This is a genomic window from Nitrospiria bacterium, from assembly GCA_035517655.1.
In the GTDB taxonomy this organism is placed as follows: domain Bacteria; phylum Nitrospirota; class Nitrospiria; order JACQBZ01; family JACQBZ01; genus JACQBZ01.
The window spans coordinates 57,672-115,342 of the sequence record DATIYJ010000008.1 but is presented as its reverse complement, the minus strand read 5'-3'; the positions used below and the strand labels follow the sequence as shown (position 1 = coordinate 115,342).

The 57,671-nt window shown below is 58.3% G+C and carries 53 protein-coding genes, 1 pseudogene and 1 riboswitch (2 of these 55 cut by a window edge); of the genes and pseudogenes, 25 read left to right on the top strand and 29 right to left on the bottom strand.

What is annotated here, in order from left to right:
* Positions 1-387, top strand: partial view of a hypothetical protein gene (locus VLY20_01305; GenBank protein HUK55277.1) — the 3' portion only. It extends 294 nt beyond the left edge of the window; only the last 387 of its 681 coding nucleotides appear in the window; the start codon falls outside the window, past its left edge; its stop codon occupies positions 385-387.
* Between the two features lie 199 nt (positions 388-586).
* On the opposite strand, the gene arsS is transcribed toward VLY20_01305, so the two are convergent.
* A complete protein-coding gene (arsS, locus tag VLY20_01300; GenBank protein HUK55276.1) occupies positions 587-1,576 on the bottom strand; it encodes an arsenosugar biosynthesis radical SAM (seleno)protein ArsS in 990 nt (329 codons plus the stop codon).
* 5 nt (positions 1,577-1,581) lie between these two features.
* Positions 1,582-1,917, bottom strand: a complete 336-nt coding sequence (locus VLY20_01295; protein HUK55275.1) for an arsenosugar biosynthesis-associated peroxidase-like protein — start codon at positions 1,915-1,917, stop codon at positions 1,582-1,584.
* A 351-nt stretch (positions 1,918-2,268) separates the two neighbouring features.
* Here VLY20_01295 and VLY20_01290 point away from each other — a divergent pair, with 351 nt between their 5' ends.
* The 6 genes from VLY20_01290 (at position 2,269) to VLY20_01265 (ending at position 9,866) form a co-directional block, all read left to right on the top strand.
* On the top strand, positions 2,269-2,775 hold the full coding sequence (locus VLY20_01290; GenBank protein ID HUK55274.1) for a polymer-forming cytoskeletal protein: 507 nt from the start codon (positions 2,269-2,271) through the stop codon (positions 2,773-2,775).
* Between the two features lie 9 nt (positions 2,776-2,784).
* Positions 2,785-3,453 carry a hypothetical protein gene (locus VLY20_01285; protein HUK55273.1) on the top strand — a complete coding sequence of 223 codons (669 nt, stop codon included), beginning with the start codon at positions 2,785-2,787 and terminating at the stop codon, positions 3,451-3,453.
* A 156-nt stretch (positions 3,454-3,609) separates the two neighbouring features.
* Entirely contained in the window at positions 3,610-6,372 is a 2,763-nt protein-coding gene (locus VLY20_01280; GenBank protein ID HUK55272.1) for a pitrilysin family protein, read from the top strand.
* Between the two features lie 72 nt (positions 6,373-6,444).
* Positions 6,445-7,665 (top strand): hypothetical protein, encoded by a 1,221-nt coding sequence (locus tag VLY20_01275; protein ID HUK55271.1) that lies wholly within the window; start codon positions 6,445-6,447, stop codon positions 7,663-7,665.
* Positions 7,666-7,689: 24 nt separating this feature from the next.
* Complete coding sequence (gene glpD, locus VLY20_01270) at positions 7,690-9,300, top strand: glycerol-3-phosphate dehydrogenase (protein HUK55270.1); 1,611 nt, start codon at positions 7,690-7,692, stop codon at positions 9,298-9,300.
* Positions 9,301-9,359: 59 nt separating this feature from the next.
* Complete coding sequence (locus VLY20_01265; GenBank protein ID HUK55269.1) at positions 9,360-9,866, top strand: heme-binding protein; 507 nt, start codon at positions 9,360-9,362, stop codon at positions 9,864-9,866.
* A gap of 18 nt (positions 9,867-9,884) precedes the next feature.
* On the opposite strand, the gene VLY20_01260 is transcribed toward VLY20_01265, so the two are convergent.
* Positions 9,885-10,286, bottom strand: coding sequence for a cupredoxin domain-containing protein (locus VLY20_01260; GenBank protein ID HUK55268.1), 402 nt, complete (start codon positions 10,284-10,286; stop codon positions 9,885-9,887).
* 152 nt (positions 10,287-10,438) lie between these two features.
* Between VLY20_01260 and VLY20_01255 the strand changes: the two genes are divergently transcribed.
* The gene (locus tag VLY20_01255; protein HUK55267.1) at positions 10,439-10,798 is read left to right on the top strand and encodes a DUF488 domain-containing protein; all 360 of its coding nucleotides are present in this window, start codon (positions 10,439-10,441) and stop codon (positions 10,796-10,798) included.
* A 25-nt stretch (positions 10,799-10,823) separates the two neighbouring features.
* On the opposite strand, the gene VLY20_01250 is transcribed toward VLY20_01255, so the two are convergent.
* Complete coding sequence (locus tag VLY20_01250) at positions 10,824-11,318, bottom strand: C40 family peptidase (protein HUK55266.1); 495 nt, start codon at positions 11,316-11,318, stop codon at positions 10,824-10,826.
* Positions 11,319-13,007, bottom strand: coding sequence for an EAL domain-containing protein (locus VLY20_01245; protein ID HUK55265.1), 1,689 nt, complete (start codon positions 13,005-13,007; stop codon positions 11,319-11,321). It lies immediately after the preceding gene.
* A gap of 253 nt (positions 13,008-13,260) precedes the next feature.
* Between VLY20_01245 and hemL the strand changes: the two genes are divergently transcribed.
* Positions 13,261-14,544, top strand: a complete 1,284-nt coding sequence (gene hemL / locus VLY20_01240) for a glutamate-1-semialdehyde 2,1-aminomutase (GenBank protein HUK55264.1) — start codon at positions 13,261-13,263, stop codon at positions 14,542-14,544.
* A gap of 78 nt (positions 14,545-14,622) precedes the next feature.
* Positions 14,623-17,364 (top strand): bifunctional acetate--CoA ligase family protein/GNAT family N-acetyltransferase, encoded by a 2,742-nt coding sequence (locus tag VLY20_01235; GenBank protein HUK55263.1) that lies wholly within the window; start codon positions 14,623-14,625, stop codon positions 17,362-17,364.
* 46 nt (positions 17,365-17,410) lie between these two features.
* On the opposite strand, the pseudogene VLY20_01230 reads toward VLY20_01235, so the two are convergent.
* Together VLY20_01230 and VLY20_01225 are read right to left on the bottom strand one after the other, a co-directional pair.
* A pseudogene (locus VLY20_01230) lies at positions 17,411-17,623 on the bottom strand (type II toxin-antitoxin system HicA family toxin).
* Positions 17,620-17,826: a type II toxin-antitoxin system HicB family antitoxin gene (locus VLY20_01225; protein HUK55262.1), complete on the bottom strand. Its 207-nt coding sequence runs from the start codon at positions 17,824-17,826 to the stop codon at positions 17,620-17,622. The pseudogene VLY20_01230 and the gene VLY20_01225 overlap by 4 nt, the downstream one beginning before the upstream one ends.
* Before the next feature lie 177 nt (positions 17,827-18,003).
* On the opposite strand from VLY20_01225, the gene VLY20_01220 reads away from it, so the two are divergent.
* From VLY20_01220 to VLY20_01185, 8 genes are all read left to right on the top strand, one after another.
* Positions 18,004-18,573: a D-sedoheptulose 7-phosphate isomerase gene (locus tag VLY20_01220; GenBank protein HUK55261.1), complete on the top strand. Its 570-nt coding sequence runs from the start codon at positions 18,004-18,006 to the stop codon at positions 18,571-18,573.
* A gap of 78 nt (positions 18,574-18,651) precedes the next feature.
* Positions 18,652-19,665: a hypothetical protein gene (locus VLY20_01215; protein HUK55260.1), complete on the top strand. Its 1,014-nt coding sequence runs from the start codon at positions 18,652-18,654 to the stop codon at positions 19,663-19,665.
* A complete protein-coding gene (rfaE2, locus tag VLY20_01210) occupies positions 19,662-20,168 on the top strand; it encodes a D-glycero-beta-D-manno-heptose 1-phosphate adenylyltransferase (protein HUK55259.1) in 507 nt (168 codons plus the stop codon). The genes VLY20_01215 and rfaE2 overlap by 4 nt, the downstream gene beginning before the upstream one ends.
* Positions 20,169-20,200: 32 nt before the next feature.
* Positions 20,201-23,581 (top strand): transcription-repair coupling factor, encoded by a 3,381-nt coding sequence (gene mfd, locus VLY20_01205; GenBank protein HUK55258.1) that lies wholly within the window; start codon positions 20,201-20,203, stop codon positions 23,579-23,581.
* Between the two features lie 27 nt (positions 23,582-23,608).
* Positions 23,609-24,511, top strand: a complete 903-nt coding sequence (locus tag VLY20_01200) for a peptidylprolyl isomerase (protein HUK55257.1) — start codon at positions 23,609-23,611, stop codon at positions 24,509-24,511.
* On the top strand, positions 24,483-25,469 hold the full coding sequence (locus tag VLY20_01195; GenBank protein HUK55256.1) for a peptidyl-prolyl cis-trans isomerase: 987 nt from the start codon (positions 24,483-24,485) through the stop codon (positions 25,467-25,469). Before VLY20_01200 ends, VLY20_01195 begins: the two co-directional genes overlap by 29 nt.
* Positions 25,462-26,430 (top strand): peptidyl-prolyl cis-trans isomerase, encoded by a 969-nt coding sequence (locus tag VLY20_01190; GenBank protein ID HUK55255.1) that lies wholly within the window; start codon positions 25,462-25,464, stop codon positions 26,428-26,430. The genes VLY20_01195 and VLY20_01190 overlap by 8 nt, the downstream gene beginning before the upstream one ends.
* A 38-nt stretch (positions 26,431-26,468) precedes the next feature.
* Positions 26,469-26,813: a tetratricopeptide repeat protein gene (locus VLY20_01185; protein HUK55254.1), complete on the top strand. Its 345-nt coding sequence runs from the start codon at positions 26,469-26,471 to the stop codon at positions 26,811-26,813.
* A 2-nt stretch (positions 26,814-26,815) separates the two neighbouring features.
* Here VLY20_01185 and VLY20_01180 read toward each other — a convergent pair whose 3' ends face one another.
* The 8 genes from VLY20_01180 to yihA all read right to left on the bottom strand — a co-directional run bounded on the left by VLY20_01180 (position 26,816) and on the right by yihA (position 37,298).
* Positions 26,816-28,450, bottom strand: coding sequence for an HD domain-containing phosphohydrolase (locus VLY20_01180; GenBank protein HUK55253.1), 1,635 nt, complete (start codon positions 28,448-28,450; stop codon positions 26,816-26,818).
* A gap of 50 nt (positions 28,451-28,500) precedes the next feature.
* Positions 28,501-31,014: a response regulator gene (locus VLY20_01175; GenBank protein HUK55252.1), complete on the bottom strand. Its 2,514-nt coding sequence runs from the start codon at positions 31,012-31,014 to the stop codon at positions 28,501-28,503.
* A complete protein-coding gene (locus VLY20_01170) occupies positions 31,011-31,946 on the bottom strand; it encodes an ABC transporter substrate-binding protein (GenBank protein HUK55251.1) in 936 nt (311 codons plus the stop codon). The genes VLY20_01175 and VLY20_01170 overlap by 4 nt, the downstream gene beginning before the upstream one ends.
* A complete protein-coding gene (locus VLY20_01165) occupies positions 31,921-33,918 on the bottom strand; it encodes a TonB-dependent receptor (protein HUK55250.1) in 1,998 nt (665 codons plus the stop codon). Before VLY20_01165 ends, VLY20_01170 begins: the two co-directional genes overlap by 26 nt.
* Before the next feature lie 3 nt (positions 33,919-33,921).
* Entirely contained in the window at positions 33,922-35,373 is a 1,452-nt protein-coding gene (locus VLY20_01160; protein ID HUK55249.1) for a diguanylate cyclase, read from the bottom strand.
* A gap of 2 nt (positions 35,374-35,375) precedes the next feature.
* On the bottom strand, positions 35,376-35,678 hold the full coding sequence (locus VLY20_01155) for a hypothetical protein (protein ID HUK55248.1): 303 nt from the start codon (positions 35,676-35,678) through the stop codon (positions 35,376-35,378).
* A 9-nt stretch (positions 35,679-35,687) separates the two neighbouring features.
* Positions 35,688-36,431, bottom strand: a complete 744-nt coding sequence (locus VLY20_01150) for a MerR family transcriptional regulator (GenBank protein ID HUK55247.1) — start codon at positions 36,429-36,431, stop codon at positions 35,688-35,690.
* Between the two features lie 222 nt (positions 36,432-36,653).
* Positions 36,654-37,298, bottom strand: a complete 645-nt coding sequence (gene yihA / locus VLY20_01145; protein HUK55246.1) for a ribosome biogenesis GTP-binding protein YihA/YsxC — start codon at positions 37,296-37,298, stop codon at positions 36,654-36,656.
* A 61-nt stretch (positions 37,299-37,359) separates the two neighbouring features.
* On the opposite strand from yihA, the gene VLY20_01140 reads away from it, so the two are divergent.
* From VLY20_01140 to VLY20_01130, 3 genes are read left to right on the top strand one after another with little or no spacing between them, the layout of a single operon-like run.
* Complete coding sequence (locus VLY20_01140; protein ID HUK55245.1) at positions 37,360-38,070, top strand: tetratricopeptide repeat protein; 711 nt, start codon at positions 37,360-37,362, stop codon at positions 38,068-38,070.
* Between the two features lie 24 nt (positions 38,071-38,094).
* Positions 38,095-39,084, top strand: coding sequence for an ABC transporter ATP-binding protein (locus VLY20_01135; GenBank protein HUK55244.1), 990 nt, complete (start codon positions 38,095-38,097; stop codon positions 39,082-39,084).
* Positions 39,081-40,100 (top strand): ABC transporter ATP-binding protein, encoded by a 1,020-nt coding sequence (locus VLY20_01130; GenBank protein ID HUK55243.1) that lies wholly within the window; start codon positions 39,081-39,083, stop codon positions 40,098-40,100. The genes VLY20_01135 and VLY20_01130 overlap by 4 nt, the downstream gene beginning before the upstream one ends.
* A gap of 64 nt (positions 40,101-40,164) precedes the next feature.
* Here VLY20_01130 and VLY20_01125 read toward each other — a convergent pair whose 3' ends face one another.
* The 13 genes from VLY20_01125 to thiS all read right to left on the bottom strand — a co-directional run bounded on the left by VLY20_01125 (position 40,165) and on the right by thiS (position 51,149).
* The gene (locus VLY20_01125; protein HUK55242.1) at positions 40,165-40,560 is read right to left on the bottom strand and encodes a YbgC/FadM family acyl-CoA thioesterase; all 396 of its coding nucleotides are present in this window, start codon (positions 40,558-40,560) and stop codon (positions 40,165-40,167) included.
* Between the two features lie 127 nt (positions 40,561-40,687).
* Positions 40,688-41,254 carry a hypothetical protein gene (locus VLY20_01120; GenBank protein HUK55241.1) on the bottom strand — a complete coding sequence of 189 codons (567 nt, stop codon included), beginning with the start codon at positions 41,252-41,254 and terminating at the stop codon, positions 40,688-40,690.
* Positions 41,255-41,311: 57 nt separating this feature from the next.
* Positions 41,312-42,085 (bottom strand): bifunctional hydroxymethylpyrimidine kinase/phosphomethylpyrimidine kinase, encoded by a 774-nt coding sequence (gene thiD, locus VLY20_01115; protein ID HUK55240.1) that lies wholly within the window; start codon positions 42,083-42,085, stop codon positions 41,312-41,314.
* Positions 42,086-42,101: 16 nt separating this feature from the next.
* Positions 42,102-42,665, bottom strand: a complete 564-nt coding sequence (locus tag VLY20_01110; GenBank protein ID HUK55239.1) for a M23 family metallopeptidase — start codon at positions 42,663-42,665, stop codon at positions 42,102-42,104.
* Positions 42,666-42,985: 320 nt separating this feature from the next.
* Complete coding sequence (gene pafA / locus VLY20_01105; GenBank protein HUK55238.1) at positions 42,986-44,362, bottom strand: Pup--protein ligase; 1,377 nt, start codon at positions 44,360-44,362, stop codon at positions 42,986-42,988.
* A gap of 10 nt (positions 44,363-44,372) precedes the next feature.
* The gene (gene prcA, locus VLY20_01100; GenBank protein ID HUK55237.1) at positions 44,373-45,059 is read right to left on the bottom strand and encodes a proteasome subunit alpha; all 687 of its coding nucleotides are present in this window, start codon (positions 45,057-45,059) and stop codon (positions 44,373-44,375) included.
* A gap of 1 nt (position 45,060) precedes the next feature.
* Positions 45,061-45,876, bottom strand: a complete 816-nt coding sequence (gene prcB, locus VLY20_01095; protein HUK55236.1) for a proteasome subunit beta — start codon at positions 45,874-45,876, stop codon at positions 45,061-45,063.
* 2 nt (positions 45,877-45,878) lie between these two features.
* Positions 45,879-46,079: a ubiquitin-like protein Pup gene (locus VLY20_01090; GenBank protein ID HUK55235.1), complete on the bottom strand. Its 201-nt coding sequence runs from the start codon at positions 46,077-46,079 to the stop codon at positions 45,879-45,881.
* Positions 46,080-46,098: 19 nt separating this feature from the next.
* Positions 46,099-47,577 carry a depupylase/deamidase Dop gene (gene dop, locus VLY20_01085; GenBank protein ID HUK55234.1) on the bottom strand — a complete coding sequence of 493 codons (1,479 nt, stop codon included), beginning with the start codon at positions 47,575-47,577 and terminating at the stop codon, positions 46,099-46,101.
* Between the two features lie 21 nt (positions 47,578-47,598).
* Positions 47,599-49,275: a proteasome ATPase gene (arc, locus tag VLY20_01080; protein ID HUK55233.1), complete on the bottom strand. Its 1,677-nt coding sequence runs from the start codon at positions 49,273-49,275 to the stop codon at positions 47,599-47,601.
* A 162-nt stretch (positions 49,276-49,437) separates the two neighbouring features.
* A complete protein-coding gene (gene thiE, locus VLY20_01075) occupies positions 49,438-50,142 on the bottom strand; it encodes a thiamine phosphate synthase (protein HUK55232.1) in 705 nt (234 codons plus the stop codon).
* An 8-nt stretch (positions 50,143-50,150) separates the two neighbouring features.
* Positions 50,151-50,927 (bottom strand): thiazole synthase, encoded by a 777-nt coding sequence (locus VLY20_01070; protein HUK55231.1) that lies wholly within the window; start codon positions 50,925-50,927, stop codon positions 50,151-50,153.
* Positions 50,928-50,945: 18 nt separating this feature from the next.
* Positions 50,946-51,149 carry a sulfur carrier protein ThiS gene (gene thiS / locus VLY20_01065; GenBank protein HUK55230.1) on the bottom strand — a complete coding sequence of 68 codons (204 nt, stop codon included), beginning with the start codon at positions 51,147-51,149 and terminating at the stop codon, positions 50,946-50,948.
* Between the two features lie 182 nt (positions 51,150-51,331).
* Positions 51,332-51,525: riboswitch (TPP riboswitch) on the bottom strand.
* Between the two features lie 131 nt (positions 51,526-51,656).
* Here thiS and VLY20_01060 point away from each other — a divergent pair.
* The 4 genes from VLY20_01060 to VLY20_01045 all read left to right on the top strand — a co-directional run bounded on the left by VLY20_01060 (position 51,657) and on the right by VLY20_01045 (position 56,800).
* Positions 51,657-52,637, top strand: coding sequence for an ABC transporter permease (locus VLY20_01060; GenBank protein HUK55229.1), 981 nt, complete (start codon positions 51,657-51,659; stop codon positions 52,635-52,637).
* 6 nt (positions 52,638-52,643) lie between these two features.
* Entirely contained in the window at positions 52,644-53,498 is an 855-nt protein-coding gene (locus tag VLY20_01055; protein ID HUK55228.1) for an ABC transporter permease, read from the top strand.
* A 245-nt stretch (positions 53,499-53,743) separates the two neighbouring features.
* Positions 53,744-54,499, top strand: a complete 756-nt coding sequence (locus tag VLY20_01050) for a DUF1499 domain-containing protein (GenBank protein HUK55227.1) — start codon at positions 53,744-53,746, stop codon at positions 54,497-54,499.
* A 36-nt stretch (positions 54,500-54,535) separates the two neighbouring features.
* Positions 54,536-56,800 carry a M1 family aminopeptidase gene (locus VLY20_01045; protein HUK55226.1) on the top strand — a complete coding sequence of 755 codons (2,265 nt, stop codon included), beginning with the start codon at positions 54,536-54,538 and terminating at the stop codon, positions 56,798-56,800.
* Positions 56,801-56,813: 13 nt separating this feature from the next.
* Here the strand turns inward: VLY20_01045 and VLY20_01040 are convergent, their stop codons facing one another.
* Positions 56,814-57,671, bottom strand: the 3' portion of a protein-coding gene (locus VLY20_01040; GenBank protein HUK55225.1) for a peptide-binding protein. The gene runs 714 nt beyond the window's last position; 858 of the gene's 1,572 nt are visible here — the last part of the coding sequence; the start codon falls outside the window, past its right edge; it ends in the stop codon at positions 56,814-56,816.

Sequence of the window (57,671 nt, the reverse complement as noted above, 5' to 3'; positions counted from 1 at the left end):
GTGCACCAGCATATCGACATCTTCATTCACGGGAAACCCGTGCCGGTTCCGGCCATGATCGGCGTGAACGTGGTCGAACGGTACATCTCGCCCATCCACACGCACGACGAATCGGGCGAGATCCATATCGAAGCGCCCACCGTTCAGGACTACACCCTCGGACAATTTTTCGACATCTGGGGGGTCCGATTCACCGCGAAATGCATCGGGGGCTATTGCGAGGACGCCCAAAACGCGATCAAGGTTTTCATCAACGGCGGCCCCGTGGCGGGCGATCCGAGACTCATCGGGCTTTCGGATCACGAGGAAATCGTCGTCGCGTACGGGAGCGCCGCGGAATTGCCGAACCCGGTTCCCTCCGAACATCAATTCTCGCCCGGAACCTGACGGACGTCTGATACAGACGATCCTTTGAGAGCGGACTCCGGCGGGCGGCCGGAGGCGGGGCGCCCTGTCCGCCCGCAACGGAAAGGCCAAGGGGTTTTTCGTGCGGTTCACCGGAAAACCCTCTGAGAGCTCGGAGTGAGGACGGATGTGGCTGCCGAAGGACAGGACCCGCCGGTGCAGCAGGATCAGATCGTTTCCATCAGGCGACGGCGCCCCCGCAGCTGCTGCCCGCGCCGGCGGTGCATCCGAAGCAGTGGGAGGCGAAAAGGATCCGGCGGTTCATGAGTTTGTCGAAATCGAAATTGAAGACCGTCATCGGCTCGCCGGCCCGGACCGGCATCTCCGCCATCTGGTTAAAGTCGCAATCATAAAGTTGTCCGTCGTAGCCCACGCTGAGAAGCGAGCGGCACATGACCCCCTCGGCGGCGGACGGGTTGAACGCGTTCAAAAGCTTCGTCATGTACGCTTCGTACGTGCCCAGATGCTCCAGCTGTTTTTTAAACCGGTGGATGGGCATGTTCGTGATCGTGTAGAGCCGGTTGAACACAATTCCGAACTCCTGATGCAGCCGGCGCTTGAAATCCGCCTCCAGGCCGGCCTGCGCCGCGGGGAGAAAAGCGCCCACGGGGTTGTACACCAGGTTCAAGACCAGCGGGCCGCCTTCTTTTCCATACCCCTGCGCGTTGAGCCGCTTCAGGCCCTCGATGCTTTTTCGGAAAACCCCCTTTCCCCGTTGTTTGTCCGTGAAATACTCCTGGTAGTACGGCAGCGAAGAGATCACTTCGACTTGATTCCGCGCAAAAAACTCCGGCAGGTGCTCTTTCGACGCCTTCGTCCCCGGGTGGCCGTCGAAGGTCACGGTCAGGTTGTGGCGGACCATGACGTGCTTGCCGATCGTTCTCGCCTCCGTCACAAAATAATCGAAGTGGGGGTTGAGCTCGGGGGCGCCGCCGGTGATGTCGAGGTTCCGGATGACGCCATGGTCCCTCAGGATGTTCAGGCATTGGTCGACCGTCCTGCGGTCCATTTCCTCGGTGCGATAAGGGGAGGCGTCGACGTGACAGTGCTGGCAGGCCTGATTGCAGAGTTTCCCCACATTGACCTGGAGCGTCTCGACGGAAAGGGGGGCCAGCTTCAACCCGTGGCGGTCGAGCACGGCCGCAAAGGGATAGCGGATTTCGTCCTGCATCCGGGCTATCCTCCCTGGCGCTCGAGGCCGTTGTGCATTTGAACGGCATGAACGAGCGTCATGCCCGCTTCCATCGCGGCCGCGACATGGACCGCCTCGGTCATCTCTTCCGGGTTCGAGCCGGTCTCCAAACACTGGGTGGTATAGGCGTCGATGCAGTAGGGGCATTGCTTGACATGGGCCACGGCGAGCGCGATCAGCGCCTTTTCCCGCTTGGTCAACGCGCCGTCCTTGCCGGTCGCCTCGTTATAATAATCGAAGAACTTTTTCATCAGGTCGCCCGCAAACTTTCCGACCTCGGCAAAGCGGCTCAGATCTTTCGACTGGTAGTAATCCGCCATCTCGCGCTCCTTTTATCTTTTGTGTCTTCCCCAAGGGTGAATCCCGCCGCCGCGACAAACGCCCGTCCGGGCGGGGGCCATTTTTTCTTCATGCTGTCTATTATAATGACCGCGCCGTTCCAATGGAAGCCTTAATTGAACGATTTTGAAATACGCCCGCTCGGCCGGCGCGGACATAAAAACTTGACATCGGCCCTCGTTTTGATTAAGTATGGTCTATCTGATCCGGATCGGCTTGGAGGCTCGACGGCCCGATGGCCGGCGTCATCCATCCTTACTCTCCGGGGCGTTCGACCCGGGCGGGTCCGGCGGACAATACAAGCCAGAAAAGAAAGAAGAAAGGAGGAATCTATGTGGAACTGGAACTACGAGTCGGAGGATAAGATCCTGCCGCAACCGAGGAATCCTTTGGAAGGGAACCCACCGGTCAAACACAACCCCGAATCAAGGAGGGAGAAAATGGGACAAGTCGCGATCATCGGTCAATCCATCCAGATCAAGGGCGAGCTGACCGGCAATGAAGACCTGACCATCGACGGCACCGTCGAGGGAAACATCCAGCTCAAGGAAAACAGTCTCACCATCGGCCCCAACGGAAACATCAAGGCGGACATCAACGCCAAGAAGGTCACGATCATCGGGGAAGTCCAGGGCAACGTCACCGCGGAAGAAACGGTCGAGATCCGGGAGACCGGAAAGCTCCGCGGGAATATCACCGCGCCCCGCCTGGTGATCGCGGACGGGGCCTTCTTCAAGGGCAGCGTCGAGATGGAAAGAAAAGCCGGCCCGGCGAAGGACAAACCGCATCGCGACGACAGGCCGGCTTCAAGGCCCGAGCTGCTGGCGGTGAAACCGTAAGGATGATCCATGCTGATCCCCGGACTACAACTTTCCACCTCGCGCGCCGGGACCGCGAGGGACGCGCCGGGCCGTTCGGGGGAAAGCGCCTCTCCACAGACCTACGCCACCAATAATCTCAAGCGGCTGCTCCAGATGGTTTCGGGACTTCCGAAACCCCATGTCCTGGATCTGGGGCGCTTGAGCGGTCCGAACATCGAGTGGCTGGTCCAGAGGGGTTTTAAAATTTACGTGGACGACCACATCTCGTCCTTAAAACCGGCGCCGCCTCCTTCGACCGCGTCAAGAAGCGAAAAAAAGAAATCCTCTCCGCCGCTCCTGGAACCCCTGGACTACGCCCCGGCCTTGTTTGATGCCGTGCTGTGCTGGGACATCTTCGACTACCTTGCTCCCGTCCAGGCGCAGGATCTCGTCGCCGGGATCTCCCGAACCCTGAAACCCAAGGGGCTTCTGCTGGCCTTCTTTAACTTCAACCGCAGCTCCCCCCCGCCCCCTGTCCGGTACCGGATCCTTCATGCCGACCGGATCGAATATGCGCCCCTCGGGATCCCTCCCATCTCCCGACGGGTTTACGAGAACCGCGAAATCCAGGAGCTGTTCCCCGGGTTTGACACCGTCAACTCCTGTTTTCTGAAGAACCAAATGCGCGAGGTCTTGGTTCAGCGACACGCCGGATAGGCGTCGCATGCGGTTCGGTCTGCCGATGGATCGGAACGATATTGCATCCCTTCCCGTAAAAATAATATAATCTAATTCAACGGACCCCTTGTGCGGATCCCTCGGAACGGCGGCTCCGCCGTCGCCCAACATCGCCTTCACAGATCGGGGAAAAACATGATTAGGAATGAAAGCTTCTTATCCCGGAACGGCAAAATCTTCCCGGATGAAAGACCCGCCGCGGGCGGGTTGCGGCGTCGGACCGGTTGCGCGGCGTTGGGGACCGCCCTGGGACTGGTGCTCCTGCTGGGTTGCGCGGCCGCACCCAAAGCCACCCGTCCGGAAACGGACGAGCGGGCCGACGTGCTGCGCGCGACCCTGAAAAACGGCCTGCGCGTCGTGATCGTCCGGAACACGCTGTCCCCCGTGGTCACCACGGTTGTCAATTATCTGGTCGGCTCCAACGAGGCTCCGGAAGGGTTTCCCGGAACCGCGCACGCCCAGGAACATATGATGTTCCGCGGCAGCCCGGATCTTTCGGCCGATCAACTGGCCGACATCTCCGCGGCGATGGGCGGCATGTTCGACGCCGACACGCAACAGAGGGTCACCCAGTACTTTTTCACCGTCCCCGCGGCCGATCTGGACGTGGCGTTGCACATCGAGGCCGGCCGCATGCGGGACGTCCTGGACACGGAAGCGCTCTGGCAGCAGGAGCGCGGCGCCATTGAACAGGAGGTGGCCCAAGATCTCTCCAATCCGGAATATGTTTTCTACACGAGGCTCCTCGGATCCATGTTCAAGGGCACGCCGTACGCCCACGACGCGCTGGGCAGCCGCCCCTCGTTCGACAAAACCACGGGGGCGATGCTCAAAGGATTCCACGACACCTGGTACGTTCCCAACAACGCCGTCCTGGTGATCGTGGGGGATGTGTCGCCCCGGCAGGCGCTGGCCGAGGTCGAGAGCCAGTTTGACGACATCCCGGCCAAGAATCTTCCGGAGCGTCCGGTCGTCCGTCTCGAGCCCGTTCAGGCGGAGACGCTGAACCTCGATACGGACCTGCCGTACGGCGTGGCCGTCCTGTCCCTCCGATTCCCGGGATCGGACAGCCCCGACTACGCGGCGGCGCAGGTGCTGGCGGACGTTTTGAGCAGCCAGCGGGGCAGCTTCTATGCCTTGGTTCCGGCGGGAAAATCGCTCTCCGCGAATTTTTCCCTGGACGTCTTTCGCGAGGCCAGCCTGGCCTACGCGGAGACCGCGTTTCCAAAGGGGGGCGACGGAGCGGCCCTGATCGAAGAGACCAAGAAAATCCTGGCCGACGATGTGAAGAACGGGATCCCGGCCGATCTGGTGGAGGCGGCCAAACGGCATGAACGGGCGGAAGCGGAGTTCCAGAAAAACTCCGTGTCCGGGTTGGCCATGGCCTGGTCCCAGGCGCTGGCCGTCGAAGGCCGGACCTCTCCTGCGGACGACGTCCGGGCCATCGAGAACGTTTCGGCAGCGGACGTCGACCGCGTCGCCCGGGAATATCTGGACCCGGACCGCGCCGTCACCGCCGTCCTCACGCCGCAATCCTCGGGTCAACCGGTCTCGTCCAGCGCCTTCGGGGGCAAGGAGTCCTTCGCGTCGAACAGGCTCCAGCCCGTGGAACTCCCGGACTGGGCGGAGAAGGCCGTCGAGCGGGTTACCCTTCCCTCGTCCACGGTGCATCCCGTCGTGACGACGCTTCCCAACGGACTCAAGCTCATCGTCCAGACCGAAACGATCACCGACACGGTGGCGGTTTACGGTCACGTCAAAAACAACCCGGACATGGAAACGCCCCAAGGCCGGGAGGGCTTAGACGACGTGCTGGACCGGCTTTTTTCGTTCGGGACGACCGCGCTGGACCGCGTGGCCTTCCAAACCGCGCTGGACGACATTGGCGCAAGTGAATCCGCGGGGGAAGATTTTTCCCTTCAGGTGCTGGCCAACCAGTTCGATCGCGGGATGAGGCTCCTGGCCGACAACGAACTGCACCCGGCCCTGCCCGAAGCGGCGTTTAAAATCGTCCAGCGACAACAGGCCGCGGCCGTGGCGGGTGAACTTCAAAGTCCCGACTATCTCGCGAGCCGGGCCCTGCACACCGCCCTCTTCCCCAAAAACGATCCCGTGTTGCGCGAGGCCAACCCCGACACCCTTTTTTCGCTGACGCTCAAGGACGTGGACGACTACTATCGCGCCACGTACCGGCCCGACCTGACCAGCATCGTGGTCATCGGGAAGGTGACGCCCGAAGAGGCCCGATCGGTGGTCGAGAAATATTTCGGACGCTGGGCGGCCGCGGGGCCCAAGCCCGAGACAGAGCCGCCGCCGGTGCCGCTCAACAAACCGGCCGTCGCCAGCGTGCCGGACGCCAGCAAGGTCCAGGACGAGGTCACGCTGTCGGAAACGCTCGGACTGGTCCGGTCCAACCCGGACTATTACGCGCTGGAGCTGGGCAACCATGTGCTGGGCGGCGCCTTCTACGCGACCCGCCTTTACCGAGACCTGCGCGAGAAGGGGGGACTGGTTTATTTCGTGTCCTCTTCCTTCAAGGTCGGCAAGACGCGCGCTTTTTATACGGTGAGCTACGCGTGCGACCCGCCCAATGTCTCGAAGGCGCGCGCCATCGTGGTGCGCGATTTGAAAGACATGCAGACGGCGCCGGTGACTCCGGACGAGCTGCAGCGGGCCAAGGCCCTGCTCCTCCGGGAAATCCCCTTGTCCGAATCCAGCACGGACGCCATCGCCGGAGGGCTGCTCTCGCGGTCGACTCAAGACCTGCCGCTGGACGAGCCGACGCAGGCCGGGCGCCGTTACCTTGAGCTCACCACCGAGCAGGTCGAGGCGGCCTTTGCCCGGTGGCTTCGCCCGGACGATCTGGTTCAGGTGGCCGAAGGTCCTAAGCCTCCGTAAGACCTGGCGCGGGGTCGGGAAAGCAACGGTCGGACCGGTATTTGTATTGGCGGGAGAACAGGAGAACAAAACATGTGGAGTCGGAATCGATTCATCGAAGGATGCATTCTCGTCATGGTGAGCCTGGCCGTCGGGGCGTGCGGGGCATCGAAGGCGTCCTCCTCGTCTTCATCGCCGCCCCCCGCGCCCGCCGCGCTGGCTTGCAACAGCAAGACCGGCCTCACCCAACCCTTGTCGGTCTGCAGCGCGGCCTCGCCCTGCACCAACGGGTTCCAGATCGTCAACGGCACGTTCAAGACCGGCGTGACTCTGACCACGACGAGCGAGGTTCCGACGTGCGCGACGGGCAATGGGATTTTGAACGACGGCCCTCCGATGGCCTGGCAGGACGCCGACGGCGTGACGCACTATACCTGCCTGTTTATACCGAACGGAACGAATTCGTCGACATCAAAGCGGCCGCTGGTGATCTTTTTTCATGGGGGCGGCGGGAACGCGAGCAGCGTATACGACCAAACCGGACTTCGTGTCAAGGCCGATACCAACCCCCTACTTGGTGGCGGCTATGACCTGTCCGGCGATGCCGCCCGTCCGGGCTTCATTCTAGCCTCGGTCCAGGGACGCAATCTCCTTTGGCCGTCGATCCGCCCCTCCGGAAGTTATCACGACAATTATTACCGGGACATGAACTCGCCGTCCAGCAATCCGGATGTCGCGCATGTGGATCACCTGATCGATACGTTGGTGGCGCAAGGGGCCGATCCCCAACAGATTTATACGATGGGCTGGTCCAACGGAGCCGAGTTCGCGCAGTTTTATGCCATCGCGCGACACGATACCCCGACGCCGGGCGGGAATCATGTCGCCGCCGCGGCCGTCTATGCCTTCGCCAATCCGTTTGCCAACATCGACTGGAACCAGTCCCCTTCGTGCGAGCTGGATCCGTACCCGAAATCAGAGGTTCCTATCTATCTGGTCAACCGCGCCTGCGACTCCTATACGGCCTGCAGCACCGCACAGCAGACGGCCTTCAACCTTGAACCGGGCTTCAGCGCGGAGGAATGGTTCACCCAGATTAAGGACCCGGCGTTTGTGGGCAATTCCAATGTTCAATTTCAGCGCCTCGATCCTCAAGCCCAACCGGTCGCTGCCTGTACGGATCTCCAGCCTGCCTCCGGTTGCACCGTGGCCTTCGGGACACGGGAGCATCTCACATGGCCCGGTCTCTATGATACGAACAACGATTGGGAACCGACGATGCTGGACTTTTTGAAGGCCCATCCTCATCCATGACCGGTGCAACCATCCGGATCGCCGATGCCCTCCCGCCGGCCCTCTCTTAAAGATTGGGCCTCCGGCCCCTTTGACGTGATCCTCATCGGCGGCGGGATCAACGGCGCCGGGATCGCCCGCGACGCCGCGCTTCGGGGCTTCCGCGTCGCGCTCTTCGAGCAGGCTGATTACGGCTTCGGCACCAGCAGCCGGTCCTCCAAACTGATCCACGGCGGGGTCCGTTACCTGGAGCAGGGCCATCTGCCCCTGGTCTTCGAGGCCAGCCAGGAACGCCAGACGCTGCTCCGGATCGCGCCCCACCTCGTCCGCCCGCTCCCTTTTCTTTTTCCGGTCTATCGCGGGGCCCGCTGGGGAATTTTTTTTCTGGACGCCGGGATGTGGCTGTACGATCTGCTCTCGCTGTCCCGCAATATCCGTCGCCACCGGATGCTCGGCCGCGAAGAGACGCTGCGACTTGAGCCGGATCTTCTTCCGGACGGGCTGATCGGGGCGGCCCTGTTTTACGACGGCCAGATGGACGACGCGCGCCTCTGCCTGGCCAATATCCTGGAGGCGCGGGAGCGGGGCGCCGCCGTCCGGAACTACACGGCGGTCACCGGACTGGTGAAGGACGGAAACGACCGCGTCGCCGGCGTCCGCGTCCGGGACCGGCTGAGCCGCCGGGAGGAAACCGTCATGGGATCGGTTGTGGTGAACGCGGCCGGGCCCTGGGTGGACGAGGTCGGCCGGATGGAAGCGCCGGAGGCCCACCCGAAACTCCGGAAGACCCGCGGCTCGCATCTGATCGTGCCCTCCCTCACGCGCGGCCATGCGCTGGTGATCCGGAGCGCGAAGGACAACCGCGTGCTGTTCGTGATTCCCTGGGAGGGGATGAGCCTGGTCGGAACCACGGACATCGATTTCAACGGCGACCCCGGCGACGTGCATTGTCCCCCCGACGACTTCGACTACCTGCTCAACGAGGCCCGGCGGTTTTTCCCGAAACGGAACATCGGACCCGGGGAGGTGATCGCCACCTTCGCGGGGGTGCGCCCGCTGATTCAGTCGGGAGAGGCCAAGGCGTCCGAAGTGTCGCGCGAGGAGAAGATCGATGAAAGCCCGTCGGGCCTGATCTCGATCACCGGCGGGAAATTCACGACCTATCGCAAGATCGCCGAAACGGTGGTGGATAAGATCCGGAAGCGCCTACCCGAGTTCCCGGTCGGGCCCTGCGCGACGCGCTCGCGTCCGCTCTGGGGAGGCGACACGGGAGATCTCGAGACGTATATCAACGAGCGAACACCGGAGCTGGCCCGCCGCCATTCGCTGGAGCCGGACCAGGTCAGGCATCTCGTCATGACCCACGGCACCCGGCACGCCCACGTGCTGGACCTTCTCCGCGAGAATCGCGCGCTCGGGGAACGGCTTCATCCCTCGCTCCCGCATCTGAAGGCCGAGGTGGTTTACGCCGTCCGGCAGGAATCGGCCGTCATGCTCGCGGACGTTTTGCGCCGGCGGACCACGATCGCACTCGGACCCTTGCGCGCGGACAAGCGCCTCTTGGAGAATGCGATCGCGCTCATGGCCTCCGAGCTGGACTGGCCCAAAGACGAAGCCGAGCGACAGAAAACGGAATACCTGGCCGAAATTTCGTAGAGGCGCGGCATGCTGACGCCTCTCCATCTTTGCAACGATTATATAACCAAGGAGGGTGTATGCGCGATGATCGTTTCGTCGTCTTGACGACCCTTTTACTGGGCCTGGAACTTTTCGCGGGGCCGGCGTCGGCAGAGGACCTGCCGACCGAAAAGGTCCTGCCGCTCTCGCTCGCGACCGAGGCGGCCGGGGCCGCGCTGGCCGCCTGCGAAAAACAGGGCTATTACGTCAGCGCCGCCGTCGTCGACCGCGACGGGGTGGTGCGGATCCTCCTCCGGAGCGACGGCGCCGGGCCTCATACGCTGGACAGCAGCAGCCGCAAGGCCTACACGGCCGCGAGCCTCGGCCGTCCGACCGGAGACCTGGTCAAGATCATCGCGGGCAATCCGGCCAACGAAGGGTTGCGGAATATGAACGAAAGGATCTTGATTCTGGCGGGCGGGCTTCCCGTGAAGGCGGGGGACGAAGTCGTCGGCGGCATCGGCGTGGGCGGCGCGCCCGGCGGCGAAAAGGACGAGGCCTGCGCCCTGGCCGGGCTGGACAAAATCAAGGACCGCTTGAAATAGGGAAGGTCAATCGGAGGGTCAGTCCTTAACCCCCTGCACGGACAGGAAGAGCAGCTCGCCCTTCATGTTCGGATGAAGATCGCACCGAAATTGAAAGCTGCCCGGGCGGTTGGGCGTGAACCGGATCTTGAGAGTCTCGCCCGGATTGATGTAGACGCCCCGGATCCCTTTCCCGTATGTCGTCCCGGCGGCGGCTTCGACCTGGACGTCCTGTTCCGCAAGAAACGGCGAGGTGAATCCGTGCTGGACCTTATCCTGGTTTTTCAGAATGATGACTCCCGGCTCGTTCGGCCGGAGGGCCCCGCCTTGGAATTCGAAGGTATAGTTTCGGATCACGATCTCGACCTTTGCGGCCTCCACCGCCGTCAGGACGGAGGAAGCGGCCGCAACGATGAGGAAGGGGAGAACGGCGATCAACATGAAAACCCGGGGCCGAATATTTCGTCGATGAACCCGCACGCGTAGACCTCCGGTGTCCGTTGGAAATGAAGGATAGGATGGTGGTGACCCGCATGGGCAAGATAACAGAACGGAGGGCCCGTGTCAAAAGAAATTCGGGTGTGGAATCGAAGATGAAGAAGGCGCGCCGCCATGTACGGCTCAAACGGGTCTATGAAAAACCCTCCAAAGAAGACGGGGTCCGGATCCTGGTCGAACGGCTCTGGCCGCGGGGGCTGACGAAGGAGAAGGCCCGGATCGATCTGTGGCCCAAAGAAATCGCGCCGAGCGATGGGTTGAGAAAATGGTTCGGCCATGATCCGGCCAAGTGGGACGATTTCCGCAAACGCTACGAAGCCGAACTGAAGAAGAAAAAGGAAGCGATCGAGCGGCTCCGGCGGAAAGTCGGCGAAGGGGATGTGACGTTTGTTTACGCGGCGCGCGATGAAGCGCACAACAGCGCCGTGGCGCTGAAACGCTTTCTCGGATTTTAGGTCGGAAGCCGGCTGTTTTTCGTGTTCAGAACAGCCGGCGCGCGCCGAGGTAACGGTCCCGCCAGTAATCCCGGTCGAGGGTCTGGACATTGACCCGTCCCCGGGCGCTCGGGGCATGGATGAATTTCCCCCCGCCGATATAAATCCCCACGTGCAGCGGCTTCTGGTGTTCGATCTTGAAGTAGACCAGATCGGCCGGCGCCAGCTCGCTCACCGGAACCGGTCTTCCCGCGCGGACCAAGTCCTGCGTTTCGCGGGGAAGGGCAAGATGCACGGCCCGCCGAAAAACGTAGCCGACGAACCCGCTGCAGTCAAATCCCTCCGGCGTCGTCCCGCCGAAGCGGTACGGAGCGCCCAGCAGCGCGCGGGCGGTCTCGACCACCCCTCGTTGAATCGGCGTGACCGAGCGTCCGTCCTCCCTTGGAAGAACTGAAAAATCCGTCCGGGGAGGGTTCCCGGCGCAGCCCGCCAAGATCGCGAGCATCAGCGTCGTCATCCCCAGGGCCCGTCGCGGATTCATTTACGACAACCGGCGGTCTTCCGCCAACAAGCCGGTCATCTCGTCCGCCGGCAGCGGATGGCTGAAGTAATAGCCTTGAATGCGGTCGCAGCGGAGCAGCCGCAACAGTTTGAGCTGCTCGGCCGTCTCCACGCCCTCCGCGATCGCTTTCAGACGGAGGTTGTGGGCCAGCGTGATGATCGCGGTCACGATCATGGGGTCGTCGGGATCGTCGGTGAGATGGCGGATGAAGGCCTGATCGATCTTCAGGGTGTTGATCGGGAAACGCTTGAGGTAGCTTAAAGAGGAATATCCCATTCCGAAGTCGTCGATCGAAATCTCCAGGCCCATGTCCTTCAACCGGCGCAGCGCCTTGACCGAGGCCTCGGCGTTCTGCATGATGCTCTCGGTCAGCTCCAGTTCGACGCAACGGGGATCGATCCCGGTCTCCTTCAGGACGCGGCCGACCGTCTCGATCAAATTCTTCTGCCGGAACTGGCGGGGGGACAGGTTCACCGCGATCCGAAGTTCTTTGAAACCGCCGGAACGCCATGCCACGGCCTGGGCGCACGCGGTCCGAAGCACCCATTCGCCGATGGGGATGATCAGCCCGGTCTCCTCCGCCAGGGGAATAAATTTGACCGGGGGGACGAGACCCCTCTCCGAATGTTTCCAACGGATCAGCGCCTCGACCCCGACAATCCGCCCCGAATCGAGATCGACCTGGGGCTGATAATGCAGGAGAAATTCCCCGCGCTCCAACGCCTGCCGCAGCGCGGTCTCCAGGGAAAGCCACTCGCTCTTGTGCGTCTGCAGCGCCGGGTCATAGTATTGAAAGCTGTTTCCGCCGTCGTCCTTGGCCCGGTACATCGCCATGTCCGCCGTTTTCAGCAGCGTCGGGGGATCCTCCCCGTTTTGGGGGGAGAGACTGACGCCGATGCTGGTCGTGACGAAGAGATCGCTTCCTTCGATGGGGATCGGTTTGGCCAGAGAGTCAAAAATTTTCTGAACGATGAGCGAAACGTCCCGCTCCCGGGCCAGGTCGGTCAACAGGATCGCGAACTCGTCCCCGCCCAGCCGCGCGATCGTATCCCCCGGACGAAGACAACGTTTGAGCCGCTCCGAAAAGGCCACCAGCAGCGCGTCGCCGATGTGATGTCCGAGGTGGTCGTTGATCTGTTTGAAGCGGTCGATGTCCAGGAAGAGGACGGCCATCGCCCGTTTGCGCCACGGCAGCCGGCTCAACTCCTGACCGAGACGGTCTTCGAAAAGCCGGCGGTTGGGCAGATCGGTCAAACCGTCGTGGTACGCGAGATACACGATCCGTTCCTCGGCCTGTTTTCGCTCGGCGATCTCCCGTTCGAGCGCCGCCTGCGTCTTGAGGTGTTCGTTGGACCGCGCCTCGACCTCCTTGAGCAGCCTCTGGACCTCGGTCTTCTCCTGTTCTTTCTGGATGAGTTTGTCCCTCAAACGATCCAGGCGGGCGTGGGCCTGGAGAATGTAAAGACAGAACAGACAGACCAAGACCGCCAGGCCGGACAGGTACGTGGACAGCTCCGTCCGGCTGGCCGCTCTCGGGATACCGATCACGTCCGGCGCATAGATGGAAATGATCGTCAAGGTCAGGGCCACGATCACGGAGATGGAGATCACCCATAAATGCCGATCGCGAGCCTTGATCTCGCCCATATGGCCGTTTCCGGAGCCCATCCGCATCCTCCGAAGACCACACGAAAAAACCCCATCTTCCTGAAAAGCCTGACCGGAAGGCGGGGTTTTCATTCATGTCACCGACATACGGTTATACGTTAAATATAGAGTCCATCCTCCGCCGCGTCAAGGGCTCGGCGGGATCGGAATGGTCGCATAATTCCGCCGTCCGCGCCTCGACTTCGATCGCCGGCTCCGGGCCCGGACGCGGCTTGACAGCGCCGATCCTTCACCCTACAATAAATCACCATCCATGAAATACACGCGATCCGCACAGCTTTTCGAACAAGCGCAACGCCTAATTCCCGGCGGGGTGAACAGCCCCGTCCGCGCCTTCAAAGCGGTGGGCGGCCGGCCGCTCTTCATCGCGAAGGCCAGGGGCTCGAAAATCTGGGACGCGGATGGAAACCGCTTCATCGACTATGTCTTGTCCTGGGGGCCGATGATCCTGGGTCATGCCCATCCGCGGGTGGTCCGCGCCATCAAGGCGGCCGCGATGAACGGCACCAGTTACGGCGCGCCGACCGAGCTCGAGGTCCGGCTGGCCGGGTGGATTCAGAAAGCCTTCCCGTCGATGGAATTGATCCGGATGGTCTCCTCCGGCACCGAAGCCGCGATGTCGGCCATCCGGCTCGCGCGGGGGTTCACCGGCCGCGACAAGATCCTCAAATTCGACGGCTGCTACCACGGCCATGCCGACAGCCTGCTGGTGCGAGCCGGCTCCGGCCTCGCGACGCTCGGCATTCCGGACAGCCCGGGCGTTCCGGCCGATCTGGCCCGGCACACGCTCACCGCGCCCTACAACGATCTTTCGGCCGTACGAAAAATTTTCGAGCACCACGGACGCGAAATCGCCGGCCTGATCGTCGAACCGGTCGCGGCCAACATGGGCGTCATCCTTCCGAAGGAGGGTTTCCTCCAGGGCCTGCGCGACATCACGCGGCAGCACGACAGCCTGTTGATCTTCGACGAGGTGATCACCGGCTTTCGCGTCGCCTTCGGCGGGGCGCAGGAGCGCTTCGGCGTCGTTCCCGATCTCACCTGCCTGGGCAAGATCATCGGCGGGGGTCTGCCGGTCGGCGCGTACGGGGGCCGGCGGGAAATCATGGAGCGGACCGCGCCGCTGGGGCCGGTCTATCAGGCCGGGACGCTTTCGGGCAACCCGCTGGCCGTGACGGCCGGGATCGAGACGATCAAACTCCTGGGCCGGCCGGGCGTCTACCGGAAACTGGAAGAGCGGTCGGACCATTTATCGAACGGCCTGATCGAGGCCGCGAGGAAGGCCGGCGTCGCGGTTTTCGGCACGCGCGTCGCCTCGCTGATGACCCTGTTCTTTACGAACCGGGCCGTGACGGATTACGCGGCGGCCAAGACCTCCGATACCAAGGCCTACGCGAAATTTTTTACGGCCATGCTCGAAACGGGAATTTATCTGGCGCCCTCCCAGTTCGAGGCCGCGTTTCTTTCGACGGCCCATACCGCGTCCGACGTCGAAAAGACGGTCAAGGCCGCGTACAAGGCGTTCAGGAGCTTGTGAACGAACGCAGGCGGCCCCCCCAATCTTCGCTTGACGCGCGAGTCGTAGCGAGGATCCTGAATCGTCCACGGAGTCGGCATGAACAAACGGATGAAACCGGACTTCAGTCCCTCGCACGACGTATGGGGGTTTGAACGGCATCCCCTCGACGTTTTTTTCAATCCGCAGACGGTGGCCGTCATCGGGGCGACGGAACGGCCCGGCAGCGTCGGACGGACCGTCCTGTGGAACCTGATCAGCAGCCCCTTCGGCGGAACCGTCTTCCCGATCCATTTAAAAGGGTCCAGCGTATTGGGCGTCAAGGCCTACCCGAACGTCTCCGCCCTGCCCGAGCCGGTGGACCTGGCCGTCATCGCGACGCCGGCCCCGACCGTGCCGGCCCTGGTCGGCGAATGCGCGGAGGCCGGCGTCCGGGGGGCGATCGTGATCTCGGCCGGCTTCAAGGAAACCGGCCCGGCGGGCGTTGAACTGGAGCGGGAAATTGTCAAACGGCTCGGCCGCGGAAAGATGCGGCTGATCGGGCCCAACGTGCTGGGCGTGATGAGCCCCGTCACCGGCCTCAACGCCACCTTCTGCCGCACGATGGCCCGGCCCGGAAAGGTCGGCTTCATCAGTCAGAGCGGCGCCCTTTGCACCGCCATCCTGGACTGGAGCCTGCGCGAGAACGTCGGCTTCAGCGCCTTCGTTTCGATCGGCTCGATGCTGGACGTGGGCTGGGGCGATCTCATCGATCATCTGGGGAACGACCCGCACACCCAGAGCATCCTGATCTACATGGAATCGATCGGCGACGCGCGATCGTTCCTTTCCGCCGCCCGCGAAGTGGCCTTGACCAAGCCGATCATCGTGATCAAGACCGGCCGGACCGAGGCCGGCGCCAAGGCGGCGTCCTCGCACACCGGATCGTTGACCGGCAGCGACGCGGTCTTCGACGCCGCCTTCCGACGGAGCGGCGTGCTGCGCGTCGACGAGATCGCCGACCTCTTCTTCATGGCGGAGGTGCTCGCCAAACAGCCCCGCCCGAAAGGGCCCCGGCTCATGATCGTCACCAACGCCGGCGGCCCGGGCGCGCTGGCCGCGGACGCCCTGACGGCCGGGGGAGGCGAACTGGCCGAGCTGTCGCGGGAGACGATCGAGTCCCTCGGCGCGGTTCTTCCGCCGCATTGGAGCCGAGGCAATCCGATCGACGTGCTCGGCGACGCGCCCCCCGAGCGCTACGTCCAGGCGGTCGAGATCGCGGCGAAGGACCCCCATGCCGACGGCCTTTTGGTGATTCTCGCGCCCCAGTCCATGACCGACCCGACGCGGACGGCCGAGCAACTGAACGCCTGCGCGAAAGTCGACCGAGGTCCGATCCTGGCCAGCTGGATGGGGGGAAACGAAGTCGCGGCCGGAGAGACCGCCTTAAATCAGGCCGGCATTCCGACCTTCCCCTACCCGGACGCCGCGGCGAACGTTTTCAACGCCATGTGGCGGTACAGCGACAACCTCCGCGGGCTGTACGAGACGCCGATCCTTTCCGTCGAGGACGAGGGCGTTTTCGACCGCGGCCGCACGGAGAAAATCATTAAGACCGCGCAGGCGGCGGGACGCACCCTCCTCACCGAAATCGAATCCAAGCAGCTGCTGGCCGCTTACGGAATTCCGACGATCGAAACCCGCGCCGCCGGAAGCGAGGAGGAAGCGGTGAAAATCGCCCGCGGGATCGGTTATCCCGTCGTCCTGAAGGTCTTCTCCGAAACCATCACGCACAAAACCGACGTCGGAGGGGTTCGGCTGGATTTGGGCGGCCCCGACGCCGTTCGACGCGCCTACCGCGAGATCGAGGCCTCGGTGCGCGACAAGGCGGGGAGCGGGGCGTTCCGGGGGGCGACCGTCCAGCCCATGATCCGGCTCGAGGGTTACGAGGTCATTCTCGGAAGCAGTCTGGACCCGCAGTTCGGCCCGGTCCTGCTCTTCGGCACGGGCGGACAGTTGGTGGAAATTCTCAAAGATCATGCGCTGGCCCTCCCGCCGCTCAACACCACGCTGGCGCGTCGGATGATGGAGCGGACCCGCATCTTCGCCGCGCTGAAAGGCGTCCGCGGCCGCCCGCCGGTCGATCTGCCCGCCCTGGAAAAACTCCTGGTGCGATTCGGCCAGCTCATCGTGGAGCAGCGCCGGATCCGGGACATCGAGATCAACCCGTTGCTGGTTTCCCCGGAGCGCTTGGTCGCGCTGGACGCCCGCGTGGTGGTTCATCCGCCCGGTTCCGACGAGACGAACGGGCCGAAGCTGGCCATCCGCCCGTACCCGTTGCACTACGTGGCGTCGTGGAGGATGAAGGACGGAACGCCGGTGACGTTCCGGCCGATCCGTCCGGAAGACGAGCCGTTGATGGTCAAGTTCCACCAATCCCTGTCGGAGCAGACGGTTTATCTCCGCTATTTCCAGGTCCTGAAATTGAACCAGCGCATCGCCCATGAGCGGCTGACACGCACCTGTTTCATCGACTACGACCGGACCATGGTGCTGGTCGTCCTCCGCGAGGATCCGAAAACCGGCGGCCGCGAAATCATCGGCGCGAGCCGGCTGAGCCGACAGCCCGGCACGGACGAGGCCGAGTTCTCCATTCTCGTCAGCGACCCCTTCCAGCGCCGAGGGCTGGGCACCGAGCTGTTGCGCCGAATCTTGGACATCGGCCGACGCGAGAAGGTCCGCCGGGTCACGGCCGACATCCTTCCCGACAACCTCGCCATGCAGCACGTCTGCAAAGCGCTCGGCTTCCGCTTTCATCACGCGGTCGGCGATCCCCTCGTGCAGGCCGAGATCGAGCTGTGAGCCGGAACCGTTCAGAACTTAGGGGGGGACGGACTTCCTGGCAGGTCTATAAATCGTCAGGCCGCAGCCCCGACCGTTTGGCGATGCGGGCCAGCATTCGAGGCCCGATTTCTTCGTTGTCGTGGAATGCGAACACCAGATCCGGCCAACCGGAGCGTGAGAGAGTGCGATGCGAGCCCGACTACCGTCTGACGCTCCATCCGATGCGCAAGAGCGCTGCGAGAACCCGTTTCGCCTTGGCGGTGGGCCATTGGCTCATGCGGCTTTGAAGGACACGCTCATCAAATCCGGCGCGCCTTCGCCATGCTCCAACCGATCGGCCAGCACCCGCAAGGCCAGCGCCTGGACTTTTGCGACGGCTTCGTCGCGCGACTGTCCATAGGTCATCACGCCGGGAAGATCGAGAACCTCCGCAATCCAACGCCCGTCTTTCTCTTGTTCCATTTCAATTGTGAAATTCATTCCGGCTCCTTCATTTGTCGGAGAGCTGAAACCCGACATAAGTTTATCACAACCTCCCGGGCATTACCACTTTCCCCTCGCAATCCGTGTTGGCGCCTCCTCATGACGAGAGTCAACCCCCTATCCCTTCCTTGACAATCCCCGCCCCCGAACTTATAATGCTCTATTGGTCTCTTGATGAAATCCAAGATCAAAAAAGAGTTTTTGGAAAGCGCCGAGGTGAAGCGGCTCTTCGTCGAGGAGTCGGCCGATCTGATCGCGCAGACGACCGAGCGGATCATCGCCGCCCTCCGGCAGGGCCGCAAAATCCTTCTCTTCGGAAACGGCGGAAGCGCGACGGACGCCTCCCATCTCGCGTCCGAACTGGTCAATCGATACACCCGGAACCGCAAGGCGCTTCCGGCGATCGCGCTGACGACGGACCCGTCCGTCATCACCAGCATCGGGAACGATTCCGACTTCTCCGAGATCTTCGCGCGGCAGATCGAGGCGCTGGGACAAAAAGGCGACATCGCGATCGCGATCTCGACCTCCGGAAAATCGCCCAACGTTCTGAAGGCCGTCGAGACGGCCCGCGCGATCGGCATGGCCACGATCGGGTTCACCGGCGGCGACGGCGGACCGTTGGCGAAGCGGGTCGAACACGCCTTCATCGTCCCGTCCAAGGTCACGGCCCGCATCCAGGAAACCCATATCACGCTCGGCCATGTGATTTGCGGCCTGGTCGAAGAGGCCTTCACCGAATAATACCGCGCGGGTGTCCTGAGGCGGGGCGCCCCATCGCGCGCAGCCGAGGTCCCTGCGCCGGGCGGGGCGGCGAGCACGATGGGGCTGCCGAAGGACAGGACCCGCGCCAGCAAGGATCCGTTTGTGAAAAGGAAACCTACATCATCCGACGACCGGATCGACTTTTCCGGCGTCCGGACCTATCCTCTCAAAGACCGCAAGAGCAAGGTCTCGATACGTGAATTCGGCCGGCCTTACGGAGGGGGGGACCGGATCACCCGGTTTATCGATTCCCTTCCGGACATCCTCGCCGCCAAAGATCTCAAGGCCGTGATCGAGGCCGTCGCGCGGGCCCATCGGAAGAAGCGCCCGATCGTCGTCGGCATGGGCGCCCACCTGACGAAGGTCGGGCTGAACCCGATCCTGATCGACCTGATGGAACGCGGCGCGATCTCGGCCGTGGCCGTGAACGGCGCCGTGATCATCCACGACTTCGAGCTGGCGTTGGCCGGAAAAACCTCCGAAGACGTCGAGGAACAGCTCGGCAGCGGCGCGTTCGGCATGGCCGAGGAAACCGGACGCATCCTCAACGAGGCGATCGTCAAGGGCGTGCCGCAGGGCTTGGGCATCGGGGCGGCCGTCGGGCAGTGGCTCAACCGTTCCGACGCGCCGAATAAAAAGCACAGCCTCCTGGCGACCGCAGACCGGCTGGGTATCCCGGTCACGGTCCATGTCGCGATCGGAACGGACATCATCCATATGCATCCGTCCGTCAGCGGGGCCGCGCTGGGCGAGGGATCGCTGCTCGATTTCAAACGCCTCTGCTCGGTCGTGGCACGGCTGGAGGGCGGCGTCTATCTCAACATCGGCTCGGCCGTGATCCTGCCCGAGGTCTTCCTAAAGGCCCTCACGCTGGTCCGGAATCTCGGCCACACCGTCGACCGTTTTACCACCGTGAATCTCGACTTCATCCAGCAGTACCGGCCCCTGACCAACGTCGTCCGCCGCCCGACCCAGAAAGGGGGAAAAGGTTATTCCCTGACCGGCCATCACGAAATCATGGTGCCGCTGCTGGCGGCCGGAATCATCGAGCGGATCCGTCGATCGTCATGACCCGCCGGCCCCGACGTTCCCCCGTCGTTTCCCAAACCAAGGTCAAGACCGTCCCTCAATTGAGATCGATCCTGGCCCGGCTCCGGAGACGAGGCGAGCGGATCGTTATCACCAACGGCTGCTTCGACCTGCTCCACGTCGGCCATCTCCGCTATCTCCGACGCGCCCGACGCTACGGAGACCGCCTGGTGGTCGCCATCAACAGCGACCGGTCGGTGAGAAAGATCAAGGGCCCGCGCCGCCCGCTGCTCCCGCAGGCCGAGCGGGCCGAGCTGCTCGCGGCCCTCTCCTGCGTGGACTATGTCACGATCTTCGACGAGCCGGATCCGCTCAAGATCATCACGGCGCTCCGGCCGGACGTCTTGATCAAAGGCAGCGATTGGGGTCAAAATAAGATCATCGGCCGGGACGTCGTCGAGCGGCGCGGCGGCCGGGTCCGTCGGGTGCCCCTGGTCAAGGGCGTGTCCACCTCGCGGCTGATCGAAAAGATCCGGAAACTTTAACGAGCGGGTGGCCGGAGGCGGACGCCCCATCCATGAAAGAATACAACCCCACAGAGCTGAAGCCATCCTCACTCCTACAACCGCTGATCGCCCCCGCGCTGAAATGGATCCAGGCCGGCCGACGCCGGCTCGTCTTCTCCGGCCTCTGGGGCTCGGCCAAGGCGGCCGTGATCGCCGGAATGGCGACGGAGGCCAATGTTCCCTTCTTCGTCCTCGCCGCGACGGACGCGCAGGCCGAATCGTTTCATCAGGACCTGGTTTGCTGGTTCCAATGGCTGGGCCGAACGGCCGATCCGCCCATCCTTTTTCCCTCTCCCGAAATTCTCCCCTATGAACTGACCGCGCCCCACCCCGACCTGATCCGGCAGCGGATGCAGGCGTTGTATCGGATGGCCCGGACCGACCCCGACCGATCCGACCGGCCGATGATCGTCGTCGCCTCCGTCCCGGCCGCGATGCAGCGCGTGATGGCCCCGGCCGCGCTGCGCGGGGCCGCCCTCTCCCTGTCCGCCGGACAAGCGGCCGACCGGGACGGCCTGATCGAATCGCTCGTCGATCTCGGTTATTCCCGGACCGAATCCGTCCAGCATCCGGGGGAATTCGGCGTGCGCGGAGGAATCCTGGACCTCTTCTCGACCGCCGGCCGCGAGCCGGTCCGAATCGAATGGGCGGGCGATCAGGTCGAGTCGATCCGGGTTTTCGATCCCGAGACCCAGCTCTCGGCCGCGGCGGAAGCCCGCGTCCAAATCCTACCGGCCCTGGAACCGGATGATCAGGCCCGCGCCACGGTGACGGACTATCTTCCCCCGGAAGCGCGCCTCGCGCTGGACGAGTCCGCCCAGATCCGGGACCTCATGGAAGAGTTCGATTCCGAGGTCCGCCTGGCCCAGTCCTCCCTGCCGCCCGACCGGCGGACGGCCCTTCAACGCTATCTCACCTCGGACGAACTGGAGCGGCAGCTGCAATCGAGACCGTCCATCCTTCTCGAAACAAGTCATCTCGAGACCGAAGCGGACCGGGATCTGCTTTTATTTTCGACCCGATCTCCCGAAAGCCTGGGCCTGGGCGTGAGAGGCACCCCGCTCTCCGCCGCGCTCAAGACGGCGGACGATTTGCGACGGAAAGCCCGCGTCGTCTTCGTCGCCAAGACCGCGGCTCAAAAAGACCGGATGTTGGACCTGTTCCGCGAGCATGACCTGCCGGCCGAGACGGGGTCCGGTCCGGCTCCCTTCTCACCCGCCGGGCCGGAAGCGACTTCCCCCTTCACGATCGCCGTCGGCGGGCTCTCGTCGGGCTTCATCGATCTTCCAAATCGTCTCGCCCTCCTGACGGACGAGGACCTCTTCGGCAAGACCGCCCGGCACCGTCCGGCGCCGAAACTCAACCGGGCCCAGTTCCTTGCCTCGCTGGAGGATCTGGAGGATGGAGACTATTTGGTCCACGTTCAACACGGGATCGCACGCTACGAGGGCCTGAAGCGTCTTTCGATCCAGGGCTACGAAAGCGATTTCCTGATCCTGCGATACCGGGGCGGCGACACCCTTTACCTTCCCGTCGACCGGCTGAACCTCGTCCAGAAATATACCGGCGTCGAAGGCCACCGGCCCAAACTGGATCGTCTCGGCGGCGTCACCTGGGCGCGAACCACGCGACGCGTCAAGAAGGCGGTCGAAACGATCGCGAAAGAGATCGTGGAACTCTACGCCGTGCGGGAGACGACCCCGGGGCATGCGTTCTCAAAAAACCCCGCGCTCTCGCGCGAGTTCGACGCCGCCTTCGCCTACGAAGAGACGCCCGATCAGCTCAAGGCGATCGAGGACATCCAAAAGGACATGGAAGAAGCCCAGCCGATGGACCGGTTGATCTGCGGCGACGTCGGCTACGGGAAGACCGAGGTCGCGATGCGGGCCGCGTTCAAGGCGGTGATCGACGGAAAGCAGGTCGCCGTCCTCGTGCCGACGACCCTGCTGGCGCAGCAGCACGGGGAGACTTTTCGCGAGCGCTTCGCGCCGTTTCCGGTCCGCGTCGAAACGCTCAGCCGGTTCCGCACCTCGAAGGAACAGCGGACGGTCCTGTCGGATCTGGCGGCCGGTCGGGTGGACATCGTGATCGGGACCCATCGCCTTCTTCAAAAGGACGTCGTCTTTCACGATCTCGGACTGCTGATCGTGGATGAAGAACAGCGCTTCGGCGTCGGCCACAAGGAAAAACTCAAGCAACTCCGAAAGACGGTGGACACCCTCACCCTCAGCGCGACGCCCATTCCCCGAACGCTTCAGATGGCCCTGACCGGGATCCGCGAGCTCTCGATCATCGACACGCCCCCGGCCGATCGGCTATCCATCCGGACGATCCTGACGCGGTTCGACCGTTCGGTGATCCGGAACGCCATTCTCCGGGAATTGGCCCGCGGCGGACAGGTCTTTTTCGTCCACAACCGCGTTCAGGACATCGAGCGGCTCGGCCAGCTCCTCCGGGAGCTCGTCCCGGAGGCGAAGCTCGCGGTGGCGCACGGTCAAATGCACGGACGGGAGCTGGAGCGGGTGATGTGGAAATTCGTGCATCAGGAAACGAACGTCCTCCTGACCACCACGATCATCGAATCCGGCCTGGACATCCCCACCGCCAACACCATTCTGATCAACGACGCCCATCGATTCGGCCTGTCCGATCTCTATCAGCTCCGGGGGCGCGTCGGGCGGTCGGGGCATCAGGCCTTCGCCTACCTGCTCGTCCCGTCCGACCGCGGACTGACCGAGGAAGCCCGCGCCCGCATCCAGGCGATCCAGGAGTTCTGCGAACTGGGCGCCGGATTCCGGATCGCGGCCCGCGACCTGGAAATCCGGGGCGCCGGCAATTTCCTGGGAAAACAGCAGTCCGGCCATATCGCGGCGGTCGGCTTCGACTTTTATCTTCAGCTGATCGAGGAATGCGTGCAGGAACTCAAAGGCGAGCAGGCCGAAGAGGAAATCGAGCCGGTCCTGAACCTAAAGGTTTCGGCCTTCATCCCCGAAACCTATGTCCCGGATACGGCTCAACGCCTCGCGGTTTATCGAAGGCTCGCGGGGCTGAAAACCGAATCCGATCTGGGCGCGTTCCGAACCGAATTGGAAGACCGCTACGGCGCCCCGCCGGAACCCGTCGAACGCCTGTTGCAGGCCGTAGGGATCAAGGCGCTGGCGCGGCGGCTGAAGATCCATTCGATCGATTCGAAAAGCGACGGGATTCTTATCGTTTTTGGCCCGGCCCGTCCTTTGACCGACGCCCAGGTCCGCCGGCTCCTGTCGGACGCTTCGGGGCGTCTCCGGCTCGTCTCCGAATTCAGCGTCAAACTGCGGCTCGCCGAAGCGGAACAGTCCGAATGGCCGACCCTCTTTGCGACGGTAACAAATTACTTGCAAAGCCTGCTATAATATGGTAGGAAATCCAACGGAGGGCGGATGTCCAGGAGTTTCGTTTTAAGGATCGTGTTGGTGACCGCAGGGCTTTTGGCCTGCAACAAATCGGCCGCTCCCGCCATTTCGACCCCGGATTCCACTCTCGCCCAGGTGAACGCCGCAACGATCACGGTCGATCAGTTCAACCAGAAATGGTCGCAGCTTCCCGAAGCGGTCCGAACGGCCTACGCCGGGCCGAACGGGAAAAAAGATTTTCTGGGCGAATTGATCACGCGCGAGCTGCTGCTGCAGAAAGCGCATCAATTAAAACTGGACCAGGACAAAACCTTCGGGGAACAGGTGGAGTCCTATAAAGAGCGGCTGTTGCTGGACGCCACGCTTCATGAGCTGATCGAGAAAAAAATCCAGGTATCGGACACGGACTTGGAGGCCTACTTCAACACCCATCGGGAATCCCTTCCGTTGATTGAAGAAGCGCGGGCGAGCCACATCCTGGTCAAAACCCAAGCCGAAGCCCGGGCCCTGTTGGGACGCCTGCGCCGGGGCGCCGATTTCGCCGCGCTGGCCAAGTCGCGCTCGATCGACCCCGCCACAAAGGACAAGGGCGGCGACCTGGGCGTGTTGCGAAAAGGCCGTGTGCTCCCGGAATTCGAGAAGGCCGTTTTCGAACTGAAGCCCGGCCAGATCAGCGATGTGGTGAGGACCTCGTACGGCTACCATATCATCCGCGTTCAAAGCCGCCGCAGTCAAAAACCCCTCTCGGTGGACGACGTGCGGGACGAGGTCCGCGAACAGATCGTCAAGGAAAAAGAATCGGCCCTTTTCGACGAACTCGTCAAAACGTTGCGGGCCGAATCCAATATCGTCATTTCGGAGTCCCGATTGGCCTCCATCGGAGAAGACGCCTTAAGAAACCATGACCCTGCGCCTGCGGCTCCACACTAACCCGTTCTGTTTATATGCCCTGGTGGTGCTCTGCGTCGGCTGCGGGAAAACCGGCGTTCTCCCTTCGTCGCCGATCGTCGCCACGATTGACGAGGACAACATCAGTCTCGAAGAGTTCAGGACCGCTTTCATGGAAGCCAAGCTCGAGGGCCCGATCGACGAAAACAGCGAATCCGTCAAGGAACTCAAGCGGAACATTCTCAACGAGATGATCGAGCAGCGCCTGTTTCTGGCCGAAGCCGGAAGGCTGAAACTGGAGGTCGGCCCCGATGAGCTCCAACAAGCCATCGACCGAATCAAGGGCGACTACGCGCCCGGAGAGTTTGAGGCCATGATCCAGAGTCAACGAACCACCCTTGACCAATGGAAAGAGCGACTTCGAAAGGAACTCCTCAGCCAGAAGGCCGTCAACCAGGCCGTTCCCCAGACCATTCGGATCTCGGACGACGAAATCCAGAATTACTACCGAGAGCACCCCAAGGAATTCGTGCACCCGAACGAGGTCCGTGCGCGCCAGATCGTCGTGGCCAACGAGGAGACCGCCAAATCGCTTCGCCTCCAACTGACGCAGGGAGCCGACTTCGCATCCCTGGCGAAAGCCCGCTCGCTCAGCCCGGATAAAGAACAGGGCGGCGATCTCGGGTTTTTTACCCGGGGCGAGATGCCGGAGGAATTTGACATCGTCTTCTCCCTGGGGGTCGGAAAGATCAGCCCGATTGTCAAAACCGCATACGGGTATCATCTCTTCAAGGTGGAGGAACAGCATCCGGAGCGACCGATGTCGCCGGCCGAAGCCGCCGAGAGGATTCGAGCCCAACTGACCCAGGAGCGGCGTGAAAAGTCGTTCGCGGACTGGGTCGCCGGTTTAAAAGGAAAGGCCCGTATCAGGGTGAATGACCAGATCCTCTATCAACCGTTGGGCGTAGGGGATTCCGCCCCGGAGCCCGTTCATGAGTAAGCGATTCGCCCGCATCGTCCTTTCGGCCTTTTTGTTCACGGTCGCGGCCCAACCGCAGCTTGGCGACGCGGTGACCGTGGACCGCATCGCGGCCATCGTCAACGGCGAGATCATCACCGCATCCGACCTGAAATCGGCCGCCGCACGGGCGCGCCTCGGTTTACTGACCTTGACGCCCGATGGAACGCCGGCCCGCACGCCGGTTTCCGAACAGAAGGTTCTGGAACAACTGATCGACCAGAAACTCCAATTGCAACTGGCCCAGAAGAAGGGCATCACGGTCGAACCGGATGAAATTGATAAAGCGGTGCAGGACGTGAAACAAAAAAACGGCATGGCCAACGATGCGGCCCTTGAAAAAGCGCTGGAAGAAGAGCATTCCAGTCTCGACCAGTATAAGAAAGGGCTGAAGGATCAAATTATGATCCTCAAACTCGTGAACCGCGAAGTGAAGTCCGGCGTACTTCTGAGCGATCAGGATATCCGCGCATACTACGAGGAACATCCGGACCGGTTTCGGACCCCGTTGCAGTATCATCTTCACCAGATTTTTATCCCCCTTTCAACGCCAGACGCCTCGCCGTCATTCGACCAGAGCGTCCGGGATGCGGTTGACCGACTTAAAAAAGGCGCGGATTTTCAAACCCTGGCCCAGCAATACGCGGCCGGGGCGGACAGGAAAGGCGACGGCGATCTGGGCAACCTCGACGCGGACCAGATGCTGCCGGACGTGCACCGGGCGATCGAGCACTTAAAGCCCGGCGAGATCAGCGAGCCGGTCAAAACGGCCTCGGGGGCCCACATTTTCCGGCTCGATGAGATCCTTCCTTCCAAAACCCGCCCGATCGAGGAAGTCAGGCCGGAAATTCAGGATCTCTTGTTTCAGGAGCGATCGGCCGATTTGTATGAAAAATGGCTTAAAGATCTGCGGGCCGCCGGCCAGGTCGAAATCAAATATTAGGGAAGGAACGGAAAAAACCGCAGGGCAAGGAGGACGACATGATGACTCGAATCGCTTGGGCCGTACTGTTGACGGCCGTGATCGGCGCCTATCCGGTTTTTGCGGACGAGTTGTTCGACGCGGAAACGGCGAAACGGCATTTCAACACCGGTCTGGAGCTGTACTTCAAGCAGGATTACAAGAACGCGATCAAGGAGTTTGAGACCGCGACCGAGATCGACCCCGAAAACGCCAACGCCTACTATTTTATGGGGTATTCGTATTACAAGCTGAAGGACATGAAGAAAGCCATGGAGGTGTTCGATCAGGCATACGACGCGAACACGAAATACAGTCCCATACGAAAGACCTCAACCAACGAGCCCCTGCCGGGCCCGGAATGAGCCTAAGGCGTCTCTTTCAGGATTTCCAAAAACAGTTTGACCAGTTGGGGATCAAACTGGGTTCCGGCGTTTTTCTGCATTTCGTTGACCGCGTATTCCTTGCCGGGGGCCTTTCGGTACACCCGGTCGAATGTCATCGCATCGTAAGCGTCCACAAGGGCAACAACCCGCGCCCCCAACGGAATCTCCTCGCCTCGCAGCCCGTTCGGATACCCCTTTCCGTCCCACCGTTCGTGATCCGCCCGGACCAACGGAACAACCGGTTCCAGAAATTTGACGGGTTGAATGATCTGCGCTCCGAGGACCGGATGCTGCTTCATCACTTCATATTCGTCCGCAGTCAATTTGCCCGGCTTCTTTAGGATCGATTCCGGAATCCCGATCTTGCCGATGTCATGGAGGATCGCCGCATATTGAAGCACCTCTTGGTCGTTCTCTGAAAACCCCAACCGCCGGCCGAGCAACAGCGCGTGTTCGACCGTGCGATCCGAATGCCCCATGGTCTCCACATCTTTCGTTTCCAGGGCCGAGGCCAGCGCCTTGATGGAGTCCAGGTTGGCCGCCTTTATTTGGTTTCCTCTCAAAACGACCTCTTCAAACAGCCTGGCGTTCTCAATCGCGCCGGCCATCTGACGGGCGACGGAATCGCACAGTCGGACCTTCCCCGGCGCAAAGGGGCTCCGCTCCCATTGCCGGATCTCTCCCAGAACCAGAAGGCCTAAAAGATTTGATTTCTTGCTCACGGGACAGATTAAAAGGGACTGCAGATCTTCCACCCCGCCGGTAAAGAGCGACCGATCCAACGGGGTGCGCGCTTTGGTCATAATGTCCGCCCCGCGCAGCAAGAGAGGTTCCGAGGCCGTCTGAACCGCGCGTAGATATTCCGATTCTCGGGTTTCACAGAAACGGCCGATTTCAAAATCTCCATCGAGCTCCCGCCTCGGATGCGCGGCCATGACCATCAGATGATTCTGCTGCCGGTTGATCAGAAGAATCCGGCAGAAGGTAACTCCCAGCCGCTCCGTGGCGATTTGGGCGGAGGTCTGCAACAGCTCCCGGAGGTTCAGCGAGGATGAAACGGTCGTGGTAATTTCCAGGAGCAGAACCAGTTCTTTGGTCCGTTCTTCGAGCTTGTCCAGGCTCCGTTGCCGTTGTTCATTCGCCTCCGTTAACTCCCGGATCCGCTCTTCCAAATGTTCAACCAGTCGAACGCTGTGCTCCTTTAAGTAAACTTTTTCATCCTCGGGACTCACCGATTCCTTCAGCCCTTTTAAAAAGGTTTCGACTTGACCCGCGAACGTCGAAACATCGATCGGTTTGGCGATATAGCCGTCGCAACCGGCGGTCAGTGTCCGTTCCCGGTCGCCCTTCATTACATTCGCGGTCAAGGCCACGATGGGAATCGCCTCCAGGCCCTTCGTGTTTTTGATCTTCGTGGCCGCGGCGTATCCGTCCATATCCGGCAGATTGATGTCCATCAGAATCAGGTCCGGGTGTTCCCGCTCAGCCATCGCGATCCCGGTCATTCCGTTTTCGGCTTCCAACACCTCATACCCCTTGGCCTCAAGGACTCTCCTGATCAAAAGGACGTTCTCCGGATTGTCCTCCACGTAAAGGATCTTTCTTTTCGATTCCATTGAACCCTCCTTCTCATTACGGACGGCCCTGAGTCTGCCGTCGGCCTATATTATACATCCAAACGCTTGAGCGCGGCCTTTACTTCAACCATAAAATCGGCCTCGCCCAGGACGTTTTTCTGGATGGACGTGATCACTTTGCCGTTTAGGCGCTCCCGGTCTGCCGGCGTCAGATCTTTGGCCGTAACGATCGCGACCGGGATATTCCGGGTGGCCGGATCCGCGTGAAGGGCATCAAGAACTTCGAATCCGTCCATGCCGGGCATCATCAGATCAAGAAAAACGATGTCCGGCTTTTCATTCCGAATCAGGGCCAGCCCCTCCTCTCCGCCCATGGCCGCGTGCACCCGATACGGTTGCCGGCCCAAGACTTTTTGCATCAATGCAATCGCCATCGGATCGTCGTCAACGACAGCCACGTTGCGAACCGTTCCCAACCGGTTCAGAGCTTGGAGAACCGCCTCTTGACTGACCGGTTTGACCAGGTAATCCACCGCTCCCAGAGCATACCCTTTTCCGCTGTCATCCAGGATGGAACAGATCACGACCGGGATTTGCTTTGTTTGTGGATTCTCTTTGAGCTCCTGCAAAACATTCCACCCGCTTTTCGGTTTCATTAAGATATCAAGAACGATCGCCTGGGGATGGATACGGACCACCCGATCCATGATGTCATGGGTGGGATCCACGCCCACAACCTGAAAAGGTTCGGATTCCAGGTAACGCCGGAATAGGGAGACCACCAGCGGATCATCGTCGATCACGGCCACGATCGATCCTTGCGGCTTCTCCGATGGATCCGCCGAGGACGGTTCATCGGCGGACGGATTCGCCCGGGCCCCGCTCGTCCGTAGAACCTCCTGTGTGGACGATTCCAAGGGCAGGGTGAATGAAAATGTTGAACCGTGGCCGAACTGACTCTCCACCCAGATCCGGCCGCCATGGAGTTCGATGAACCGCTTGACGATCACAAGACCCAGACCGGTCCCGCCCTGATTCCGCGTGGTGGAGGCGTCCAGTTGCCGGAACTCCTTGAATAGTTTCGGCACGTCGTCTTGACGGATGCCCATGCCGGTGTCGCTTACACTGACACGGATCGATTTCGAATTCCTGACGGCTTTGACCCGAACCTCGCCTTTTGCCGTAAATTTGACCGCATTGCTGATCAGGTTCAACAAGACCTGTCGAAGGCGAACGCGATCCGCCCGAATCATCGGAAGGTCCTTTGCGACCTCGCTGGTCACCTCGATTTCCTTGCCCTTGATCAGTCCCTTGGACGAGGCCATCACGCTTTGGACAATTTCGTCGAGCCGGGTTTCCTCCAGGTGAAGCGTCATCTGGCCGGCCTCGATCTTGGCCACATCCAGAATGTCGTTGATCATCTCCAGAAGGTGTTTCCCGCTCTGATAGATGGCGGTCAGGTCCTTGCGCTGCACGTCCGTGATTTGACCGTCAATCCCTTCCAGCATGACCTGGGCAAACCCGATGATGGCGTTCAACGGCGTGCGCAACTCATGGCTCATATTGGCGAGGAACTGGGTCTTCAGACGATCCGCCTCCTGCGCCTTCTCCATCATGGTCTGAAGCTCTGTGTTCTTGTTCGCCAACTCTTCCGTCCGTTGGCGAACCCTCAATTCCAATTGATCCTTGGAGACCTCCAATTCCCTCGTGGTCTGCCGAAGGTCGGCGTGCGTGGACTCCAGGGCCTGGAACTGCGTCTGGAGCTGGGTGTCGCGTTCACGCAAGGAATCCGTCATCCGGTTGAAAATCCTGGCCAATTGACCCAGCTCATCCCCGGAAACCACATCAACCGATTTGCTGAGATCGCCGCGGGAAATTAAGATCGCCGTTTCGATCATCCCTTGAACCGGCCTTAGGATCGCACGCACAAACCAACTCGAACCGAGAATGCCGAAGGCGATCACCCCGAAGGTCAGGAGGACATAAAACCGGACAAGCTCCTTGCCCTTGTCTCGAACCGGGGCGTCGGAAATTCCCAGCTCGACGTATCCAATCAGCACGGCCTGATCCCGACCGCTCTGAAGATTGAACAACTGCGTCGTGGTTTCATCGATTCCCGCGTTGACCGTCTTGTGCAATATAATCGGAGCCAAAAGGGCATAGGGATATTCGTCATCCCCTTTAGGATCCGCCACCCGCTTGACCAAAATCTCCGTTTTGGCTTCGTCAAACTCACCAGGTTGGACGATACTCAGTTTGGATTTATCCTCTTCACCCTCCCTAAACTGCTCGGCCAGGATGGTCTGTTTTGCATTATAGATGCGGATGTATTCCAACGCGGTAGGTTTCTGTTCGGAATCCAGCGTCCCCTGGATGATGTTCTTCAGGTTCGCCGAATCCTCCGCGATCACGCCGAACTTGCTGGTTGAAGCCAGAGCCAGCGTCAGGCTTTTGCCCCTCATCAGAAGCTCGTTCTCCATCTCCCGGCGCATGCTGTAGAGGGAATACCAACCCAGGGACAGCCCCACCATGACGATCATCAAACCGATCATCAGGGTGAACTTCATCCTTAAACTGAATGCCGTACGCCCAAGATCCGTCATTGGATGACCTCGTCGGCCGTCTTGAGGATTTCCTCCGGAATGGCCAATCCGAGGATTCTAGCCGTCTTCAAATTGATCGTCAGACGCGCCGTTTCCGGGTAGATCACCTTGCCCTGATCCGGGACCCCGCTTCGAATCACTTGGTCCACCAGAGCAGAGGATTGCTTGCCGATCGCAGTATAATCGGGCGAAAGCGCCAGAAGAGCGCCGGCCTTCACAAAGCTGTCCGAAAAGGCCATAAAGGGAACGCCCTTCTCCAGGGTTTCCAGCAGAATGAATTGAAACGAATCGTTGGTGATCACCGTGCTGTCCGGCACCATCCAGAGGCCCTGGATTTGCGGCAAGAGTTTTTGGATCGCGCCGGGAATCTCATCCGACGTTCGGACCTCGGATTTCACCAGTTCCAACTTCAAACGGCGCGCTTCATCTTCGGCCGAACGGATCAATCCGGAGGTTTTGGTGGGATCGTAGAGGACGCCAATCCGTTTCAAAGCAGGCGCCACCGTTATGAAGGTTTTGAACTGGGACTGGACCGGAATCTCCAAACCGATCCCGATGACATTGCCGTTCTGAAGGCCGTACTGATTGGGGTCGATGACAAGACAGTAGACCAACGGGATTCCCGGAAGACCGGCTTTGGCCAAGCCAGCGGCTTTGGAGCCGACCGCCAACACCGCGGCCGGCTTGAGGCGTTTTACCTGTTCGACAATCTTCGCTCCCTCGTCGGCGTTTCCCCGCATGTTGTATTCCACAACGTCCGTCTGCGTCTGACGCCGGAAACCTTCCACGGCTTGGTCGTAGGGAAGCAGATCCTGACTCTTGATCACGGCCACCTGCGCCGAAAAGGCGCCAGCCGGCTGCAGGACGACGGTCGTCGTCCAGAACACCAGGCATAAAAAAACCCGATTAAAAATAGGCCGTGATCTTGACATAGAAATTCCTACCGTCTTGAGGAATTTGCAGGATCGGCGCGAGTTCATTGGAGGCCGGGTCCGAGAAACGCGCATTAAAAAGGTTGTTGATGGACGTCTGAACTTCAAAGTTTTTGGAGGGATTGCGGAAGGTCAGGGTAAGATTCGTCACGAAATAGGGATCGACCTTTCCGTCCACCAACACCAACTTTCGACTCCCGACGTATTGCTCTTCAATCCCGGCGGAACCTCCCTCGATGGAAAGAGGGAATAGTTGCCCGGCCTTCGCAAGGTGTCTGGGAGAATTGCTCAGCTCTTGATGAGTATCGCGATCTTTGGCGATCTGATACGTATAGTTGATATAACTTTCGATTCCGGACGCCCATTTCGACCGAAGCTCCGTCTCGACGCCGTTGCCCCAGACGCGTTCGATGTTTTGATACTCGAGTGTTCCCGTCCCCCCATCCGTCAGGTTAATGAGGTCCTTGATATCGTAACGGTAGACCGACAGGCTGCCTTTCAAATGCGGGCCCAAGGTCTGTTCAACTTCTCCTTCATAGGTGTTGATCTTTTCGGACTTGAGGGTCGTGTTGCACAGGTAGTTTACTCCGCAATAGAGCAATTCATAACCGTTCGGGACACGAAAGGCCTGACCGTAGAGGAGTTTGAACGCGCTGCCCTGCAGGGGCTCGTAAACCAAGGCGGCTCGGGGCGTCGTGTGCTTATTATCCTGGGCGTTGTAGTGAACGTAGAGGTCGTGCCGGATGCCGGCCGTCAAGGTCAGGTCGCTCATCAATTGCATTTCATCTTGCAAGTAAACCGAATAGACCTGGAAACGGTCATGGACGTTCAGATAAGAATGAAACGGATCTTCATCGAAATTTCTGAGCAGAACCTGATGGTATTGACCCTCGGTCCCGGCCACCAGCCGATTCCATGCCAGGATTTTCCAGTCCAACTGAAGTTCCGTTCCATACCATCGGCCCGGCGTGTTGTCCTTATTGATCGTCAGCGGAGGATAATCGATGGGATAGTTCGCCTTGTAGCCATACCAATCGTCGTAGGCCCGGGCCATCAATCCCAGCGTCGGCGTGATCTGGGGATTATATTTGAATTCAAGAAAATATCGGCTGTCGACGGTCTCTTCCCGGCCGTCGTTAAAAACCGTGAAGTAAGAAGCCGTAGGAATTTCCTTGCTTCGATCAAAGTAGATTCCCTGAACCCCAAAGTCTTTGTAGTGGAGTTCTCCGAAGAAGGAAGAGACGGACTCCCCGTCTGAATTTTTGGCGAAGCCGGAATCGTGAGCGGGGTTTCCATCGTTATACTCGGCAAAGTAAAGGGTCTGACCGCCGCTCTGTGTGCGGGAAGCATGGAGCATGAGGTCGAGCCCGTTCCCATACTGTTCGCCGTACGTCAGAAGCCCTTTGTTGGTATTGTAACTTCCCGACTCGGCCGAGGCCCGCAGGCCTTTAAAGTCGCTTCCCTCTTTGGTAACGATATTGATCACGACAAAGAAAGCGCTGGTGCCGTAAAGGGCCGAACCGGGGCCGCGAACAATCTCGATCCGGTCCACAATATCCAGGTCGATGCCGGATTCCCGTCCCAAGAGAAATTCATCGTAAATATCATCGTTGAGAACATGGCCGTTGAGCAGGGCGAGAACCCGTGTATTAAAGTCGCCCGGCCTTGAAAACCCGCGATCCCCCAAGTAGCTGTAGTTTCTGTCGTTGGAAACATAAAAACCGCGCACGGATCGGAGCACATCCGCCAGGGTCCGCCAACCATACTGATGGATTTCTCGGGCTGAAATGATGGTGACGGAAGCCGGGGCTTCGCCCACCACCTGTTTGTACCGCGCCGCCGAGACCACCACGGCGCCTTCCTGCTCCGCGCTAAAAAGCGCGATATCCTGTTCCAGAGGTTTCTCATCCGCCCAGGCGGTGCCTCCGGATACGATGCAAACGAATCCCAAGAGGATCAAATGACGTCTCATTCTTTAATCACCCCCTTTATCCAATGCTTGAACGAAGGATTGCACCAATTGCGGGTCAAACTGCTTGCCGGCGCATTGATGCAATTCCTCGAGGGCTTCATGACCGGCCATCCGTCTCCGGTACGGTCGGGTCGAAATCATCGCATGGTAGGCTTCGGCAATAGCCAGCACCCGTGCAAGAAAAGGGATGTCCTCTCCGCGTAAACCTTTTGGATAACCATTCCCGTCCCATCGCTCGTGATGGTAAAGAATGGCGGGCAACACGCCGTCCAACCGGGGCGCGTCCTGGAGCAGCATCTCCGCCAACATCGGATGGGCCTGGATGATCTTCCGCTCTTCCAACGTCAAAGGACCCGGCTTGTTTAAAACATTTTCCGGCGTATTCATAAGACCGATATTGTGAAGTAAACTTGCGACCCGGAGGCTCTCGACCTCCTCGGGGTCGAGTTTCAGGAACTTGGCAAAATTCATGGCCAAACGAACCACTTGATCGGTATGTCCGAACGTAAACGGCGTCTTTGCGTCGATGGCCAATCCAATCGTTCGGATCCCGCTGAGTTTTGAATCCCGGAGAATCGCCTTCAGACTGAACTGATTCTTTTCAAGATCAGCCTTCAACATGTCGCCGTGGAGTCTAACGCGATTGCGCCCGTTCTGCTTGGCAAAATAGAGGGCCTTGTCCGCCATTTCAATCATTCCGTCTTTGTCCCGGGCATCGATGGGACAATTCGCGATCCCGACGCTGATCGAAATAAACGCGCGATGACCGCCGGGCAGATCGAAGAGATGGTAAAGGACGCTGTTGCGAATGCGTTCGGCGACAACCTGGGCCCCCTCCAATGACGTTTCGGGAAGAATGATCGAGAATTCTTCCCCCCCGTACCGAGCCGGGAAATCGATGGTTCGAAGTCCTTGTTTGATGAGCTGGCCCACCTCCCGCAGAATCGCATCGCCTACCGGATGGCCGTAGGTATCGTTCAAGGTTTTAAAGTGATCCAAATCGATCATGAGAAGCGAAACCGGCCGGTTATAGCGCCGGGAACGCATGACTTCATCTTCCAGCTGTTTTTGAAAAGCCCGATGGTTGTAAATTCCGGTGGTGGCGTCCGTCATGGCAGCCGCCTCTGCCGTCTCCAAAGCTTGCGCTTGCCGAGCCAAGAGCTTCTTGGCATAGAGACTGAAAACCGCGCTGATAAACAACAGGACCGCCGTCGCCGTCGTAATCGTAAACATTTCCTGGCCGACGGCCGAAACCAGGTGGGCCGGTTTTCCACGAAAAACCAGAACGACCAGATTCGAGAAAGAACCAAAGCTGCCGGCCAGAATGAAGAACAGAGCGCCGAGCCGCTCCAGATCCAACCGCGCCTCACGGTGGAGAAGGAAGCCGAAATAAACAACGGCGCCTCCCGACACGGCCAGCGCCCCTTGTTCAATCCATCGGAGTGCGTCAACCATGGTCAGCCTGTTTTCTCCGATTCGGCCCCATGTCGGATATCGCGATATCGTTTCCACAATATCCACGGAAACAAGATTGCGACACCGATTCCGAGCAACGAACGAACCCCCTCGATCCAGGCCGGTTCCGTAAATTCGAGGACGGCTCGAACAGCCAGCAGGACGCAAAGGCTCATCAGCCATACCCAGTTTCGTTTATGGCCGACGACATCTCGACCCAGGGGAAGAATCACGAGGGCTACCATCAACACAGCGACCATCAGAACGGTTACGTTCATTACGGCGATGATGGCTTCCAACCGCATCGGTTCTCCTCAAACCGCGGAGTTCAACGCGGCCCTCGCCCGCTCCACCAACATGGCCACGCCTTCATTCGATGGTTCGATGGTTGCGTGTCCCGTGTGGATTTGGATCGAGTACCGCACGTTATCGACGATCCATTCCCGTTCGGGAAACAAAATGAGGATGCGCCGGGCCACCAGTCCCACACCGGCATCCGTCGTCTGACACAACAGCCATAAAACTTCTTGGGGATTGATTTGAGCAATCGTGTCGTATGCCCGTCTGTAGACGTTTATGGTATGCAAGAACTTTTGAGTGATTTCCCGGAGCGCATCCTCCTTGTCCGGCGGTGAAATCTCGATCTTAATCGCAAGGCACGACAGCGGATATCGGAAGCGACGCGACCGGATCCGTTCTTCTTCCACCCGTTTCTGGAAATCCTCCATACTTTTTAGAACCGCCATCGATGGATCATGATGCGGCGTCGGCTGTACATTCAGCAGATTCAGTAACGAGTGGGCAGAAATTTCCCCGTCTCCCGCCATGACCGCTTTAATTTTTTCAGCGGCTTTGCTCACCAGATACCCTTGCTCCGTCAATTTCTGAACGGCTTGGAGCAATTGAAGATCCCGCTCCGTATAGCGATAGAATATCCTTGAACCGTGCAGTTCCTGGCCGGGCCGCACGATTCCGATCAGTTTCCAGTAACCCAGTTGTCTGGCTGAAATCTTGGCCCGTCTGCAAATCTCTTTCGGAGTGTAGATTTTTTTCGCCATACCTTTCCTACTCTCTTTGAATGGAGGTTGATTGTCAGATTATATTAGAGCAATAAATGTACCAACCTTCTGTAAAATAAGACCTATTTCTAACACATGCTTGTTCAATGTAATAAATCAAGAGGTTATAAAGACGCACTATTCTCTCAATGAACGTGTGTCCTTTGAATTAGGAACCCGCCTTCCTAATCCTTGACGAAATTTGGCAATACTTCAGGGGAGTTAGTCTTTTAGGAGGTGAAGGATATGTTCTAGAATGGCATCACGACCTTCACCGGTCTTTGAAGAAAATGGAAGGATGACCTGATCCATAGCCAATCCCGGTAAGGAGGCCTTGATCTTGAGAAGCGCGCCCGAAATCTGCCCTCGGGACATCTGATCCGATTTGGTGGCGACCAGAAGACACCGAAGCTTATACGAGCTGATCCATGAAAACAATTGTTGATCCAATAGACCCGGCGAGTGGCGAATATCGACCAATACGATCAACCCACGGAGCGTCGGACGATGCGTCAGATAATCCTCCACCAAGGCCCCCCACGCCTCACGCTGGGCGAGTGAAACGCGAGCATAACCGTACCCGGGCAGATCCACAAGATAAAAGGCCGGCGATGATTTATGGCCGACGGTGATCTTGAATAAATTAATAAGTTGTGTTTTCCCCGGCACCCCGCTTGTTTTGGCCAGCCCCTTTTGTTGCACCAATCGATTCAACAACGACGACTTCCCGACGTTGGATCGCCCCGCAACGGCTATTTCCGGAAGCCCGTCCGATGGACATTCGCGTAATGAGGCGCAACTTCGTACAAACTCCGCTCGCACAATCTTCATGGCCGTCACTGTACCGAAGGCGGTCAGGACAATCAAGAGAAAAATCCGACCGCACGGTTGTTGACAGCACGGGGCTTTTCTTTTATAGTGTTGGACTATGATCGGCGATCCCGAATTCGAAAAAGTCTACCGTGCCGCCCAGGAATGCTTCGAAGAAAATCGCCTGGATGAGGCGGAACGTTTGTTCCTGAAACTCCTGGAACGAAATGCAAGAGGTTACGCAGACGTTTTCAATCGTCTGGGCCTGATCTATTCCCAGAAAGGCCTCCTGGAACGCGCCGCGCAATTTTTCGAGAAGGCCTTAGCCTTAAATCCCAAGTACACAGACGCCGCCCTCAGCCTTGTTGTGACGTACAACGAGCTTCAGAAATTCGCCGATGCCGAACGCGTCTTCACCCAAGCCGCCAAAGTGGTGCGTTCCGAGCCCACATCGCTTGATCCCTTTATTCAAGGCAAGCTGGCCAATGAACATGGCAAGTTGGGCGATGCGTATTATAACCTGGGCCTGTACGATCAAGCGCTCGATGAGTTCCGGAAGGCCGTCAAGCTCCGGCCTAATTTTGTGGATATACTCACCAAAATCGGGATGACTCTCAGAGAGAAGGGAGAATTGGATCAGGCCATCGAAGCTTTCATCAAAGCCAAAGCGACGGGCTCCCAATATGTGCCGGCGTACATTCACCTTGGGATCGCCTATTACACCCAAAACCGACGGGATTTGGCCTTGCAAGAATGGAAAGCTGCGCAGAAGATCGATCCCGCCAACCGCGCCGTCCAGGTTTACCTAAACTTGGCCAAAAAACCCTAGCTCTTTCGTTCAACCGAGGAAACCGTGAACCCGGCCGTTCTGAGGATTAAGAATCTCCGGACGCAATTTCATACGGATGAAGGTGTCGTTCAGGCCGTGGACGGCATTGATCTGACCGTCCGTCAAGGAACCGTCTTGGGACTCGTCGGCGAATCCGGATCCGGAAAATCGGTCACGGCTCTCTCGGTGATGCGCCTCATTCCGCAACCGCCCGGTCGGATCGTTTCCGGGGAGGTATGGTTCAACGGCACCGACCTGTTGACCATTAAGGAAAACGAAATGCAAGCGATTCGCGGGAAGCGGATCGCAATGATTTTTCAAGAACCGATGACGTCTCTCAACCCGGTTTTTACCGTTGGAAACCAGATCTCGGAAATGCTCCGGCTCCATCTGAAACTTAACCGCAAGGATGCCCGTGACCGTACGATCGAACTTCTGGAGTTGGTCGGCATTTCTTCCGCCGATCGTCGTGCGAAGGAATATCCGCATCAACTCAGCGGCGGGATGCGACAACGGGTCATGATCGCCATGGCCATCTCGTGCAATCCCGACCTCATCTTTGCGGACGAACCCACCACGGCTTTGGACGTCACGATCCAAGCGCAGATTTTGGTCCTTCTGGAGGAACTGCGCGAGCGGCTCGGCATGTCCCTGGTCCTGATTTCGCACGACCTCGGCGTGATTGCCGAAGTGGCTCATGAGGTGGCCATCATGTATGCCGGCCGCATCGTCGAAGAGGCCGACACCGCGGAACTGTTTGCACGGCCCCTTCATCCTTACACTCAGGGGCTTCTGGCGTCTCTTCCGCGATTCGACAAGACCGGCGGACGAGGAGAGCGCCTTCGAGCCATTCCCGGAACCGTTCCCAAATGGATAGACCAATTGCCGGGTTGTAAATTTTCTCCCCGATGCGGCGTCGCCATTCCCCGCTGTGGACAGGAGGAACCTCCGTTGAAGGAAGTTCATCCCGGCCACCGGGTCCGTTGCTGGGTCGCCTTCGGAGAAACGGCATGAAGGACGCGGGCCCACCGGCCAGAGGCGATTCCATCATAACCGGATCGTCCGAAACCGCCCTGCTCTCGGTCCGGAATCTTAAAAAATATTTCCCGATCCGCGAAGGCCTTTGGGGCCGGTCCCGACTTCGGGTTCATGCCGTGGACGATGTCAGTTTTGATCTCCGGCGCGGGGAAATTCTAGGACTGGTGGGCGAAAGCGGCTGTGGAAAGTCAACCACCGGTCGATTGATATTAAGACTGCTGGAACCGACATCGGGTGAAGTCCGCTATCAGGGCGAAAATATTTTTGAAGCCGACGGCCGACGGATGCGTCGCCTGCGTCGCGAGATACAGATCATTTTTCAGGACCCTTACGCCTCTCTTAACCCCCGCATGACCATCGGCGCCGCCCTCGAAGAGCCTCTGATCATCCACGGAATCGGAACCCGCCGGGAGCGGCGGGACCGTGTGCGCCAGCTTCTCGGAAAGGTCGGTTTGGATCCGGATGTCGTCAACCGCTATCCCCATGAATTCAGCGGCGGACAACGTCAGCGGATCGGCGTGGCCCGCGCCCTGGCCCTGAATCCCAAACTCATCGTGGCGGATGAGCCGGTTTCATCTCTGGATGTTTCCATCCAAGCCCAGGTCATCAACCTGCTTGAGGACATTCAGCAAGAGTACGCGCTCTCCATGATCTTCATCGCACACGATCTGAACATGGTCCGGCATATCAGCGATCGGGTGGCCGTCATGTATCTGGGACGAATCGTCGAATGGGCCCCGGCGGCGGATCTTTACCGGCAACCGCTTCACCCGTACACCGAAGCTCTTTTGGCCGCCATCCCCGTTCCGGATCCGAAAGTGAAACGCAACCGGATCCTTCTCGATGGCGACCTCCCAAGCCCGGTGAACCTTCCTCAGGGATGTCGGTTCTATTCGAGATGCCCGAAACGGATACCGGACTGTCTCAAAGAAGACCCGCCGCTGGTCCAGATTCGTGCCGGACACTTAGCGGCTTGTATACTCGCCAAGTAACCGCCTGGCCTCGGAATGCGGCCGATCTTCCAATCGCCGGATGCGAGACGGACTTCGTTTGACGTCAGATTGCGGAAACGATTTCTTCCGGGATTCGTCGTGGACGCCCGTTTGAGACGCAGGCCAAGACCACGATCGATTCAGCCGTCAGACGGCTGTTTTGATTTCGAACGGTATGGGAAAAAGTGAGGCTGGCCTTGGAAACATCCCTCACGAACGTTTCAATATTCAGCAGGTCGGAATAGCAGGCCGGGGATTTGTAGTCGATCTCCACGCGGGTGACAACGAAGTAGAGCCCTTTCTCGGCCCACGGTCCAAGCTCGATCCCCCGCTCACGGAGATGTTCGGTCCTGGCCCGTTCCAAATACCGCAAGTAGTTGGCATAATAAACCACACCGCCGCAATCGGTATCTTCATAATAAATCCGGACCGTCAGATGACTCTTTGACTCTCCTGCCATTGGGAAACCGCCTTTCGAGGGTTTCGCTGAAAATGAAAAGACACCACTCTGCGATGGTGTCCAGGATAAATTTTGTCCGTTTGGGAAAATCCGTCAACCCGAAGTGTCGACGGGATCGTTCGGCCGTTCAATTCATCAGATTGTTTTTAACCTGCCGATATTCCGAATTTTGAAGATGATCCAGTGCGGCTTTGATATAACCTAATCCGATAACGCACAATTCAAAATTGTCCGAAAGTTTCCGGAAAAGCGGAACAAACTGTTTATATTCACCGTAATTGAATTCGGAAACGTTGCGGTAGGAATGTTTACCGACCTTGATATAGTCGATCAGAAAATCCGGCTGGTGAATCCATTGACGGATCTTTATCCGTTTAAGAAATTCCGGAAATATTCCGACCATGAAAAGTGTAAAATCGCCGATATGCCGATGGACTTCCCGTTCCCGTTCAAACGAACCGGCATTCAACAACAGGTCGGCTTCAAGCAGCATTCCGGCCACTTCCTCTAAGCGTTTCCCTTTCGCGTTTCGAATCCGGTAGAGATGATCGACATGAGTAAAATCAAGCAATAAATTGGAGACGTAATGAACAACCGGCGGATCAGGCCATCGCAATTTCTGAGAAAATGTCCGCTCCGTGAGATCCGTGAGGAGTTGTCTCAAGGGGTGGTTATGGGGAACCGGTTTCGACATCACCGAACCCTCTCGTTCTCTCAAATTATAGCACAGATTTTTGGTGTCGTCCGATACTCAATCGGAAGTCAAATTTAACAATTGACGGCCATGCCCAATCGAAACGCTGGACCGGATCGCGCGATGAACAAAGCCTTTCGCTTTTCGAACGGCCTGTTGAACCGTCAACCCGGCCGCCAGGCCGGCCGTGATCGCCGCGGAAAACACGCACCCGGCACCGTGCAGGCGTCGGTTTCGAACGCGGGCCTTTCGAAAACGTTGGATCTTCGAATCCCCCACCAGCAGATCGAGGGCGGCATCGCCTTCGAGATGTCCTCCTTTGATTAAAACATACCGGGGTCCCATGGCATGGATTTCCATCGCCGCCCGTTCCATTTCCTTTTCGGTCCGGACCGACAGTCCCGTCAGGGCCTCGGCCTCCTTGAGATTTGGAGTGACTAAAAGGGCGAGCGGCAACAACACCTTTTTCAATAATTCGACATCGTCCTTCTTTAGAATCAAATAGCCGGTGGAAGAACGAACAATCGGGTCCAAGACGTAGCTCTCGAGCTGATATTTTTTCAGAAGTTCGCCGATGATCTCGATGCTTTCTCCATCCAAGAGCATGCCCGTTTTTACGGCTTGAACGGTTACGTCGTCCAAGAGAGTCGCGATCTGTTTCCGGAGAAGGTCGGGAGGAATCTTGACCACCTCCTGAATCCCCAGGGTGTTCTGGATCGTCAGGGAAGCGAGCACGGCGGTTCCGTGGATATTCAGATCGGCAAACGTCCTTAGGTCGGCTTGAATTCCGGCGCCGCCTGTCGGATCCGAACCGGCGATGGTCAAGGCCACGTTCAAGGCGAAAACCTCATTCAATATTCAAGACGGACAACGGATTGACACGGGCCCCGTCGATTCGCATTCCCCAATGGAGATGCGGGCCCGTCGCGCGGCCGGTGGCTCCAACTTTACCCAACACCGCTCCCTTATGAACGCTCTGGCCCTCGGCGACATCAACTTCATCCAGATGAAAATACATGGTATAGAGCCCGAGGCCATGATCCAGGATGATGCTTTTTCCACTAAAGAAGAACTCCCCCACCAAGGCCACCACCCCCTCGTTGGTTGCATGGACCTCCGTGCCTTTGGGTGCCTTGATGTCCTCTCCGCTGTGCGGGGATCGGGGCTCACCGTTGATGATCCGCCTCAGTCCAAAACTCCCGGCGATTTTTCCCTCCACCGGCATGATAAAACGGCCGTCCCAATACTTCTGCCCCGTCACCTTGTTGAGGGATTGCAAAATCTTCTCCTGTTCCTCTGCGGCGCGCTTGGCCGTCTCTTCATCCAGGTCCACGTAATTTTTAGGGACGATCAAGTCCTGCGTCTTAAAATGGGCCGGAAGCACATCGACGGTGTAATGACGCTGTTCCACAGAGCCGCCTTCTTTTGCAACTTCGACATCCAGATCCTCTCGAGAAGGAGGGTCCGCCAGATCGATACCGATTAACGCCCCGAACTGCCTTGGGATCTCTGTTTTAAAAAAGGGAAACGTTCGGCCATGCAACCGACCCTGCACGGAGACAACACGATCGCCGACTTGCACGGTGAAAAAAAACACCTCCCCTTGTTTGACGCGCAGGGGGACATCCGAATTTGCTTTCACTCGTGTTTGGGATAGAGTCTCGGCGGGCTGGGATGGCGCTTTCCCTCCCACCGTCAACAAGAGGAGACTCGCAAGGAAGAGCGGGAAGCCTACCTTGAAAACCTGTGGCCGGAAGCTGCAGCGATTAATTCCTCGACCCTCCTATCGGACGAACTGAACGGATCCATGCAAAGAATGGTTTCCTCCCAGTAGCCATTCAGTTTAAGGTAAGTCCAGTCCACCGTATAAGAACGGTTCTTTTCTCGGGCGAATCGGATGAAATCTCCCCGGATTTTGGCCCGAGTGGTTTGAGGCGGTTCATTCATCGCCAACTGAATATCCCCCTCTTCGACGACTCTTTCAGCCATATCCATTTTTTCCAGGATATAGTACAAACCTCGCGACCGGTTCACATCGTGATATTGGAGGTCCATCAGCAAGATGCGAGGATCGTCCCACCCGCAATCCTTTTTCTCCATATAGGAAACCATCAGCTCTTTTTTCATCACCCAATCGATCTGGCGGGAGAGCTGCATCGGATCCTCTTCCAACTTATTCAGGATTTCCTCCCATTTTTTAACCATGTTCTCGGTGATGGAATCGACTTCGGTGGATGCCAAATAATCATAGGCACGATCCAGATACAGCCGCTGGATCTCGATTCCCGTCAATTCTCGCCCGTCTTCCAATTTCACCCGGCGCTTGAGGGTCGTATCTCTCGAAATCTCTCGGATGGCCTTCACCGGGTCCTCCAACTCGATGTTGGGAACGGTGTAGCCTTCCTCGATCATGGATAATACCACGGCGGTGACTCCAACCTTCATCAGCGTTGTGAATTCGGACATATTGGAGTCTCCGATGATGATGTGAAGACGCCGATATTTCTCCGCATCCGCATGGGGTTCGTCACGGGTATTGATGATGCTCCGGGACGAAGTGGTCGAGGACGAGGTTTTTTCATGGATATGCTGGGCACGTTGGGAAAGGAAATAGTGCGTTTTACCGGAGAGCTTAAGGAGTTTGCCGGCCCCGGCATAGATCTGACGGGTAACAAAGAAAGGGATCAACTGCTCCGTGACCTTCCAAAAATCCACATCCCGTCTCATCAGGTAATTCTCATGGCATCCATAGGTGTTTCCCATCGAGTCGGTGTTGTTCTTGAATATAAAAATTTCTCCGTTGAGGCCTTCTTCTTTGAGCCGTTCTTCGGCCAACGGCAGACAACCCTCAACCAGGCGTTCCCCCGCTTTGTCGTGTGTAACCAGATCGAAGATGTTATCACACTCGGGGGTGGAGTACTCGGGGTGACATCCGGTATCCTGGTAGAATCGGGCCCCATTGACCAGGAAGGCGTTCGAGGGCCAACTGTTCGGAATTAAACCTTCAAAGATATAACCCAGCACTTTTTCCACCGGGAGATAGACCTTACCGTTTGGAGAAAAGATCAAACCGTATTCATTTTCAAGTCCAAAAATGCGCTGTTTCATAAAACCCGTCCTATTGCGGATGGATCAACTCCGTGATCTCGTCGGCCGTTAATCGCCGAAATTTTCGGCCTTGACGGTTCCGGTCCAGCACCGCCACCTCCAGACTCTGAACAGCGATCCGCTGGCCTGAGCTGTTTTCCATGGCCTCCTTGCACAGCTCCAGCGTCTTCGACAGAGGAACACCCACTTTGTAACGGTCCTTCAAAAATGCCGTAATGGCCTCCGACCGTCCACCGATCACCGTAAAACCCCGTTCATCCGTAATGCTGCCGTCGAAAGAAATGCGATAAATCTCTCCCGATTGCCCATTTTCTCCAACGGCGACCACGGCGATCTCCACCTCCAGCGGCTTGACTTCTTGACTAAAAGTCGTTCCCAGGGCCTGCGAGTAGGCATTGGCCAAGGATTTCGCCGTGACATCTTCTCGGCTATACATATAACCCTTTAGATCCGCGTGTCGGATACCCGCCTTTCGCAAATTCTCAAACTCGCTGTATTTCCCCGCCCCTAGAAATGCGATGTTGTCGTAAATCTCCGAAATCTTATTCAGCGAGGTGCTTGGATTTTCCGCCACCATCAAAATCCCGTCCTGATATTCCATGGCGATGATCGATCGGCCTTTGGCGATGCCCTTCTTGGCATACTCCGCCTTGTCTTGCATCATTTGTTCGGGTGAGACATAATACGGAAAGGCCATTTCAGGCTCCTCGCTTCCGGTTCTCGATCAGCTGCTCATAGGTTTGGCGGATTTGGTTCCCGTCGATATCGATGACGCCTTTGACCGTCACCGTCTTTACGGTCGGATAAATACCCCGAACCAAATCCGGTCCTCCGGTGCCGATATCTTCCTCCGCCGCATCGTATAAAGCCACCAAGGCCGTCCGAACCGCTTCATTTTCGGCCATATCGGATTGATACATTTTCTTCATCGTCGTTCGGGCGTCCTTTCCGCCGGAACCGGTCGAAAAATAGTCGGTCTCTTCATACCGCCCACCGGTAATATCATATTTAAAAATCCGCCCCTCGTTCCGCTTCAGATCGTAGCCGACGAATATCGGGATAACAATCAAACCCTGGAAAGCCATCGGGAGATTGCCTTTCACCATCTGGGCCAGTTTATTGGCCTTTCCATCCGTCGATAACTCCGTACCTTCCAATTTTTCGTAATGTTCCAATTCGGTTTGAAACAGCCGGGCCAGTTCAATACAGGGTCCGGCGGCACCGGCAATGGCGATTGCGGAATGCTCATCTACCTTATAGACTTTTTCAATTCGGCGAGCCGACACCTGGTAGCCTTCCGTCGCCATGCGATCCCCGGCGATGATCACCCCGTCCCGATACTTCAAGGCCAGGACGGTCGTCCCGTGCACCACCATCGCAGACGGAGGCCGATCGCTCCCGCCTCCCACCGTGTCTTTACGGACACCCGGCAGTGCGTCAGGCTGGCGGGACGAAACCCAGTCATAAAAACTGGGTCCCGGATCTTGAAACGAACCTTTGAATTTGAAATCCACCCTTACTCTCCACCCTTTTGGACGTAGTTCTTGACGAACTCTTCCGCGTTTTCCTCCAGCACGTCGTCGATTTTATCCATGAGCTTATCGAGGTCCTCCTTGATCTTTTTCCCCTTCTCGGCGCTCTTTGAACTGGCCCCCGTTTCGTCTTCCTTTTTACCGGATTCTTTTTTTCGGTCTGTTTTGTGTTCCTGCTTGGACAAGGTTGCTCACCCCCTTACTTTACATGCTCAGGCGGCCCAGGACTTCCTCGACGGACTGAGCGGACTCTAACAACGTCCGGGTCAGACTTTCTGTTCCGCGCAGCGGTTCCATTAAGGGAACCTTTTTGATGGTCGTATTTCCAACGTCAAAAAGGATCGAGCTCCAGCTGGCCGCATACACGTCCTTGGGAAACTTCTTCAGGCAACTTCCTCGGAAATAGGCCCGAGTGTCCGGCGGTGGATTCTGCTCAGCCTGTTCAATCTCTCGGTCCGTGGTGATACGGTCCACGTAATGGTCCTTCTCCATGGAGGAGTAAAGTCCTTTTTCAGGACGAAGGTCGTGATATTGGAGATCCATCATTGCCAGTCGAGAATCCCCCCATCCGCACTTTTTTCTTTCCATATACGACTGAATCAATTTCAGTTTGATTACCCAATCAATCTGTCGGGAAAGCTGCATGGGATCTTCTTCAAGCCGGTCTAGAATCTCTTCCCACTTCTTCAAGACATCCCGCGTCGTTTGATCCAACTCATGTTTCTCAAAGAAACGATGGGCCGCTTCAAGATAGAGACGTTGAATTTCAACCGCCGTGAACTTCCGACCATCCGATAACCGAATCGTTGCCTTTAAACTAATATCGCGCGACACATCTTTGATGGAACGAACCGGATCCTCCAGTTCGAGCTCCGGCAACGGCCACTTCTCTTCAATTAGGGTCAATAAAATGGCCGTCGCCCCGAGTTTGATGTAGGTGGAGTATTCCGCCATGTTCGCGTCCCCGACGATGACGTGCAAGCGGCGGTATTTAACCGCATCGGCATGGGGCTCATCGCGTGTGTTGATAATCGGCCGCTTGACCATGGTGTTGAGATCCACGACGGTTTCGAAGAAATCCGCCCGCTGGGATATCTGGTATGGGACCGGAGGCATTCGATTCTCGGCGCCGACCTTTCCGGATCCGGCGTAAATCTGCCGAGTCACAAAAAAAGGGATTAAATGCTTCATCAGCCATTCAAAAGGCACCGTCCGATCGACCAAATAATTTTCATGATATCCGTAACTGTTGCCTTTACCATCGGTATTGTTGCGATAGAGGACGATCTTGTCCTGCTCGTTGATCCGGCTGGCGTGTTCACAGCACTGACTCAGGATTCGATCGCCGGTCTTCTCATAAATCAACACGTCCCGAGGGTTCGTGCATTCGGGAGTCGAATACTCGGGATGGGCGCCGTCCACATAAAGTCGCCCCCCGTTGGCCAGCACCTTATTGAGAAGGCGGTTGTAATCCGGACCGGGCCGCTCCCGTTCCCCCTCGATCTCAAATCCCCGGACATCCAACAAGGGATTCTCGTGTTCATAATCCCAGAGGACACGGGTCGACGGAAGATGAGGATAATTATTGATCAGCAGGAGAGACGTGGAAACAGGATCGAGGGCTTCGGGATTATGTGTCGCTATCCCGAATTCGGTTTCTGTTCCGAGGATACGTTTGATCATACACGGCGCCGATCGAATCGATCAGAGGTAGTGGCCGGTTGAGATCGTCTCGATCTGCCTCGGTTCATTCTTTTTGGCTCCCATGGTTCGGACATGGACGATCTTTTCACCTTTCTTGCCGGCAATCTTGGCCCAATCATCCGGCTGTGTGGTGTTGGGAAGGTCTTCATGTTCTTTGAATTCATCCCGCATCGCTTGGAGGAGGTCATCACCCCGAACCCCGACCTGGCCCGTCGCGATGGTGCGCTTGATGGCGTATTTCTTCGCTCGGGAAACGACGCCTTCAATCAACGCCCCACTGACGAAATCCTTAAAATAGAGCATCTCCTTTTCGCCGTTGGCGTAAGTGACCTCCAGAAACTTGTTCTCTTCACTCTGGCTGTACATCTGTTCCACCGTCTGCTGTATCAACCGCTCGATCGTGGCCGCCGTGTTCTCGCCGTCTTTGGCCAGCTCATTCGCATCGTATGGCAAATCCGTCAGCAGGTATTTCGAGAAAACCGCCTTCGCGGCCCGTTTGTCGGGCCGATCAATGCGGATCTTTACATCCAGCCGGCCTGGGCGGAGAATCGCGGGATCGATCAAGTCCTGCCGATTACTGGCGCCGATCACGATCACATTCCGGAGCCGCTCGACGCCGTCAATCTCGGAAAGAAACTGTGGCACAATGGTGGATTCGATGTCGGACGAAATACCGGTCCCCCGCGTCCGGAAGAGGGCATCCATCTCGTCGAAGAAGACGATCACCGGCATCCCTTCTTCGGCTTTTTCCTTGGCTTTTTTAAACACCTCGCGGATTTGACGCTCGCTCTCGCCCACATACTTGTTCAGAAGCTCCGGACCCTTCACGTGCAGGAAGAAACTGCGCACATCCTTACCCGTCACATGGGCCAGCTTCTTCGCGATCGAGTTGGCCACGGCCTTCGCGATCAATGTTTTCCCGCAGCCGGGAGGTCCGTAAAGGAGAATGCCCTTGGGGGGAAGCAGTTTATGCCGGGCAAAAAGATCGGGATGCAAGAACGGGAGCTCGACGGCGTCCTTGATCGTCTCGATCTGCTCTTCCAGACCGCCGATATTATCGTAACTGACGTCCGGCACCTCTTCCAGCACCAATTCGCCCACTTCGGACTTGGGAAGTTTTTCGAGCAGATAACCGGATCGCGCGTCCAAAAGAAGATCATCCCCAACGCTGAGTTTCTCGTGAAGAAGCGGCTCGGCCAATTCAGCCACCCGCTCTTCATCGGCGTGGAGCGTCACGATGGCCCGCTTATTGCCTAGGAGGTCCTTGAGGCGAACGACTTCACCCTGACCGTCGAACCCCTTTACCTCCACCACGTTCAGGGCTTCGTTCAGAACAAGCTCTTGACCTTTTCGGAGGTCCTTGCTTCTAATGGAGGGATGAAGATTGACCTTCATCTTGCGTCCCGAGATGTAGATATTGACGGTGCCGTCCTCGTTTCCGCCGGAAAAGATTCCGTAGCTGGAGGGCGGCGCGGTCAACTTTTCCACTTCCGCCCGCAAGGCCTCGATCTGGGCTTTGGCGTCGTGCAGAGTCGCGGCTAACTTTTCATTCTGTTTGTGGGCTTGTTCGAGCTGCGACCGGGAAAGGCGGAGTTGACGCAACTCCTCCTCCATCGATCTAACCTGGACATGCAGTTTATCAAGCTCTCGCTCGTATTCTTCGATGTGTTTATTCATGGCAGGCTCGTTCTCCGACAACCGATCCGTGAGACGCTTCACGGTATTACGCAAGGAGTGAAACCTTCCAGAGCCTTTTTTGGTTTCCCCCATTGCCTTTTCTCAACTCAACAAGGAGAGTGGTCGCATCGCCATCCAATGGGCTCGTTGATTTTTATTCTATCACCGAACCCAACTACGGTCAATAGCCCTCATCCGAATTCCGTCAACCGACGAAACCATCGTTGAAGACCGCTGCGATTTTAATTCGTGCAGCATTTCCGCCGCCGCTTCTCGCGGGTTCGGAGCCCGGAGAAGGGCCGAAATCACCGCCACGCCTTGGCCGCAGTTCTGAATCACGTCCGAAATTCGTTCGAATCGTATTCCGCCGATCGCAAAAACCGGAACGGCGACCCGGGCAGCCGCGGACCGGATCACCGACAACCCTAAAGGGGGGCGACCCATCGACCGCTTGGAAGGGGTATCATAAATCGGTCCCAAGACGACGAAATCGGCACCCTCCCGTTGCGCCTCGATCACCTCTGAAACCGCGTGCGTGGATTGTCCGATAAGGCGCTCCGGACCCAGGATTTTTCGAACGGCCGAAACCGGCAGGCTGTCAGCCCGGAGATGAACGCCGTCCGCTCCAACGGCCAGACAGACATCCAACCGATCATTTATTAGAAACCGTGCGCCGAATCGGGCCGTCAGCGACCGCAATTTTTCAGCCCACCGAAGCAATTCTCTCGTCGAAAGATCCTTCTCTCGAAGCTGAACAGCCCGAACCCCCCCCGACAGGGCTTCTTCTACCACCTCATCCAACGGACGGCCGCCGGTTTGGTGCCGATCCGTGATGAGACAGAGATCAAAATCAATCCGATGACTCATTCAACCCTCTACTCAATCATCCCCTGGACGGGGCTGCTGGCATTGGCATACAGTTTCTTGGGGATCCGACCCGCCCGGTTGGCCAAACGACCGGCCCAAACCGCGTACTTCATCGCTTCAGCCATCGCGATCGGGTCCTGCGCCCCCGCGATCCCGGTGTTCATCAAGACGCCGTCGCATCCCATCTCCATCGCGATCGCGGCATCGGACGCCGTCCCCACGCCGGCATCAACGATCACGGGGATTCTCACCGTCTCCCGAATGATCTGAATATTATACGGGTTGCGAATCCCCAATCCCGATCCGATCGGCGCCGCCAGCGGCATGACACAGGCACAGCCGATGTCCTCCAATTTTTTGGCCACAATGGGATCATCATTCGTATAAGGAAGGACGACGAATCCTTCCTTGACCAGAATCTTTGCCGCCTCGATCAAACCGGCCGTATCCGGAAATAATGTCTTTTGATCCCCGATCACCTCCAACTTGACTAAATGGGTGATACCCGCGGCGCGGGCGAGCCGCGCGGTACGAACGGCCTCATCCACGGTATAGCAACCGGCCGTGTTGGGCAGGATCTTGTATTTCTGAGGATCAACATAGTCGAGAAGGTTTTCCTTGTCCCGGTCAATGATATTCACGCGGCGAACGGCCACCGTGACCATATCCGCGCCGGACATCTCGATCGCCCGTCGAGTTTGGTCAAAATCCTTGTATTTGCCCGTGCCGACGATCAGACGGGATTTCAACTGAACGTCTCCAATCGTCAATAAATCTTCTTTCATGAACGTCCGACTCCTCCGTTAGCCGCCGCCGACGAAATTAATGATCTCCAACCGATCCCCGTCGTTTAAAACCGTGGTGGCGTAGTCCTGTTTATCCAAAATCCGAAGATTTAGCTCAACCGCTACCCGTTCCAAGGGCGTTCCAAGTCTCTCAAGCAAATGCGCCACCGTGGCATTCTGCTCGATCTCCCGTCGCTCTCCATTCACAACCAACTGAATCACCGGTGACTCCCGATGTCCCGTGCCAGTCACGGCAATACTGTGAACCGGTGTCACGACTCAAAATAAAAAAACCGTACTTAGTCAGAAAGTACGGCTCACCTCGTGGGGTCTTATGATGCCGAATCTCATATTGAAGAAGATCTGAACCCCTTCGACATCAGGTTCTTCAGCTCCGCTCCAACCTCGGCATGCTGCCGCTTCCCTCCGCCCGTATTATCGGGATCAGGTTCACAGGGTTGCCCGTAGACTTCTGTTCAGTGAAAAGTGCTAAGTGGTCTGTCTCAATACTCAACTGAACACTTCACACTCAACAGATACATCCAAGCTCTCAGCCCGACCTTGCTTCGGATCCGGTCGAGCACCCCTAGCAATTTTCATCATACATGAGCCTCAAAGACCTTGTCAATACCACTTTCGGGTCGTCACGGTTCCAAGTACGGTTTGACTTTCCGACGAGCCTTTTGCTACCATCCCTCCTCGAATTCATCGCCGTAGCAGGAGTCCAGTTTGCTCTCATTTCTGGGGTACCGGCTTTTTCGGTTTTTCATCTCGCTGGTCGGGGTTACCATTCTCGCCTTCGGAATGATGCATCTCGCACCAGGAGAGCCCACCGATCTTCAGACCACGTTGAACCCACGGGTCTCGGCCGAGGCGAAAGAAAATCTGCGTAAGCTCTACGGCTTGAATCAGCCGCTGCATATCCAATACCTTCGGTGGGTCAAACGGGTCGTGGCGTTGGATTTCGGCACCTCGTTTGTGGACGGCCAGAAGGTCGCCACCAAGATCATGGGACGGATGCCGATCACCATCGTCATCAATCTCTTATCGTTGATCTTGATCTTCATGATCGCCTTGCCGATCGGGATCTTCTCGGCCACGCATCCCTACACTTCTTTTGACAAAGCCACCACGGTTTTCGTCTTTATCGGTTTCGCGATTCCCACGTTTTGGCTGGCCCTGTTGCTGATGATCCTCTTCGGGATCGTTTTAGGGTGGCTTCCGATTTCCGGATATCAATCGCTCGATGTCAGTGGCATGGCATTTACGGAACGGCTGTCGGACTGGATGAAGCATCTGCTCCTGCCCGTTTTCGTTTCGGCTTTCGGAGGTCTGGCCGGAATTTCCCGCTATGCTCGCGCGGAGATGGTGGAGGTTGTTCGGCAGGACTATATTCGAACGGCACGGGCGAAAGGCCTGAGCGAGCCGGTTGTGGTCTATAAACACGCCCTTCGAAACGCCTTGATCCCGATTATTACCATCCTCGGCCTCTCGGTCCCCGGACTGATCGGTGGAAGCGTGATCTTCGAGTCGATCTACGCGATCCAAGGAATGGGCCTTCTGTTCTATCAGTCGGTTATGTCGCGGGACTATCCGACGATCATGGGCATTATTATGATCGGAACCGTCTTAACGCTGATCGGAAATTTCATGGCCGATGTTTTTTATGCGATTGCCAATCCTACCGTTCGGCTCCATCGAACACGGTAAAACCAGATGGCGACAAAGCAACAGTCAACATGGGAACAATTCTGGAGACGATTCAGGAGAAATCGGCCCGCCCTTGCGGGCTCTCTAATCGTTCTGTCCGTCTTGATCATCGCACTCCTGGCCCCCATTCTGTCGCCTTACGATCCAGCCTATATTGATGTGAAAATGATTTTAGTCGGGCCGACTCCCTCCCATCCCCTTGGAACCGACGACTTGGGACGAGACGTCTTAAGCCGGATGATCTGGGGTTCGCGGATCTCGCTGGTGGTAGGATTCGTCGCGGTCGGAATCTTGATCGGGATCGGCACTCTCATCGGCGCCGTCGCGGGTTACTACGGCGGCTGGCCCGACGATATTCTCATGCAACTCGTAGACATCATGCTTTCCGTACCGACATTCTTCCTCATTTTAGCCGTAATCGCCTTCGTCGGACCGAATATCTGGAACGTCATGATCATCATCGGAGCCACAAGTTGGATGGGCGTGGCCCGTTTTGTGCGCGGAGAATTCCTGGCCTTAAAAGAGGTGGACTATGTCAGAGCGGCGCGGGCGCTAGGCGCGAAAGATTGGAGGATCATTTTTTTTCACATTCTTCCCAACGCGATGTCCCCGGTTTATGTCTCGGCCGTGCTGGGCGTCGCGGGAGCCATCCTCGTCGAATCCTCCTTGAGCTTCCTGGGTCTCGGTGTCCAACCGCCGACGCCGAGCTGGGGGAATATTATCACTTCCGGAAAAGATATGATCGATATTGCCTGGTGGCTTACCCTCTTTCCCGGTCTCGCCATTCTGATCACCGTCCTGGGCTACAACCTGCTCGGGGAAGGCCTCCAAGATGCCTTGAATCCGAGACTTAAGGAGTAATAAAGGTGTGAATTACGGCTGCCCGCCATGAAAAGGGCCATGGACAGCGATGATGAATGGCGATTGACATTGATCCCCTGATCGGGATTAAAATGAAATTCCTATCATTAATATATAGTGGGCGGTGTCTCGGGGTTCAATCTGTCATGCTTCTTGATTGCACCGTCAGAGAATCTGAAAGGTCGGGCCGTTGATCCAAAGAGATCCCGGGAGGACGGAGGGACAACCATCATTCCGAGCCCATCATGAACGACCCCGCAACCCGAAACCGTAGCGTTGCAATCTTGCCGCTCGTCGGCTTCGGCCTCGCCGTCGTAACGGCCGGCACGGTCATGCTGGCCGGTTTCGGCAGCCGCTGGAGCTGGTGGAATTTTCGAACCGGCTTCACCATGCTGCAATGGGGAGGCTACATCGGTTTGGCCGCCGCGGCGGTTTCAGTCGTCGCAGCCGTCGGTGCGTGGTCTGGAACTCCGCGTCGAGGATTCGCTCCGGCTGTTGCGGGCCTCATCATCGCGCTTTTTGTTGTTGGCGTCTTGTGGTCATGGAAGCAGACGGCGCAACATGTACCCCCCATTCACGATATTACGACCGACACACAGGACCCGCCGGCCTTCGTTGCGATCCTACGGCTTCGCTCCAACGCCCCCAACCCGGCGGCGTACGGTGGTCCTAAGATCGCCGCGCAACAGCGAGTTGGATACCCGAACCTGGGCCCGTTGATCCTCCCGATCCCGACCGCACCCGCTTTTGAACGAGCCCTCGCGACCGCTCGCGACATGGATTGGCAGGTTATCGATTCGAGACCGTCCGAAGGGCGCATCGAAGCGACCGACACCACCTTCTGGTTCGGCTTTAAAGACGACATCGTCGTCCGCGTCCGGCCGGCCGGAAACGGCAGCCGCATCGACGTCCGCTCGGTTTCGCGTGTCGGTCTAAGCGATGTCGGCACAAACGCCAGGAGGATTCAAAATTACCTGCACGCGCTGGCCTCAAGGAAATAACAACGGGCCGCGGTCGAGCCCAAACGGATCAAGCGTATGAAACCGATGCCTAATTTTCTAAAACGTCCGTGGGCCGGGGCGGTCCTCCTGATCGTCGCCGGCTTCCCCGCCGGGCTGAATGCCCAAGAGCTGGTCCGACATGAGTTGAAGGTCGTCCTGCAGCCGGAGGAGAATCGGCTCCAGGTGGAAGATAGGATCCAGGTTCCTGAATCCTTTTTCATCGGACCGGGAAGGACGTTGCGTTTTTCGCTTCGCGGCGGACTTCAGCCGGTATCGCCGACGGCCGGCGTCCGGTTGAGCCGGGAATCGAATCCGAAACGACCCAAGAAACAACCCACCCCGGATGATGCGCAGGCCTCGGCCGAGCGTTATACCATTACACTCCCTCCCGGCCTCCAGAACTTCGTCGTCAAATATCAAGGGCGGTTCCAACCACCGATCGATTCGGGAAATCCGGACCCCGATTCCGGTCTCGACTCGGGGATCGTCTCCCAGGAGGGGATCTTTCTAGCAGGCCCGGCTCGATGGTATCCATGGTTCAACGACGACCCCGTCATTTTTTCGTTGGATGTCGAACTGCCGGAGCCGTGGGAATCGGTCAGCGAGGGCGAACGGACACGGCATGAACGGAAAGCCGGGAAGAGCGAGACCCGATGGGAATCTTTCCAGCCGCAGGAGGAGATTTTACTGATCGGCGGACCGTTGATTGAGTACGACCGCACGGCCGGGTCCATCCAGGTCATGGCCTTTCTGCGGACACCCGACGAAGAACTGGCCAACCGTTACCTGGACGACGGAGACTCCTTCCTGAAAATGTACGAGAAACTTCTCGGACCGTATCCCTACAGGAAATTCGCCTTGATCGAGAATTTCCGTGAGACGGGCTACGGTCTGCCTTCCTTAACGCTTCTGGGATCGGCCGTCATACGCCTTCCTTTTATATTGCGTTCGTCGTACCCTCACGAAATCCTGCATAATTGGTGGGGCAACGGTGTCTTCGTAAATTATGCGAAGGGAAACTGGAGCGAAGGATTGACGACGTATATGGCCGACCATCTCATGCAGGAACAACGGGAAACCGCATCGGAATACCGACGTACGGTCCTCCAGAAATACGCCGATTACGTCGCCGGACGAAAGGACTTTCCGGTATCGGAGTTCCGCGCGCGACACAGTCCGGCCGAGGAGGCCGTCGGCTACGGCAAGACAATGATGTTCTTTCATATGCTCCGAAGCCAGCTGGGGGATGAGGCGTTTGTAAACGCGTTGAGGACTTTCTATCGTGAAAATCGATTTCGCCGGGCGACCTTCGACGACCTGCGCGCGGCCTTTGCCGCGGTTGCCAGGGAGGATCTGAAAAACGAATTCGCCCAATGGATCGGACGGACGGGAGCGCCGGTCTTGCGGCTGAGCGGCGCCCAGGCCCAAGCCCGCGGAAACGGATATCTCGTCACGGCGATTCTTGAACAAACGCAACCCGGTCCGGCTTTCCGCTTGCGGGTCCCCATCGCGGTGACGCTCGAAGGCCGGGAAGAGGCGTACCAGACCACGGTTAAAATGGACGACAAGCGCACCGGGGTCGCCCTGATTGTTCTGGGCCGCCCCCTGCGCCTGGATATCGATCCGGAATTCGACCTGTTCCGTCGGCTGAGTCGCGACGAACTGCCCCCGGCTCTGTCGCAGCCGTTCGGGGCCGAGAAAACGTTGTTCTTGATCCCGGCCGACGCCGATGAAACCGTCCGTCGCGGTTACCGGCAGTTTGCCGAGTCGATTTCGGCCTTCGGGCGGCCGTCAGGTTCCGGTTCGATCGAGATCAAGTCGGACAACGAGGTTCGAGCGCTGCCTCTCGACCGCGCGGTATGGATTCTGGGATGGGAGAATCGGTTTTTGCCGAACATTAAAACGGCCCTGGCGGGACAGGATCTATCGTTCATGCAAAATAATCTTCAAATCGGGCCAACGAAGGTCGGACGGAACGACCACGCGATTGTTCTCACAGGACGTAGACATCAAAACGCGGATGCGGCGCTGGCCTGGGTCGCGGCCGATTCCATGACGGCCCTGGCCGGTCTGGCGCGCAAGCTGCCGCATTACGGTTCCTACAGCTATTTGGTCTTTGAAGGCGATGAGCCGACGAACATCCTCAAAGGCCGGTGGACGGTGCCGAACTCTCCCCTCTCGATGGCCGTGACGCAACCGGACGGCCAAGTGATCCAAGTCCCCCGCGCAAAGCTCGAACCCCGCCGTCCGCTGGCCGAGCCCGCGTTGCTGCCGACCGCCGTTCCGGATCAACATCCGTGACCGGATGGGTTCCTCATCGATACCACTCGGTCTTGTTTTTCGGCACGTGCCATTCGGTCGGAAAGTTATACCAGATGCCGATGGGTGACGGAGTAACATTCTTGAACCGCTTTTGAAGAATGGGAAGGGAGTCCGGATAGTATAAAAAAGTGTAGGGTTGATCCTCCGCAATCAGCGCGTGAACTTTGCTGTAAATTTTTTTCCGCTGAGCCTGATCGCAGGTATTCCGGCCGGCCAGCAACAGTCGATCAACTTCCGGATTGTTGTACGAAACAAAATTAAATTCCCCTTCCTTGGTCTTACTGGAATGCCAGACGTCATAGGCATCCGGATCCCGGCCCAAGGACCATCCCAGAATAATCGCTTCGAACTTTTTCTTATCAATGAACTGGTGGAGAAAGGCCTGCCATTCCAGGACGCGGACCTCGACCTGGATTCCGACCTTCCGCAGGTCTTGTTGAATGATCTCGGCCGTCTTCCGGCGTTCGTCATTCCCTTGGTTCGTCAGGATGGTAAATTGAAACGGTTTGCCGTCCTTGTCCAGAATCCCGTCGTTGTCGGTGTCCTTCCAACCGGCCTCCGCCAGGAGCTGTTTGGCTTTTTCGGGGTTGTACTCGAACTTCGGCACATCGGAGTTGTAGGCCCAAGACTCCGGGGGCACCGGCTGGGTTGCAGGCCGGCCGAGACCGAACAAAACTCCGTCAATGACGGACTGTTTGTTAATCGCATACGCAATCGCCTGACGGACCCGTTTATCTTGAAAACGAGGATCCAAAAGATTGTAACCCAGGTAAGTATAGGCAAACGCCGGATAACGGTATTTATTAAAATAGTGCTTAAAATAGGTCGTATCGGTCTGCCGCTGATACTG

Bases quoted from the DNA above. Each gene is read 5' to 3' on its own strand.
- arsS (HUK55276.1), bottom strand. From the start codon at position 1,576: ATGCAGGACGAAATCCGCTATCCCTTTGCGGCCGTGCTCGACCGCCAC.
- VLY20_01295 (HUK55275.1), bottom strand. From the start codon at position 1,917: ATGGCGGATTACTACCAGTCGAAAGATCTGAGCCGCTTTGCCGAGGTC.
- VLY20_01290 (HUK55274.1), top strand. From the start codon at position 2,269: ATGTGGAACTGGAACTACGAGTCGGAGGATAAGATCCTGCCGCAACCG.
- VLY20_01285 (HUK55273.1), top strand. From the start codon at position 2,785: ATGCTGATCCCCGGACTACAACTTTCCACCTCGCGCGCCGGGACCGCG.
- VLY20_01280 (HUK55272.1), top strand. From the start codon at position 3,610: ATGATTAGGAATGAAAGCTTCTTATCCCGGAACGGCAAAATCTTCCCG.
- VLY20_01275 (HUK55271.1), top strand. From the start codon at position 6,445: ATGTGGAGTCGGAATCGATTCATCGAAGGATGCATTCTCGTCATGGTG.
- glpD (HUK55270.1), top strand. From the start codon at position 7,690: ATGCCCTCCCGCCGGCCCTCTCTTAAAGATTGGGCCTCCGGCCCCTTT.
- VLY20_01265 (HUK55269.1), top strand. From the start codon at position 9,360: ATGCGCGATGATCGTTTCGTCGTCTTGACGACCCTTTTACTGGGCCTG.
- VLY20_01260 (HUK55268.1), bottom strand. From the start codon at position 10,286: ATGTTGATCGCCGTTCTCCCCTTCCTCATCGTTGCGGCCGCTTCCTCC.
- VLY20_01255 (HUK55267.1), top strand. From the start codon at position 10,439: ATGAAGAAGGCGCGCCGCCATGTACGGCTCAAACGGGTCTATGAAAAA.
- VLY20_01250 (HUK55266.1), bottom strand. From the start codon at position 11,318: ATGAATCCGCGACGGGCCCTGGGGATGACGACGCTGATGCTCGCGATC.
- VLY20_01245 (HUK55265.1), bottom strand. From the start codon at position 13,007: ATGGGCTCCGGAAACGGCCATATGGGCGAGATCAAGGCTCGCGATCGG.
- hemL (HUK55264.1), top strand. From the start codon at position 13,261: ATGAAATACACGCGATCCGCACAGCTTTTCGAACAAGCGCAACGCCTA.
- VLY20_01235 (HUK55263.1), top strand. From the start codon at position 14,623: ATGAACAAACGGATGAAACCGGACTTCAGTCCCTCGCACGACGTATGG.
- VLY20_01225 (HUK55262.1), bottom strand. From the start codon at position 17,826: ATGAATTTCACAATTGAAATGGAACAAGAGAAAGACGGGCGTTGGATT.
- VLY20_01220 (HUK55261.1), top strand. From the start codon at position 18,004: ATGAAATCCAAGATCAAAAAAGAGTTTTTGGAAAGCGCCGAGGTGAAG.
- VLY20_01215 (HUK55260.1), top strand. From the start codon at position 18,652: ATGGGGCTGCCGAAGGACAGGACCCGCGCCAGCAAGGATCCGTTTGTG.
- rfaE2 (HUK55259.1), top strand. From the start codon at position 19,662: ATGACCCGCCGGCCCCGACGTTCCCCCGTCGTTTCCCAAACCAAGGTC.
- mfd (HUK55258.1), top strand. From the start codon at position 20,201: ATGAAAGAATACAACCCCACAGAGCTGAAGCCATCCTCACTCCTACAA.
- VLY20_01200 (HUK55257.1), top strand. From the start codon at position 23,609: ATGTCCAGGAGTTTCGTTTTAAGGATCGTGTTGGTGACCGCAGGGCTT.
- VLY20_01195 (HUK55256.1), top strand. From the start codon at position 24,483: ATGACCCTGCGCCTGCGGCTCCACACTAACCCGTTCTGTTTATATGCC.
- VLY20_01190 (HUK55255.1), top strand. From the start codon at position 25,462: ATGAGTAAGCGATTCGCCCGCATCGTCCTTTCGGCCTTTTTGTTCACG.
- VLY20_01185 (HUK55254.1), top strand. From the start codon at position 26,469: ATGATGACTCGAATCGCTTGGGCCGTACTGTTGACGGCCGTGATCGGC.
- VLY20_01180 (HUK55253.1), bottom strand. From the start codon at position 28,450: ATGGAATCGAAAAGAAAGATCCTTTACGTGGAGGACAATCCGGAGAAC.
- VLY20_01175 (HUK55252.1), bottom strand. From the start codon at position 31,014: ATGACGGATCTTGGGCGTACGGCATTCAGTTTAAGGATGAAGTTCACC.
- VLY20_01170 (HUK55251.1), bottom strand. From the start codon at position 31,946: ATGTCAAGATCACGGCCTATTTTTAATCGGGTTTTTTTATGCCTGGTG.
- VLY20_01165 (HUK55250.1), bottom strand. From the start codon at position 33,918: ATGAGACGTCATTTGATCCTCTTGGGATTCGTTTGCATCGTATCCGGA.
- VLY20_01160 (HUK55249.1), bottom strand. From the start codon at position 35,373: ATGGTTGACGCACTCCGATGGATTGAACAAGGGGCGCTGGCCGTGTCG.
- VLY20_01155 (HUK55248.1), bottom strand. From the start codon at position 35,678: ATGCGGTTGGAAGCCATCATCGCCGTAATGAACGTAACCGTTCTGATG.
- VLY20_01150 (HUK55247.1), bottom strand. From the start codon at position 36,431: ATGGCGAAAAAAATCTACACTCCGAAAGAGATTTGCAGACGGGCCAAG.
- VLY20_01140 (HUK55245.1), top strand. From the start codon at position 37,360: ATGATCGGCGATCCCGAATTCGAAAAAGTCTACCGTGCCGCCCAGGAA.
- VLY20_01130 (HUK55243.1), top strand. From the start codon at position 39,081: ATGAAGGACGCGGGCCCACCGGCCAGAGGCGATTCCATCATAACCGGA.
- VLY20_01125 (HUK55242.1), bottom strand. From the start codon at position 40,560: ATGGCAGGAGAGTCAAAGAGTCATCTGACGGTCCGGATTTATTATGAA.
- VLY20_01120 (HUK55241.1), bottom strand. From the start codon at position 41,254: ATGTCGAAACCGGTTCCCCATAACCACCCCTTGAGACAACTCCTCACG.
- pafA (HUK55238.1), bottom strand. From the start codon at position 44,362: ATGAAACAGCGCATTTTTGGACTTGAAAATGAATACGGTTTGATCTTT.
- prcA (HUK55237.1), bottom strand. From the start codon at position 45,059: ATGGCCTTTCCGTATTATGTCTCACCCGAACAAATGATGCAAGACAAG.
- dop (HUK55234.1), bottom strand. From the start codon at position 47,577: ATGATCAAACGTATCCTCGGAACAGAAACCGAATTCGGGATAGCGACA.
- arc (HUK55233.1), bottom strand. From the start codon at position 49,275: ATGAATAAACACATCGAAGAATACGAGCGAGAGCTTGATAAACTGCAT.
- thiE (HUK55232.1), bottom strand. From the start codon at position 50,142: ATGAGTCATCGGATTGATTTTGATCTCTGTCTCATCACGGATCGGCAC.
- VLY20_01070 (HUK55231.1), bottom strand. From the start codon at position 50,927: ATGAAAGAAGATTTATTGACGATTGGAGACGTTCAGTTGAAATCCCGT.
- VLY20_01055 (HUK55228.1), top strand. From the start codon at position 52,644: ATGGCGACAAAGCAACAGTCAACATGGGAACAATTCTGGAGACGATTC.
- VLY20_01050 (HUK55227.1), top strand. From the start codon at position 53,744: ATGAACGACCCCGCAACCCGAAACCGTAGCGTTGCAATCTTGCCGCTC.
- VLY20_01045 (HUK55226.1), top strand. From the start codon at position 54,536: ATGAAACCGATGCCTAATTTTCTAAAACGTCCGTGGGCCGGGGCGGTC.